At 59.5% G+C, this 57,671-nt stretch carries 53 protein-coding genes and 2 pseudogenes (1 of these 55 running past the window's edge); 45 read left to right on the top strand and 10 right to left on the bottom strand.

Going from position 1 to position 57,671, the window contains the following annotated elements; genetic code table 11:
• Positions 1-133 precede the first annotated feature (133 nt).
• Positions 134-433 carry a YciI family protein gene (locus tag JJD74_RS01820; protein ID WP_016987935.1) on the bottom strand — a complete coding sequence of 100 codons (300 nt, stop codon included), beginning with the start codon at positions 431-433 and terminating at the stop codon, positions 134-136.
• A 1-nt stretch (position 434) separates the two neighbouring features.
• Positions 435-1,031 carry a septation protein A gene (locus JJD74_RS01815; protein ID WP_042558169.1) on the bottom strand — a complete coding sequence of 199 codons (597 nt, stop codon included), beginning with the start codon at positions 1,029-1,031 and terminating at the stop codon, positions 435-437.
• Between the two features lie 87 nt (positions 1,032-1,118).
• Here JJD74_RS01815 and JJD74_RS01810 point away from each other — a divergent pair, with 87 nt between their 5' ends.
• The 6 genes from JJD74_RS01810 to rluB all read left to right on the top strand — a co-directional run bounded on the left by JJD74_RS01810 (position 1,119) and on the right by rluB (position 6,155).
• Positions 1,119-1,982 carry a PHP domain-containing protein gene (locus JJD74_RS01810; protein ID WP_042558170.1) on the top strand — a complete coding sequence of 288 codons (864 nt, stop codon included), beginning with the start codon at positions 1,119-1,121 and terminating at the stop codon, positions 1,980-1,982.
• A 13-nt stretch (positions 1,983-1,995) separates the two neighbouring features.
• The gene (locus JJD74_RS01805) at positions 1,996-2,625 is read left to right on the top strand and encodes an L-threonylcarbamoyladenylate synthase (RefSeq protein WP_200610858.1); all 630 of its coding nucleotides are present in this window, start codon (positions 1,996-1,998) and stop codon (positions 2,623-2,625) included.
• Positions 2,626-2,748: 123 nt separating this feature from the next.
• Entirely contained in the window at positions 2,749-3,447 is a 699-nt protein-coding gene (locus JJD74_RS01800; protein ID WP_181818527.1) for a segregation and condensation protein A, read from the top strand.
• A gap of 11 nt (positions 3,448-3,458) precedes the next feature.
• Complete coding sequence (gene scpB / locus JJD74_RS01795; RefSeq protein ID WP_200610847.1) at positions 3,459-4,448, top strand: SMC-Scp complex subunit ScpB; 990 nt, start codon at positions 3,459-3,461, stop codon at positions 4,446-4,448.
• 143 nt (positions 4,449-4,591) lie between these two features.
• Entirely contained in the window at positions 4,592-4,783 is a 192-nt protein-coding gene (locus JJD74_RS01790; RefSeq protein WP_007919669.1) for a DUF1289 domain-containing protein, read from the top strand.
• Positions 4,784-4,937: 154 nt separating this feature from the next.
• On the top strand, positions 4,938-6,155 hold the full coding sequence (rluB, locus tag JJD74_RS01785) for a 23S rRNA pseudouridine(2605) synthase RluB (protein WP_200610835.1): 1,218 nt from the start codon (positions 4,938-4,940) through the stop codon (positions 6,153-6,155).
• 197 nt (positions 6,156-6,352) lie between these two features.
• Here the strand turns inward: rluB and JJD74_RS01780 are convergent, their stop codons facing one another.
• Both JJD74_RS01780 and JJD74_RS01775 read right to left on the bottom strand, forming a co-directional pair.
• Positions 6,353-7,318 (bottom strand): leucyl aminopeptidase, encoded by a 966-nt coding sequence (locus tag JJD74_RS01780; RefSeq protein WP_200610833.1) that lies wholly within the window; start codon positions 7,316-7,318, stop codon positions 6,353-6,355.
• Between the two features lie 72 nt (positions 7,319-7,390).
• Positions 7,391-7,528 (bottom strand): hypothetical protein, encoded by a 138-nt coding sequence (locus JJD74_RS01775; protein ID WP_042558177.1) that lies wholly within the window; start codon positions 7,526-7,528, stop codon positions 7,391-7,393.
• Positions 7,529-8,420: 892 nt separating this feature from the next.
• On the opposite strand from JJD74_RS01775, the gene JJD74_RS01770 reads away from it, so the two are divergent.
• Positions 8,421-9,842 (top strand): amino acid permease, encoded by a 1,422-nt coding sequence (locus JJD74_RS01770; protein ID WP_115147837.1) that lies wholly within the window; start codon positions 8,421-8,423, stop codon positions 9,840-9,842.
• Positions 9,843-10,069: 227 nt separating this feature from the next.
• On the top strand, positions 10,070-10,483 hold the full coding sequence (gene arfB, locus JJD74_RS01765; RefSeq protein WP_042558179.1) for an alternative ribosome rescue aminoacyl-tRNA hydrolase ArfB: 414 nt from the start codon (positions 10,070-10,072) through the stop codon (positions 10,481-10,483).
• On the opposite strand, the gene JJD74_RS01760 is transcribed toward arfB, so the two are convergent.
• The 6 genes from JJD74_RS01760 to phhA form a co-directional block, all read right to left on the bottom strand.
• On the bottom strand, positions 10,480-11,667 hold the full coding sequence (locus tag JJD74_RS01760; protein ID WP_200610954.1) for an MFS transporter: 1,188 nt from the start codon (positions 11,665-11,667) through the stop codon (positions 10,480-10,482). The genes arfB and JJD74_RS01760 overlap by 4 nt on opposite strands.
• A 114-nt stretch (positions 11,668-11,781) precedes the next feature.
• Positions 11,782-11,964: a hypothetical protein gene (locus tag JJD74_RS01755; RefSeq protein WP_042558181.1), complete on the bottom strand. Its 183-nt coding sequence runs from the start codon at positions 11,962-11,964 to the stop codon at positions 11,782-11,784.
• A 72-nt stretch (positions 11,965-12,036) separates the two neighbouring features.
• Positions 12,037-12,168: a hypothetical protein gene (locus tag JJD74_RS31110; RefSeq protein ID WP_258558327.1), complete on the bottom strand. Its 132-nt coding sequence runs from the start codon at positions 12,166-12,168 to the stop codon at positions 12,037-12,039.
• 260 nt (positions 12,169-12,428) lie between these two features.
• Entirely contained in the window at positions 12,429-13,622 is a 1,194-nt protein-coding gene (locus JJD74_RS01750) for an amino acid aminotransferase (protein ID WP_042558182.1), read from the bottom strand.
• Positions 13,622-13,978: a 4a-hydroxytetrahydrobiopterin dehydratase gene (locus JJD74_RS01745; RefSeq protein ID WP_042558183.1), complete on the bottom strand. Its 357-nt coding sequence runs from the start codon at positions 13,976-13,978 to the stop codon at positions 13,622-13,624. The genes JJD74_RS01750 and JJD74_RS01745 overlap by 1 nt, the downstream gene beginning before the upstream one ends.
• A gap of 110 nt (positions 13,979-14,088) precedes the next feature.
• Positions 14,089-14,880 (bottom strand): phenylalanine 4-monooxygenase, encoded by a 792-nt coding sequence (phhA, locus tag JJD74_RS01740; RefSeq protein WP_042558184.1) that lies wholly within the window; start codon positions 14,878-14,880, stop codon positions 14,089-14,091.
• Between the two features lie 376 nt (positions 14,881-15,256).
• On the opposite strand from phhA, the gene JJD74_RS01735 reads away from it, so the two are divergent.
• The 37 genes and pseudogenes from JJD74_RS01735 to fliG all read left to right on the top strand — a co-directional run.
• Positions 15,257-16,816 carry a sigma-54-dependent phenylalanine hydroxylase transcriptional regulator PhhR gene (locus tag JJD74_RS01735; RefSeq protein WP_042558185.1) on the top strand — a complete coding sequence of 520 codons (1,560 nt, stop codon included), beginning with the start codon at positions 15,257-15,259 and terminating at the stop codon, positions 16,814-16,816.
• A 311-nt stretch (positions 16,817-17,127) separates the two neighbouring features.
• Positions 17,128-17,868: a flagellar basal body rod protein FlgF gene (locus JJD74_RS01730; protein WP_042558186.1), complete on the top strand. Its 741-nt coding sequence runs from the start codon at positions 17,128-17,130 to the stop codon at positions 17,866-17,868.
• Between the two features lie 45 nt (positions 17,869-17,913).
• A complete protein-coding gene (flgG, locus tag JJD74_RS01725; protein ID WP_042558187.1) occupies positions 17,914-18,699 on the top strand; it encodes a flagellar basal-body rod protein FlgG in 786 nt (261 codons plus the stop codon).
• 52 nt (positions 18,700-18,751) lie between these two features.
• Positions 18,752-19,447, top strand: coding sequence for a flagellar basal body L-ring protein FlgH (flgH, locus tag JJD74_RS01720; protein WP_042558188.1), 696 nt, complete (start codon positions 18,752-18,754; stop codon positions 19,445-19,447).
• Between the two features lie 27 nt (positions 19,448-19,474).
• Entirely contained in the window at positions 19,475-20,563 is a 1,089-nt protein-coding gene (locus JJD74_RS01715) for a flagellar basal body P-ring protein FlgI (RefSeq protein ID WP_228732622.1), read from the top strand.
• An 11-nt stretch (positions 20,564-20,574) separates the two neighbouring features.
• Positions 20,575-21,864 carry a flagellar assembly peptidoglycan hydrolase FlgJ gene (gene flgJ / locus JJD74_RS01710; RefSeq protein ID WP_042558190.1) on the top strand — a complete coding sequence of 430 codons (1,290 nt, stop codon included), beginning with the start codon at positions 20,575-20,577 and terminating at the stop codon, positions 21,862-21,864.
• A 24-nt stretch (positions 21,865-21,888) separates the two neighbouring features.
• On the top strand, positions 21,889-23,934 hold the full coding sequence (gene flgK, locus JJD74_RS01705) for a flagellar hook-associated protein FlgK (RefSeq protein WP_200610831.1): 2,046 nt from the start codon (positions 21,889-21,891) through the stop codon (positions 23,932-23,934).
• Positions 23,935-23,947: 13 nt separating this feature from the next.
• Positions 23,948-25,516, top strand: coding sequence for a flagellar hook-associated protein 3 (locus JJD74_RS01700; RefSeq protein ID WP_042558192.1), 1,569 nt, complete (start codon positions 23,948-23,950; stop codon positions 25,514-25,516).
• A gap of 114 nt (positions 25,517-25,630) precedes the next feature.
• Positions 25,631-29,224 (top strand): glycosyltransferase, encoded by a 3,594-nt coding sequence (locus JJD74_RS01695; protein WP_200610829.1) that lies wholly within the window; start codon positions 25,631-25,633, stop codon positions 29,222-29,224.
• Positions 29,225-29,334: 110 nt separating this feature from the next.
• Positions 29,335-29,577: pseudogene (locus tag JJD74_RS01690) on the top strand (transposase); the annotation flags it as partial.
• Between the two features lie 326 nt (positions 29,578-29,903).
• The gene (rfbF, locus tag JJD74_RS01685) at positions 29,904-30,677 is read left to right on the top strand and encodes a glucose-1-phosphate cytidylyltransferase (RefSeq protein WP_042558195.1); all 774 of its coding nucleotides are present in this window, start codon (positions 29,904-29,906) and stop codon (positions 30,675-30,677) included.
• Positions 30,659-31,741: a CDP-glucose 4,6-dehydratase gene (gene rfbG, locus JJD74_RS01680; RefSeq protein WP_042558196.1), complete on the top strand. Its 1,083-nt coding sequence runs from the start codon at positions 30,659-30,661 to the stop codon at positions 31,739-31,741. Before rfbF ends, rfbG begins: the two co-directional genes overlap by 19 nt.
• Positions 31,738-32,298, top strand: a complete 561-nt coding sequence (locus JJD74_RS01675) for a dTDP-4-dehydrorhamnose 3,5-epimerase family protein (protein ID WP_042558197.1) — start codon at positions 31,738-31,740, stop codon at positions 32,296-32,298. Before rfbG ends, JJD74_RS01675 begins: the two co-directional genes overlap by 4 nt.
• Positions 32,295-33,521 (top strand): class I SAM-dependent methyltransferase, encoded by a 1,227-nt coding sequence (locus tag JJD74_RS01670; RefSeq protein WP_047300253.1) that lies wholly within the window; start codon positions 32,295-32,297, stop codon positions 33,519-33,521. The genes JJD74_RS01675 and JJD74_RS01670 overlap by 4 nt, the downstream gene beginning before the upstream one ends.
• Entirely contained in the window at positions 33,518-34,375 is an 858-nt protein-coding gene (locus tag JJD74_RS01665; protein ID WP_115147832.1) for an NAD-dependent epimerase/dehydratase family protein, read from the top strand. The genes JJD74_RS01670 and JJD74_RS01665 overlap by 4 nt, the downstream gene beginning before the upstream one ends.
• A gap of 41 nt (positions 34,376-34,416) precedes the next feature.
• On the top strand, positions 34,417-35,151 hold the full coding sequence (locus tag JJD74_RS01660) for a cephalosporin hydroxylase family protein (RefSeq protein ID WP_042558200.1): 735 nt from the start codon (positions 34,417-34,419) through the stop codon (positions 35,149-35,151).
• 55 nt (positions 35,152-35,206) lie between these two features.
• Positions 35,207-38,122: a glycosyltransferase family 2 protein gene (locus JJD74_RS01655; protein WP_200610827.1), complete on the top strand. Its 2,916-nt coding sequence runs from the start codon at positions 35,207-35,209 to the stop codon at positions 38,120-38,122.
• 24 nt (positions 38,123-38,146) lie between these two features.
• Entirely contained in the window at positions 38,147-39,148 is a 1,002-nt protein-coding gene (gene pseB / locus JJD74_RS01650; protein ID WP_200610825.1) for a UDP-N-acetylglucosamine 4,6-dehydratase (inverting), read from the top strand.
• Positions 39,145-40,302, top strand: a complete 1,158-nt coding sequence (gene pseC / locus JJD74_RS01645) for a UDP-4-amino-4,6-dideoxy-N-acetyl-beta-L-altrosamine transaminase (RefSeq protein ID WP_042558203.1) — start codon at positions 39,145-39,147, stop codon at positions 40,300-40,302. The genes pseB and pseC overlap by 4 nt, the downstream gene beginning before the upstream one ends.
• Positions 40,303-40,333: 31 nt before the next feature.
• A complete protein-coding gene (locus tag JJD74_RS01640; protein ID WP_042558204.1) occupies positions 40,334-40,954 on the top strand; it encodes a pseudaminic acid biosynthesis-associated methylase in 621 nt (206 codons plus the stop codon).
• Positions 40,951-41,646 (top strand): pseudaminic acid cytidylyltransferase, encoded by a 696-nt coding sequence (gene pseF / locus JJD74_RS01635; RefSeq protein ID WP_042558205.1) that lies wholly within the window; start codon positions 40,951-40,953, stop codon positions 41,644-41,646. Before JJD74_RS01640 ends, pseF begins: the two co-directional genes overlap by 4 nt.
• Positions 41,643-42,773 (top strand): annotated as a pseudogene (gene pseG, locus JJD74_RS01630) (UDP-2,4-diacetamido-2,4,6-trideoxy-beta-L-altropyranose hydrolase); the annotation flags it as partial. The gene pseF and the pseudogene pseG, both read left to right, overlap by 4 nt.
• 11 nt (positions 42,774-42,784) lie before the next feature.
• Positions 42,785-43,837, top strand: a complete 1,053-nt coding sequence (gene pseI / locus JJD74_RS01625; RefSeq protein ID WP_200610820.1) for a pseudaminic acid synthase — start codon at positions 42,785-42,787, stop codon at positions 43,835-43,837.
• Between the two features lie 226 nt (positions 43,838-44,063).
• A complete protein-coding gene (locus tag JJD74_RS01620; protein WP_047300261.1) occupies positions 44,064-44,990 on the top strand; it encodes a ketoacyl-ACP synthase III in 927 nt (308 codons plus the stop codon).
• A gap of 87 nt (positions 44,991-45,077) precedes the next feature.
• Positions 45,078-46,367, top strand: a complete 1,290-nt coding sequence (locus JJD74_RS01615; RefSeq protein WP_200610818.1) for a motility associated factor glycosyltransferase family protein — start codon at positions 45,078-45,080, stop codon at positions 46,365-46,367.
• Positions 46,364-46,630: a hypothetical protein gene (locus JJD74_RS01610; RefSeq protein ID WP_042558209.1), complete on the top strand. Its 267-nt coding sequence runs from the start codon at positions 46,364-46,366 to the stop codon at positions 46,628-46,630. Before JJD74_RS01615 ends, JJD74_RS01610 begins: the two co-directional genes overlap by 4 nt.
• 243 nt (positions 46,631-46,873) lie before the next feature.
• On the top strand, positions 46,874-47,725 hold the full coding sequence (locus JJD74_RS01605) for a flagellin domain-containing protein (protein WP_200610815.1): 852 nt from the start codon (positions 46,874-46,876) through the stop codon (positions 47,723-47,725).
• A gap of 73 nt (positions 47,726-47,798) precedes the next feature.
• Positions 47,799-48,155 (top strand): flagellar protein FlaG, encoded by a 357-nt coding sequence (locus JJD74_RS01600; RefSeq protein WP_042558211.1) that lies wholly within the window; start codon positions 47,799-47,801, stop codon positions 48,153-48,155.
• An 82-nt stretch (positions 48,156-48,237) separates the two neighbouring features.
• Positions 48,238-49,698: a flagellar filament capping protein FliD gene (gene fliD / locus JJD74_RS01595; RefSeq protein ID WP_042558212.1), complete on the top strand. Its 1,461-nt coding sequence runs from the start codon at positions 48,238-48,240 to the stop codon at positions 49,696-49,698.
• Positions 49,699-49,828: 130 nt separating this feature from the next.
• Entirely contained in the window at positions 49,829-50,224 is a 396-nt protein-coding gene (gene fliS, locus JJD74_RS01590; protein ID WP_042558213.1) for a flagellar export chaperone FliS, read from the top strand.
• Positions 50,225-50,234: 10 nt separating this feature from the next.
• Entirely contained in the window at positions 50,235-50,531 is a 297-nt protein-coding gene (locus tag JJD74_RS01585; RefSeq protein WP_042558214.1) for a hypothetical protein, read from the top strand.
• Positions 50,532-50,703: 172 nt separating this feature from the next.
• Positions 50,704-52,179, top strand: coding sequence for a sigma-54 dependent transcriptional regulator (locus JJD74_RS01580; RefSeq protein WP_042558215.1), 1,476 nt, complete (start codon positions 50,704-50,706; stop codon positions 52,177-52,179).
• A gap of 110 nt (positions 52,180-52,289) precedes the next feature.
• Positions 52,290-53,498 (top strand): sensor histidine kinase, encoded by a 1,209-nt coding sequence (locus JJD74_RS01575; RefSeq protein ID WP_042558216.1) that lies wholly within the window; start codon positions 52,290-52,292, stop codon positions 53,496-53,498.
• Positions 53,499-53,503: 5 nt separating this feature from the next.
• Positions 53,504-54,895, top strand: coding sequence for a sigma-54-dependent transcriptional regulator (locus tag JJD74_RS01570; RefSeq protein ID WP_042558217.1), 1,392 nt, complete (start codon positions 53,504-53,506; stop codon positions 54,893-54,895).
• Between the two features lie 127 nt (positions 54,896-55,022).
• The gene (fliE, locus tag JJD74_RS01565) at positions 55,023-55,352 is read left to right on the top strand and encodes a flagellar hook-basal body complex protein FliE (RefSeq protein WP_042558218.1); all 330 of its coding nucleotides are present in this window, start codon (positions 55,023-55,025) and stop codon (positions 55,350-55,352) included.
• 15 nt (positions 55,353-55,367) lie between these two features.
• Positions 55,368-57,155, top strand: coding sequence for a flagellar basal-body MS-ring/collar protein FliF (fliF, locus tag JJD74_RS01560; protein ID WP_047300263.1), 1,788 nt, complete (start codon positions 55,368-55,370; stop codon positions 57,153-57,155).
• Positions 57,148-57,671 carry the 5' portion of a flagellar motor switch protein FliG gene (gene fliG, locus JJD74_RS01555; protein WP_016771079.1) on the top strand. 496 nt of this gene lie beyond the right edge of the window, so the window shows 524 of its 1,020 coding nt (coding positions 1-524); its start codon is at positions 57,148-57,150; its stop codon lies off the right edge, out of view. Before fliF ends, fliG begins: the two co-directional genes overlap by 8 nt.

Below are 57,671 nucleotides of genomic sequence, written 5' to 3'. Positions count from 1 at the left end.
AATGGATATTGGGCAGGTTGTCGGCAGGCAAACGAGAATAATGAGCGATTGAGAGTGTGATGAACAGACAAGGTTCAGTGTTGCAGGTGTGTCGCGGGTAATGAGGAGATGAATCTCCTCATTACCGGACTTTTTAAGGCAGGACTTGCTTGAACGGCTTCACGATCACGTTGGCATAAACGCCTGCCGCGATGTATGGATCGGCATCTGCCCAGGCTTGCGCGGCGCTCAGGGAGTCGAACTCGGCGACGATCAGGCTGCCGGTGAAACCCGCTGCGCCCGGATCATTGCTGTCGACGGCCGGGTGCGGGCCGGCCAATACGATACGACCTTCGCCCTTGAGCGCTTGCAGGCGTTCCAGATGCGCAGGGCGCGCAGCCAGGCGAGCTTCCAGTGAATTGGCGACGTCGGTGGCAATGATTGCGTAGAGCATGTCAGTCCTCGGTTTTTGGTGTTGTGGTATCGGCGTCATGCAGGTGACGGGACAGGTAAACGCCCTGCGCGACCAGGAACAGCACGGTCATGCCCAGGCTGCCGAACACCTTGAAGTCCACCCAGATGCTCTGGAAGGTGAAGGCGACGAACAGGTTGGCGGCCCCGCAGAACAGGAAAAAGGCGATCCAGGCGATGTTCAGACGGGTCCACACCGGATCCGGCAGGGTCAGCGCGTGGCCCATGATGCGTTTGATCAGCAGGCGGTCACCGATGAAGTGGCTGCCGATGAAGGCGACGGCGAACAGCCAGTTGACCACCGGGGCTTTCCATTTCAGGAAGGTCTCGCTGTGGAACGCCAGTGTCAGGCTGCCGAACACGAGGCAGGCGATCAGGGTCAGCCATTGGCTCTTTTCCAGCTTGCGCTGTTGGATGAAAAGCGCGCCGTACACCACCAGGGAGCTGATGATCAGCATCGCGGTGGCGCTGTAAATACCGCCTACAGTCACTTCATGGCCAGCGATGTCGACGACCCGTGGATCAAGTTTGTAAACGATGAAGAACAGCAAAAGCGGGATGAAATCGATGAATTGTTTCACAGTGAGAGCCAGAAGCTGGATGTGGCGGCATAATAACAAACATATGGGCGCGCGATAGCGCTCGCTGATTTGAGGTTACAACTCTCCGTGAATGTTGATTTGCACTGCCATAGCACGGCCTCCGATGGCGCCCTGGCGCCTGCGGTTCTGGTTGCGCGTGCGTTCGAGAACGGCGTGCGAGTCCTGGCCCTGACCGACCACGACACCCTCGAAGGTCTCGCCGAAGCGCGCACGGCCGCGACCGAGCTGGGGATGCAACTGGTCAACGGCGTCGAGTTGTCCTGCACCTGGGGCGGGGCGACCATTCATGTGTTGGGTTACGGTTTCGACGTCAATGCAGCACCGTTGGTCGAGGCGATCGCCAGATTGCACGATGGGCGTTGGCTGCGGTCGGAAGAAATAAGCCGCAAACTCGCCCTCAAGGGCATGCCCGGTGCCCTCGATGGTGCGAGGCAGATCCAGCAGGAGCTGGGCGACAGCGGCAACGCCCCGGCCCGTCCGCATTTCGCCGACTGGATGGTCCGTGAAGGTTTTGTAAAGGATCGCGCCGAAGCCTTCCGCAAATGGCTCGGCGCCGGCAAGCTGGGCGACGTCAAGCAACACTGGCCGACGCTCGAAGACACCGTTGGCACGCTGCGCGCTGCGGGTGCCTGGGTCAGCCTGGCGCATCCGTGGCACTACGATTTCACGCGCAGCAAACGCCGAAAGCTGATTGCCGACTATATTCAAGCGGGCGGGCACGCGATCGAAGTGGTCAATGGCCATCAGCCCGCGGAACAGGTGGGCAGCCTGGCAATCCTTGCCCGTGAGTTCGGTCTGCTGGTCAGCGCCGGCAGTGATTTTCATGGCCCTGGAGGTTGGTCCGAGATCGGCCAGTACCGGCCGGTTCCCGAGGACCTTCCACCCCTGTGGTGTCGGTTCAAACATGACACAGTTATTGCCGCCGTCTGAACAGGTAGAGAACGTGAGTCAATTTTTCCAGATACATCCGGAAAACCCGCAAGCGCGCCTGATCAAACAGGCGGTCGAGATCATCCGCAAGGGCGGGGTGGTGATTTATCCCACCGACTCTTCCTACGCCATCGGTTGCCAAATTGGCGACAAGACCGCCATCGAGCGCGTTCGACGCCTGCGTCAGCTCGACGAAAAGCACAATTTCGCCTTGATCTGCAGCGACCTGTCGCAACTGGGCAACTACGCCAAGATCGACACCGGCACGTTCCGTATTCTCAAGGCGCATTTGCCGGGACCGTACACCTTCATTCTCAACGCCACCCGTGAAGTGCCGCGCCTGTTGCTGCACCCCAAGAAGCGCACCATCGGTTTGCGCGTTCCCAGCCATCCGATTGCGCTGGCGCTGCTGGCCGAACTTGGCGAGCCGCTGATGAGCGTTACGCTGATCATGCCCGGTGATGAAGATCCAATGATGGATCCATACGAAATGCGTCAATTGCTTGAGCATCAAGTGGACCTGATCATCGACGGCGGTTTCGGCGGCATCAAGGCCTCCACCGTGATTGACCTGACGGGCGACGATCCTGAAGTAGTCCGCGTCGGTTGCGGCGATCCGACCCCGTTCATGGTCGAGGCCTGAATGTCCGCAGTGGAAACCGTTGCCGATCCTCAGGCCGGCGCCCAGCAGGAGCTGCCGTTCGCCATGGTCTATGGCCAGGCGGTCATGGAAATGCCGCTGGACTTGTACATTCCACCGGATGCGCTGGAAGTCTTTCTTGAGGCCTTCGAAGGCCCGCTCGACCTGCTGCTGTACCTGATCCGCAAACAGAACATCAACATCCTCGACATCCCGGTGGCGGAAATCACTCGCCAGTACATGGGCTACGTCGAGTTGATGCAGTCGGTGCGTCTGGAACTGGCCGCCGAGTATCTGGTGATGGCCGCGATGCTCGCCGAGATCAAATCGCGCATGCTTCTGCCACGGGCCGAAACCGTCGAGGCGGAAGAGGACGACCCGCGTGCCGAACTGATCCGTCGCCTGCAGGAGTACGAGCGTTTCAAGGCTGCTGCCGAAGGCATCGACGGCTTGAGCCGGGTTGGCCGTGATGTGGTTGTGCCCAAGCTCGACGCCCCCGAAGCCAGGGCGCGCAAGTTGTTGCCCGACGTGGCGCTGGAAGAGATTTTGATGTGCATGGCCGAAGTGCTGCGCCGTGGCGACATGTTTGAAAGCCATCAGGTCAGCCGCGAAGCGCTGTCCACCCGCGAACGCATGAGCGACGTGCTGGAGCGGCTCAAGGGCGGTGGTTTTGTGCCGTTCGTCGAGCTGTTCACCGCCGAAGAAGGTCGCCTGGGTGTAGTGGTGACCTTTATGGCGATCCTTGAACTGGTCAAGGAATCCTTGGTCGAGCTGGTGCAGAATGAGCCGTTCGCCGCGATCCACGTGCGAGCCCGAGCCGAATAACGAGTCGAAACATGAACCTGACTGAACCCCGCGAGCTGGCGTCCCTGCTTGAAGCCTTTCTGTTGGCCTCGGGAAAGCCGCAATCCCTTGAGCGCCTTTTTGAACTGTTCGAAGAAGGCGAACGGCCTGAACCGGCAGTCTTCAAGAAAGCCCTGACCCTGCTGGGCAAGTCCTGCGAGGGCCGGGCGTTCGAGCTCAAAGAGGTCTCGTCCGGCTATCGCTTGCAGATCCGCGAGAAGTTTTCGCCGTGGGTCGGGCGCCTGTGGGAAGAGCGGCCGCAGCGTTATTCCCGGGCCTTGCTGGAAACCATCGCGCTGATCGCCTATCGCCAGCCGATCACCCGTGGCGAAATCGAAGACGTACGGGGCGTAGCAGTCAACAGCAACATCGTCAAAACCCTGCTCGAACGCGAGTGGATCCGCGTCGTCGGCTACCGCGACGTGCCCGGCAAGCCAGCAATGTTCGCCACCACCAAGGGGTTTCTCGATCACTTCAACCTGAAGAATCTGGAAGACCTGCCACCGCTGGCCGAACTGCGCGAGATGGAAGCCGACCCGATACTCGATTTCGACGATGCCCCGGTGCCGCAAGGCTTGCAGGAACTGGCCGACGCCAGCGCCGAGCCGGAGGAAGAGAAAGAAGAAACCAGTTTCCATACGCTGTTGCTGGAGCTGGACAGCATGGAGGAGGGGATCAAGACCGACTTCGACGATCTGTTGCGCGATGGCGCCGATGCCGGTGCCGACTCCGATTCCGAAGCACCGTCGACCGAGACCGAAACTGTCGAGCCGGTGAACGAAGTTGAACTCGAAGAAGAGCCGCAAGCCGAACCTGAAGAGGACATTCTGGGCGTAGCCGAAGCTCGGGAAAAACTGCTCGCTGCCGTGGCGGCTCTGGAGCCACCCGCGCCAGAACCCGAACCGGAGTTGAGCGAAGAAGAAGCCGAAGCCCGCGCCCTGGCCGAAGCCATCGAAGCCGAACGTCGCGAGTTCGAGGACTGATCCTTCCTCAAGAACACTGTTGCCCCCTGTGGGAGCGAGCCTGCTCGCGAATGCGGTGTATCAGGCAACGATGATGTCGACTGCAGGACCCTTTCGCGAGCAGGCTCGCTCCCACATGGAGCGCTGCACATCTGGAGTATCTGATGAGTTCTACAAAAGACCCCTGCATCAGCCTCTGCAAATTCACCGACGACATCTGCCTCGGTTGCGGGCGCAGCAAGCGCGAAATCAAGGCCTGGAAGAAACTCGACAAGGACGACAAGCGCACTGTACTGGCCGAAGCCGCATTGCGCCTGATCAAACTCGGTGGCGCCGGTCGGCGGAAAAAGAAATAACCTTGGCCTGATCGACTAGTCTCTGATGCGCGATGCCGCACATCCGCGTATGATTCGCGACCCTTCGCCGATCCCTTCGGTGAAGAACCCAGATTCCAATGCTTCAGACGCCCAGCTCAGGACGGCTGAACAGACCACACCGGGAGGTGCCCAGATGAGTGACATCAATCAGAAAGACGACCAGGAAATCGGCCCAGCAGGCGAAAAACTGCAGAAAGTCCTCGCCCGTATCGGCGTAGGCTCGCGCCGTGACGTCGAAGCCTGGATCACCCAGGGCCGGATCAAGGTCAATGGCAAAGACGCCACCCTCGGTCTGCGCGTCGACATTCTCGACGCCATCACCATTGATGGCAAAGTGATCAAGCGTGAAGAGGCTGCCGAATCGGTGCGCCGCGTGATCATGTACAACAAACCCGATGGCGAGATCTGCACCCGTGACGACCCGGAAGGCCGTCCGACCGTGTTCGACAAGCTGCCGCGTCCGAAAGAAGGGCGCTGGATCAACATCGGTCGTCTCGACATCAACACCACCGGTTTGCTGATGTTCACCACCGATGGTGAACTGGCCAACCGTCTGATGCACCCGTCGTACGAGATGGACCGCGAGTACGCCGTGCGTGTACGCGGTGAAGTCGATGACGAAATGATCGAGCGCCTGAAGGCGGGCGTGGTGCTGGAAGACGGTCCTGCCAGGTTCACCGACATCAAACAGGCGCCGGGCGGCGAAGGCTTCAACCACTGGTATCACTGCGTGGTGATGGAAGGTCGTAACCGTGAGGTTCGTCGTCTGTGGGAATCCCAGGGCCTGGTGGTCAGCCGTCTGAAGCGCGTGCGTTTCGGCCCGGTGTTCCTCAACTCGGATCTGCCGATGGGCCGCTGGCGCGAAATGAGCCAGTACGAAGTCGACATTCTGAGTGCTGAAGTGGGTCTGACGCCGGTGGCGATGCCGCAACTGAACGCCAAGAGCAAAGACAAGCTTGAGCGTCTGCAGCGCAAATCGTCGCGCCCGATGGGCAAGACCGAGCGCGTGCGTACGCTGCGTCCTGCCGCTGGTGCTCCGACCGGCCCGCGTCCATCGCGCGAGCCGCACATCGAAGGCGAGCGTCCGGGTCGCAAGCCGGTTGCCCGTGACGGCGAGCGCGCTCCCCGTCCGGTCAACGGTCGCACCGAGCGTGGCGAGCGGGGTGCACCTGCCGGTCGTGGTACGCCAGTGGCGGATCGTCCAGCGGACACCACCAACAAGCGTCCGGCCAAGCCTGCACCGAAGCGTCCGGGAATCAAACTGGCCGACGACAAGCCATCGGGCAAGCGTCGCGGCGCACCGGCCGGTTCCGGCCAGCGTCCGGGTTTCGGTCGCAAGAAACCGGAATAAGGCAGCTGTGAGCTTCTAGCGGCAAGCTTCAAGCTAAAGCAGAAACGCCAACCGCAGGGTTGGCGTTTTTTTTCGTCTGGCGAAACTCATATAGCGTCTGACAAGTCCTCTTCGCGAGCAGGCTCGCTCCCACCTTGGATCTGCGGTGTACACAAAACCCCTGTGGGAGCGAGCCTGCTCGCGAAGGGGCCAGTCGCTTAGAACACAAACCGCCCATCAAACACCGGCTTGTCGTCCAGCGCCAACACCCCTCCAGAGAAGATCAGATCCAGGTGATGGCTGCCCTTGGCCCCGCCACCCAGCCCCAGATGCAAGCCGCAATGGCGTTCCTCGAACCCGGCGTTGCGCGCATAGAGGTCTTTCACGCCTTCGTTGGTGCCAATCCCCAGTTCCTCAATCCGCCGGTTCGACGGATTCGCATCCAGGTATTTGTTGAAGTCATGCTCCAGGCCCGGCACATTCGTGGCGATGCGGCTGATGGTCGAGTTTTCGATCCACAACTCCAGCGGCGACTCCAGCACGCCGTACTTGCGCGCAAACGGAATGGTGCTGAGGAAGGTGCCCTTGAACTTCACGTGGCCGTTGATTTCTTCGCTGTGGGTGGCGATTTCACCGGGGGCCAGGTCGAAGTTGCCGACGCCGTTGATGTCGGTCCACTTCTTGATGCTGCTCATCGGCGTTTCAAACCATGAGCCGAGGTCATCCTTGAAACTCAGGGTGGTGGCCTGGGACATGCGCTGAATCAGGTGGCTGTTCAGTCCGGCAATCCGCTGCGGCGTGACGCTGAACGTGTCGTAGAAATAATCGCCGTAATCCTTGAACAGCAGTGACTTCTTCCAGTTTTGCGCCATGACCGCTTGTAGCGCGCGGACAAACTCCGGGCCGTCGGGGCGCGGGTTAGGCAGGGTGGAAGAGTCGTAGAAGAAAATGTACAGATCGCTGTCGGTGATCGCCGAAGTCAGCGCTGCGGTGCTCTCCAGGTCCAGGCGCCGGGCGCTGAAGTTGAAACGTGGATGATCGCCGGCCTGTTCGGCGATCGCGCCGGTCAGGGCTTCGTAATCGGCGGTGTGGCCGAGCAAGACCTGCGCCGAGTCGAGGCCGGCGAGGGCTGGATGATGTTCGAGGTAGTAAAGGAAATGCGAGATCGCGCGGGGCTTATCCATGAGTCCTCCCTGACTGACCGTGAAGAAAGCGGCAGGCACGACCGGCCGGATCGTGCCTGCCCGGTGATGTCTTTACAGAGGCCACATCGCCGTGCCGAACGGAACGACCGCGTCGGCTTGCATCATTTCTACGGCGGCCTCGTGGGTCGGTGCTTCAAACCATTCGTCCAGTTGCAGTTCGCTATCCAAGTCTTTTTCCAATGCTTGCATGGTCGATCTCCTAGATGACTTTCACGGTTGTGACTGGCCGGTCGAGTTGGCCGGCGAGACGTGAAGAACCTAGTTCAGGGATTTTTATAATGCAAAAAATCATTCATTTAATTTTTAAATGGATTTTTTATTCTGTTTTTTGAAGGCGGTTTTCTTATTTAAAAACAAAAAACTAAGCGTTCGGATCGTTAGCAAGCTAGCTACCGTCAATATGCAGACGTCTGACAGAAATTTCTGAAATGGAAACTCTTCGTTACGGTCTGTAAATAAATGTTTACGAAATCTGCGGTAAACCCCAGTGAAAGGAGCCTGATGTCAACGCTGTAAGGAAAACCTGCCGAAGCCCCATCCGCCGGGAGCTGCGCAAGGCTCTGGCGCGCTTGTTTCAGAGGCGTTTGAAGGGTGAGATGCGCCTCATGCCTGCCGTGCAGGTGCATAACAAGAAGGAGGCGCAATGAACGCCGTGACTGACTTCCACTTCTCACCGTGGGACGGTTTTCCTACCGTTCCCGTCGATGGCCCGCAAAGGCTTGACTCAATTTTTGCAGCCGCTCGAGCGTCTCGAGGCGGACACACGCAATCCCGGCAACCGACACGCTGATCCAGCGGGGTCTGGCGGCAGGGGGTTAGCGGTGTACAATGCGCCGCGTTTTAACTGTGACCCTCTGCGTAATCGCATGAATCTCAAGGCTATACGCCTTGTTCACTCCGCCGCGCCACAAGCGTGTCGGGTTCGATTTCGTCACAGATAAAAACAAACAGGTGACGCATGACCGTTGTAAAAAAGCTGAACTCCTGGTGCCTGCGCTGGGGTTTGATCGGGGCTGCTTGAAATCGCAACCTTGCAGCAACGTCTACTGAACATCATCAAACCTTGCGTGAGACCTTTTTCATGAGTGGACAACCCTCGCAATCAGGCGAGCTGAAACGCGGCCTGAAAAATCGACACATTCAACTGATCGCCCTCGGTGGCGCGATCGGTACAGGATTGTTCCTCGGCTCGGCCGGGGTCCTGAAATCCGCCGGCCCGTCGATGATCCTCGGCTACGCCATCTGCGGCTTCATCGCCTTCATGATCATGCGCCAGTTAGGCGAGATGATCGTCGAAGAGCCGGTGGCCGGTTCCTTCAGCCATTTCGCGCACAAGTACTGGGGCGGCTTTGCCGGTTTCCTGTCGGGCTGGAACTGCTGGATTCTGTACATTCTGGTGGGCATGTCGGAGCTGACCGCGGTCGGCAAGTACATCCACTACTGGGCACCGGAGATCCCGACCTGGGTGTCCGCTGCCGGGTTCTTCGTGCTGATCAACCTGATCAACCTGGCCAACGTCAAAGTCTTTGGTGAAGCCGAATTCTGGTTCGCGATCATCAAGGTCGTGGCGATTGTCGGCATGATTGCCCTCGGCAGCTACCTGCTGGTCAGCGGCAACGGTGGCCCGCAAGCCTCGGTCAGCAACCTGTGGTCCCACGGTGGTTTCTTCCCCAACGGCGTCAGCGGTCTGGTGATGGCCATGGCGATCATCATGTTCTCGTTCGGCGGCCTGGAAATGCTCGGTTTCACCGCAGCCGAAGCCGACAAGCCGAAAACCGTGATCCCGAAAGCGATCAATCAGGTGATCTACCGGATCCTGATTTTCTACATCGGCGCCCTGGTGATCCTGCTGTCGCTGACCCCATGGGACAGTCTGCTGGCAACCCTCAACGCGTCTGGCGATTCCTACAGCGGCAGCCCGTTCGTGCAGGTGTTCTCGATGCTCGGCAGCAACACCGCCGCGCACATCCTCAACTTCGTGGTGCTGACCGCTGCGCTGTCGGTATACAACAGCGGCACCTACTGCAACAGCCGCATGCTCCTGGGCATGGCCGAGCAGGGTGATGCGCCGAAAGCGCTGGCGAAAATCGACAAGCGCGGCGTGCCGGTGCGTTCGATTCTGGCCTCCGCGGCGGTAACGCTGGTGGCGGTACTGCTCAATTACCTGATCCCGCAGCATGCGCTGGAATTGCTGATGTCGCTGGTTGTGGCGACCTTGGTGATCAACTGGGCAATGATCAGCTTCTCGCACTTCAAGTTCCGTCAGCACATGAACAAAACCAAGCAGACGCCGTTGTTCAAGGCTCTGTGGTATCCGTACGGCAACTACGTTTGCCTGGCGTTCGTCGCGTTCATTCTCGGCGTGATGCTGTTGATCCCGGGCATTCAGATCTCGGTGTACGCGATTCCGGTGTGGGTCGTGTTCATGTGGGTCTGCTACGTGATCAAGAACAAGCGTGGCGCGCAGCAGGCGCTGCACGCGGCGAGTTCTGCCGCCAAGTAAGCAAGCTGCACAAACAACAAACCCGGCCAATGTGCCGGGTTTGTTGTTTCTGAGCCTTTTGCAAATTCCCTGTGGGAGCGAGCCTGCTTGCGAAGGCGGTGCGCCAGCTGAATGATTTTCGACTGACACTGCGTATTCGCGAGCAGGCTCGCTCCCACAGTGGATCTTCGTCAGGTTCGAGAGGATTTTCGCGGTATCCTGCGCGCACTGAATACGGACGCTTTTCCATGCTGGTGATTTCCAACAATGTGCATCTACCGGATGCCGAGATCGAATTGACGGCCATTCGCGCCCAGGGTGCCGGTGGGCAGAACGTCAACAAGGTCTCCAGTGCCATGCACCTGCGCTTCGACATTGCGGCCTCGTCCTTGCCCGAGTTCTACAAGGAACGGTTGCTGGCGCTGCGCGACAGTCGCATCACCAGCGACGGCGTGTTGATCATCAAGGCCCAGCAATACCGCACGCAGGAGGCTAACCGGGCCGATGCGCTGGAACGTCTGGTGGAGTTGATCGTCAGCGCCACCAAAGTCGAGAAGAAACGTCGCCCGACCAAGCCGACCCTCGGTTCAAAGAAGCGTCGGCTCGAATCGAAAACCAAGCGCGGCAGCATCAAGGCCGGGCGCGGCAAGGTGGATTTCTAGTCTTCGCGGTATTTCGCCGTGTGCTTGTACAGGTACACGCTCAGCGCCAGGCCACTGAGCGCGGCGAGGGCGGCGAACAGGAAGATCGAGGCGAAACCGAATCCGGCAGCAATGGCCCCGGCCAACGGCCCGGTGATCCCCAGCGACAGGTCGATGAACAGCGAGTAGGCGCCGACTGCCGCGCCCCGGCTGGACGCAGGCACCAGATTCACTGCCTCTACGCCCAGCGCCGGGAACACCAGCGAGAAGCCGAAACCGCTCAGTGCCGCGCCCGCCAAGGCCCAATGCGCATCCGGCGCCAGCCACAGCAGCAACAGCCCCAGTGTCTCTACCGACAAGCAGGCAATCGCCACGCGGAAGCCGCCGAGGCGATTGATCAGGTTGCCGAACAAGAGCCGCGCGCCGATGAAACTGGCGCCGAACAGGCTCAGGCACAACACCGCGTTGTCCCAATGTTGCGTGGCGTAATACAGGGTGATGAAGGTGGCGATGGTGCCGAAACCAATCGAGCCCAGCGCCAGTCCGCAGCCGTGCGGGAAAACCCGCCCAAGCACATGCATGAACGGCAAGCGCTCACCGGCGACCACCGGGGCGGCGGTTTTCGGCCACGCCAGCAGCAGGCCCAGCACGGCCAGCAAGATGATGCTCACGCCCATGCTCCACAAGCCCAGTCGACTGACCAGCCACACCCCGAACGGCGCGCCGATCGCCAGTGCGCCGTAACTGGCGATGCCATTCCACGAGATGACTTTGGCGGTGTTCGCTGCGCCGACGCGGCCGATGCCCCAGCCAATCGAGCCGGAGCCAACCAGGCTTTCGGCGCTGCCCAATACCAGACGCCCGATCAACAGGCTGATCAGGCTAAGCACCGGCAGGTTCGGCGTCCACGCGGAAATCAGCATGAACACGCCGCTAAGGCCACAACCGGCCAGGCCATACATGACGGCCAGCTTGCTGCCCTTGTTGTCGATGATCTTGCCGGCGTACGGGCGGCTGAGCAGGGTGGCGAGGTATTGCACACTGATCACCAGCCCGGCGACGACCGCGCCAAAACCCAGATCACTGTGGACATAGCCCGGCAGCACCGCGAGCGGAATGCCGATGTTCAGATAACCGATAAAGGTGAAGAGGACGATGGAAACAACCTGCAGCGTAACCTTCATAGGGCGCTGGGGCTCGGACATAGAGGACGACATGGGGAAAGATCCACGGGAGCAGCACAATAGATAGGCTGCTCATGATACCGGCGAGAAAAAATCTGGGGCGGGAAAAGTAAAACTATTTGCCTGGCGGCGACTTCATGGTTTGGCGGGAGCAACCAGTTGCGTGGTGACCAGTGCAGCGAGGGCATTTTCTTCGCTGCCGAAACGGGCGAGCAGGGCGGCTTGTTTCTCGGGAGAGAGGCGGCTCCAGATCTCGATCATTTTCTCGGTGGCGCCGATCAGGACGGCAGCTTGGCTTTCGGAGAATTCGTCGGTCATGGCGGGCTCGGTTCAGGCAGTGTGGAAAGCGCATCTTAGCGCTTTCCACACGGTCTGTACGGCGGGTGTTGCTTACTCTTCGCTGTCGGCCGGACGGCTCTCAGCAGCTTCTTCAGGCTCGGCCTGTGCGGCGCCGGCTTGTTGCATGGTCGTCTGCTCAGGCTCGTGCAGGCTTGGGAAGGGGAGATTAGGAATCTCGTGCATGGTTGCGCTCCTCGCTAAGTCTGTTGATAGATCTGGTAGATCCGCGCTTTCAGAAAGCCTGCGCAGGATACAGCAGGAAAAATGACAATCAGACTTTTAATTCAATTTATTGCGACAAATGGCCGCAGGGGGAGGGCGGGAAGCAAAAGATTGCTGCAAAAACAAATGCAGGAGCTACCGCAGGCTGCGATCTTTTGATCTTGCTTTAAAAAAGATCAAAAGATCGCAGCCTGCGGCAGCTCCTACAGGGTATTGCGGTGTTACTTGCAGACGTCGGCGATTGCGTCGGCCAGCAGCGCCAGGCGTGTCGCATCGATGCCGGCAACGTTGGCCCGACCCGAACTCACCATGTACACACTGTGATGCTCGCGCAGTTGTTTCACTTGCTCCGGCGACAGGCCGGTGTAGGAGAACATCCCGCGCTGCACGCCAATGTGTGCAAAACGCTCGCGCAACCCGTGCGGCTCCAGCGCTTCGACCAGGCCGCTGCGCAATTGCGCAATACGCAAGCGCATGGCTTCCACTTCGTCGGCCCAACGGGCTTTGAGCTCTGGATCAGCGAGGATCGTCGCGACCACAGCTGCACCATGATCCGGCGGCGTCGACCACAAATTGCGGGCGATGTTGGCCAGTTGGCTGCGGATATCGATGAGCTTGTCGGCGCTTTTCGCGCAGACGATCAGCGCACCGGTACGGTCGCGATACAGGCCGAAGTTTTTCGAGCAGGAACTGGTGATCAACAGCTCAGGCAGTTCAGCGGCGAATAACCGGGTTGACCACGCATCCTGCTCCAGGCCATCGCCAAAGCCCTGATAGGCGAAGTCGATCAGCGGCAACAAATCACGGCTGCGCACGACGTCCAGCACACGCTGCCAGTCGTCATGGCTGAGGTCAAAACCGGTCGGGTTGTGGCAGCACGCATGCAGCAACACCACGTCGCCCTTCGGCACTTCATTGAGCACCGCGAGCATCGCTTCGACGTCGAGACGGTTGTCGCTGCCCACATAAGGGTAGTGACTGGCCTTGACCCCGGCCGCCGCAAAAATGGTTTCGTGGATCGGCCAGGTCGGATTGCTCAGCCATACACCTTTGCCCGGCAGGCATTGGGCGATGAAGTCGGCAGCCAGACGCAGGGCACCGGTGCCGCCCGGCGTCTGAGTGGCGCCTGCACGCTGCTCGGCGAGCAGTTTCGAACCAGCGCCAAGCACCAGCTCGTTGATGACCTTGCCGAACAACGGATTGCCGTGGCCACCGATGTAGGTTTTGGTGTCCTGGCTTTCGACCAGCCGCGCCTCGGCGATTTTCACCGCTTCAGGGATCGGCGTCAGGCCCTGGGCGTCCTTGTAGACGCCAACGCCCAGGTCGAATTTGCGCGGGTTAGGGTCCTGCGCATACGCCTCCATCAAACCGAGGATAGGGTCGCCGGGTACCCGGCCGATGGCGTCAAAGTGCATTACTTGCGTCCTTCAGCGGTCTTGGCCACTTCATCGGTGCGCGCGGCCATGATGAAGTCGTTGCGGTGCAGGCCTTTGATCGAGTGGCTCCACCAGGTCACGGTAACTTTGCCCCATTCGGTCAGCAGGCCCGGGTGGTGACCTTCGGCCTCGGAGATCTCGCCGACGGCGTTGGTGAAGGCCAGCGCGTGCTTGAAGTTTTTGAACAGGAACAGTTTTTCCAGTTGCATCACGCCATCGCGGACTTCGATGTTCCAGTCAGGGATCTGCTTGATCAGGATCGGCAGTTCTTCGTCGCTGACTTGTGGCGCATCGGCGCGGCAGGCTTCGCAGTGGGCTTGGTTCAAAGTAGACATGGTGGGCTTCCTGAAATCTGGAGGTGTTTTTTTATATTGGTCGTCAATGCCGCCACGCTAAAGCAAAGTGGCGGCAACTGACAGACTCACTTGTCAGCAAAAGTGGCGGGTCACGCCGCTTTTGGTTTTGGCGGAAATTTCGGCGCGTGCAGACCTAGCTGCATACCTTGTCTGACCATGGCCATGATGTCTTCATGGGCCACATCGAACAGGCGCTTGAGGTTCGGCAGGACAAAGTACAGCGGTTGCAGGATGTCGATGCGATACGGCGTGCGCATCGCTTCCAGCGGATCGAATGCCTGATGCTCGGGCTCGTCCGACAACGAATAAACAGTTTCTTTGGGCGAAGACAGGATGCCACCGCCGTAGATGCGCTTGCCTTGCGGGGTGTCGACCAGGCCGAACTCGATGGTCATCCAGTACAGACGCGCGAGATAAACGCGCTCTTCCTTGGTGGCTTGCAGGCCGAGTTTGCCGTAGGTGTGAGTGAATTCGGCGAACCACGGGTTGGTCAGCAGCGGGCAGTGACCAAAAATCTCGTGGAAAATATCCGGCTCTTGCAGGTAGTCGAGCTCTTCGCGGGTGCGAATGAACGTGGCCACCGGAAATTGTTTGCTGGCGAGCAATTCGAAGAAGGTCTGGAAAGGGATCAGCGCCGGTACACGGGCGACCTGCCAGCCGGTGGTCTCGCCGAGCACTTTGTTGATCTCGCCCAGTTGCGGAATGCGGTCGTGGGGCAGACCGAGTTTTTCGATACCGTCCAGGTACTCCTGGCACGCACGACCCTCAAGCACTTTCAGTTGGCGAGTGATCAGCGTGTTCCACACCGCGTGTTCTTCGGCGGGGTAGTCGATAAAACCTTGCGCATCGGGCTCGCGGGCCACGTATTGCGTCTGCTTCATACTGCTCTCCTGCTAGGGGAATTCGTTCTTGTTATGTCCAGCGATGGACTCAGAATTACCTGAGAGCGCGTTGATGTGCAGCAGGTTGAATCACCTGCGCGTAGGAAATTTCTCTTTAATTCGTAAAGTAATCGTTACGCTTTGACGAATATCTCGCGTTTACAGTGATTCACGGGTTTGAAAAGGTCGGTAGCTGTCACATAATCTTGACAACTATCTGCGTGCCTCGGCAGAAAGTATCCCCTGTGGGAGCGAGCCTGCTCGCGAATACGGTTTGTCTGAGACATCACTGCTGAATGTGACGCCGCCTTCGCGAGCAGGCTCGCTCCCACAGGGTCTGTGTTCAACCTTTTTACTGGTCTGTCGGGTCATTTATATGCGTATCAAAGTCCACTGCCAGAACCGCATCGGCATCCTGCGCGACATCCTCAACTTGCTGGTGGCGTACGGGATCAACGTCGCGCGCGGCGAGGTCGGCGGTGAGCATGGCAACGCGATCTATCTGCATTGTCCGAACCTGATCAATATCCAGTTCCAGGCGCTGCGGCCGAAATTCGAAGCGATTGCCGGGGTGTTCGGCGTCAAGCGGGTAGGGTTGATGCCGAGCGAGCGCCGGCACATGGAATTGAACGCATTGCTCGGTGCGCTGGAGTTTCCGGTGCTGTCGATCGACATGGGCGGCTCGATCGTCGCCGCCAACCGCGCGGCGGCACAGTTGCTCGGCGTGCGGGTCGATGAAGTACCGGGGATTCCACTGTCGCGCTATGCCGAAGATTTCGATTTGCCGGAACTGGTGCGAGCAAATAAATCGCGAATCAACGGCATGCGGGTCAAGGTCAAGGGCGACGTGTTTCTGGCCGATATCGCCCCGCTGCAATCGGAACACGACGACAGCGAGGCCATGGCCGGTGCGGTGTTGACCCTGCACCGCGCCGACCGCGTCGGCGAGCGCATCTACAATGTGCGCAAGCAGGAGCTGCGCGGGTTCGACAGCATTTTCCAGAGCTCCAAAGTCATGGCCGCAGTGGTGCGTGAAGCACGGCGGATGGCGCCGCTCGATGCACCTCTATTGATAGAAGGCGAAACCGGCACGGGCAAGGAGTTGCTGGCGCGCGCCTGTCACCTCGCCAGTCCGCGCGGGCAGTCGCCACTGATGGCGCTCAACTGCGCGGGTCTGCCGGAGTCGATGGCCGAGACCGAACTGTTCGGTTATGGCCCTGGTGCTTTCGAAGGTGCGCGGGCCGAAGGCAAGCTTGGTCTGCTGGAATTGACGGCAGGGGGGACGCTGTTTCTCGATGGCGTGGGTGAGATGAGTCCGCGCCTCCAGGTCAAACTGCTGCGCTTTCTGCAGGACGGCTGCTTCCGTCGCGTTGGCAGTGATGAAGAGGTTTATCTGGATGTACGGGTGATTTGCGCGACGCAGGTGGACCTGTCCGAATTGTGCGCGCGGGGCGAGTTTCGCCAGGATCTGTATCACCGCTTGAACGTGCTGTCGCTGCACATTCCACCGCTGCGCGAATGCCTCGACGGTTTGACGCCGCTGGTGGAGCACTTCCTCGATCAGGCCAGTCGGCAGATCGGCTGTTCGCTGCCGAAACTGGCGCCGGCGGCGATGGATCGGCTCAGCCATTACCACTGGCCGGGCAACGTGCGGCAGTTGGAAAACGTGCTGTTCCAGGCCGTTTCGCTGTGTGACGGCGGTATGGTCAAAGCCGAACATATTCGTCTGCCGGATTACGGCGTGCGTCAGCCGCTTGGCGATTTTTCGCTGGAGGGCGGGCTGGACGAGATCGTCGGGCGCTTCGAGAAAGCCGTGTTGGAGCGATTGTATTCGGAGCACCCGAGCAGTCGGCAGTTGGGCAAGCGACTGGGCGTCTCGCACACGACCATTGCCAATAAATTGCGAGAGTATGAGGTTGGCAAGTCTGAGTCATAGTCAAAAACTCCATTGGCTTTGATGGCCTCTTCGCGAGCAGGCTCGCTCCCACAGTTGCAATGCATTCCCCTGTGGGAGGGAGCCTGCTCGCGAAGGCGGCATTGCAGACAAAGTCGGTGTCAGCCTTTGCCACCTACCGGCACAACACCGCCGGTTTTTCGACTTCGATACATTTCCCCTTTCCCCGCAATCCCCCTCAAGTCCTTTGTTTGCCGGGCTTCGCGCTGCCAGAAAAAAGTTGGTCTGCAAATTGCTTATGGCTCAGCAGTACAGCAGTGGGCGGCAAACGTCCGGCATGCAGAGGAAAGAGCGTGGACAAGTACCTTTATGTAGCAATGACCGGCGCGAGCCAAAACGCGCTGGCGCAAAGGGCTCATGCCAACAACCTGGCGAACATTTCCACCAACGGTTTTCAGCGCGACCTGGAGCAGGCGCGTTCGATGCCGGTGTTCGGTGACAGCTTTCCGGCGCGTGCGTTTGCCATGAGCGAGCGGCCCGCCACCGACTTCACTCCGGGCTCGCTGGTGCAGACCGGACGTGACCTGGACGTCGCCGTGACCGGCAACGGCTGGATCGCCGTGCAGAACCCGAGCGGCGGCGAAAGCTACGTGCGCACCGGCAGCCTCAACGTCGATGCCCTCGGTGTATTGCGCGCCGGCAACGGCATGCCGGTGATGGGCAATGGTGGTCCGATCGCCGTGCCGCCCGAGCAGCAGATCGAAGTCGGTGAAGACGGCACCATCAGTATTCGTGCGATGGGCGAAGGCCCGCGTGTGATGGCCGAAGTCGATCGGATCAAACTGGTCAACCCGGACATCAAGAACATGAATAAAGGCCTCGACGGCTCGATCTACACCAAGGACGGCCAGCCGGCGCAGGCTGATGCCAACGTCAAACTGGTGTCGGGTTTCCTTGAGTCGAGCAACGTCAATGCCGTCGAAGAGATGACTTCGGTGCTGGCCCTGGCCAAGCAGTTCGAGTTGCACGTCAAGATGATGAACACCGCCAAAGACGACGACCAGGCCATGGCTCGGGTCTTGCAGATCAGCTAATTATCAGAACGTCGCGCCGTAAAACAGGCGCACGAGGAGAATCGAATGCTTCCGGCTCTATGGGTTGCCAAAACGGGTCTGTCCGCTCAGGACACTAACCTGACCACCATTTCCAACAACCTGGCGAACGTCTCGACCACGGGTTTCAAACGTGACCGCGCCGAGTTCCAGGACTTGCTGTACCAGATCAAACGCCAGCCAGGCGCCCAGTCGACTCAGGACAGCGAACTGCCGTCGGGTCTGCAAGTGGGTACCGGTGTGCGCATCGTCGGCACCCAGAAAAACTTCACCGCCGGCAGCCTGCAGACCACCGAGCAACCGCTGGACATGGCCATCAACGGTCGCGGTTTCTTCCAGATCCTGCAGCCGGACGGCACCACGTCCTACACCCGTGACGGTACGTTCCACCTCGACTCCAATGGCCAGATCGTCAACGCCAGTGGTTTCGCTCTGGAGCCTGCAATCGTTATCCCGAACGACGCGCAAACCTTCACCGTCGGCAATGACGGCACCGTTTCCGTCACGCTGCCGGGCAACGCTGCCTCGCAAGTGATCGGCAACCTGCAGACCGCTGACTTCATCAACCCGGCCGGTCTGCAAGCCGTGGGCAACAACCTGTTCCTGGAAACCGCCGCTTCCGGCGCGCCGCAGGTCGGTACTCCGGGCCTGGCCGGGTTCGGCACCACGCTGCAGAACACGCTGGAAACGTCCAACGTCAGCACCGTTGAAGAGATGGTCAACATGATCACCACTCAGCGCGCTTACGAGATGAACTCCAAGGTGATCTCCACCGCCGACCAGATGCTCTCGTTCGTAACGCAGAATCTGTAATCAAGTCTATGAGGCGGCCATGAGGTCGCCTGCAACACCGTGAGGTAGGGTCATGAATCGCTTTGTATCTGTTCTGGCATTGAGTGGGGTCGTCTCGCTCGCGGGCTGCGTCGCCCCGACGCCCAAGCCCAATGACCCTTACTACGCTCCGGTGTTGCCGCGCACGCCGTTGCCGGCGGCTGCCAACAATGGCTCGATCTATCAGGCCGGTTTCGAGCAGAACCTGTACAGCGACCGCAAGGCGTTCCGGGTCGGTGACATCATCACCATCACCCTGAACGAGCGTACCCAGGCGAGCAAGAACGCCAACTCGCAGATGGACAAGAACAGCGACAACTCGATCGGTTTGACCTCGTTGTTCGGTTCCAGCCTGACCACCAACAACCCGATTGGTGGCGGCGACCTGAGCCTGAACGCCGGCTACAGCGCCGACCGCTCGACCAAGGGTGACGCCAAGTCGGGACAGAGCAACAGCCTGACCGGTTCGATCACCGTAACCGTCGCCGACGTCTTGCCTAACGGCATCATCGCCGTGCGCGGCGAGAAGTGGCTGACGCTGAACACCGGCGACGAACTGGTGCGCATCGCCGGTATGGTTCGCGCCGATGACATTGCCACCGACAACACCGTGTCGTCGACTCGCGTCGCCGATGCACGCATCACCTATTCGGGTACCGGCGCGTTTGCCGACACGAGTCAGCCAGGCTGGTTCGACCGCTTCTTCCTCAGCCCGCTGTTCCCTTTCTAGGTGGCTACGTTGAATTTCAAGAGCCTCATGCTGGCTGCCGTTATGTTGTCGGTGGCCTTCACTGCACACGCCGAACGGTTGAAAGACATCGCCAGTATTTCCGGCGTGCGTTCCAACCAGTTGATCGGCTATGGCCTGGTGGTCGGGCTTAATGGCACCGGTGACCAGACGACGCAGACGCCGTTCACCCTGCAGACCTTCAACAACATGCTCTCGCAGTTCGGCATCAAGGTGCCGCCGGGATCGGGCAACGTGCAGTTGAAGAACGTCGCGGCGGTGTCGATCAGTGCCGATCTGCCGGCGTTCGCCAAGCCGGGTCAGCAGGTCGACATCACCGTTTCGTCGATCGGTAACTCCAAGAGCCTGCGCGGCGGCACACTGTTGCTGACCCCGCTCAAGGGTATCGACGGCAACGTCTACGCCATTGCTCAGGGCAACCTTGTTGTCGGTGGTTTCGACGCTGAAGGTCGTGACGGTTCGAAGATTACCGTCAACGTTCCGTCGGCCGGTCGCATCCCTGGCGGTGCGTCGGTTGAGCGTTCAGTGCCGAGCGGTTTCAACCAGGGCAACAGCCTGACGCTGAACCTCAATCGCTCCGACTTCACCACCGCCAAACGCATCGTCGACAAGATCAACGACATGCTTGGCCCTGGCGTCGCACAAGCCATCGACGGCGGTTCGATTCGCGTGACCGCGCCGCTCGATCCGAGCCAGCGTGTCGACTATCTGTCGATCCTGGAAAACCTCGAAGTCGATCCGGGTCAGGCCGTCGCCAAAGTCATCATCAACTCGCGCACCGGCACCATCGTCATCGGCCAGAACGTGAAGGTTTCGCCAGCCGCCGTGACTCACGGCAGCCTGACCGTGACCATCACCGAAGACCCGATCGTCAGCCAGCCAGGTCCGTTGTCCAACGGCCAGACCGCTGTTGTGCCGCGTTCGCGAGTGAATGCCGAACAGGAAGCCAAACCGATGTTCAAGTTCGGCCCGGGCACCACTCTCGACGAGATCGTTCGAGCGGTGAACCAGGTCGGCGCGGCACCGGGCGACCTGATGGCGATTCTTGAAGCACTGAAACAGGCCGGTGCGTTGCAAGCCGACCTGATCGTGATCTGAGGACGGCCACTATGGATATGCGCAAAAGCGGTCTGGTCGGCAGCAGCGATTCGGGTTCCTACTCCGATCTCAATCGTCTGAATCAGCTCAAGGTCGGCGACAAGGACAGCGATGCGAACATGCGCAAAGTTGCGCAGGAGTTTGAATCGCTGTTCCTCGGTGAAATGCTCAAGTCGATGCGCTCTGCCACTAATGCGTTGGGCGAAGACAATCCGCTGAACACGCCGGCGGCCAAGCAGTACCAGGAAATGTACGACCAGCAACTGGCCGTTTCCATGTCCCGCGAGGGCGGTGGTATTGGCCTGGCCGACGTGCTGATGCGCCAGATGTCGAAGAACAAACCGATGGCGCCGGGCGAAGCTGAAGCCGCCTCTGCTGCCAAGCAGGAAGCCGCGAAAGCCGCTGCCGCTAATGTCGCCACGCCGATTGCGGCCGGCACCGTCGGCACTGGCCCGTTGTCACGCCTCAATGGCGAGCGCCCGCTGTGGGCCTCGCGTGCGGTGCATGCGCCGAACACCCAGCTCGCGCACAGCAATGACATGGCGCTGATCAACCAGCGCCGTCTGGCCTTGCCGCCGAAACTGGCTGATCGTTTGCTCGCAGGGCTGGTGCCGTCGGCAACGCCTGCCGCGACAACTCAATTGCCGCAACGCGCCACGACTGCTGCCATCACTGGCACAGGCCCGCTGTACAACGGCGACTGGCTGGCGCGTGCCGAGGCCGAAAAAGCCTCGGGCGGCCAGATGCAGGTTTACGGCCGTGCGGTGGCGCAGATTCCGCTGGCGCCGGCGAAAAAAGCCTTCAGCTCTGCCGACGAATTCGTCAACACCATGCTGCCGATGGCCAAGGAAGCCGCCGACCGTATCGGCGTCGATCCGCGTTACCTGGTGGCGCAAGCCGCGCTGGAAACCGGTTGGGGCAAATCGGTCATGCGCGCGCAGGATGGCAGCAGCAGCCACAACCTGTTCGGCATCAAGGCGAGCAGCAACTGGCAGGGCGATTCGGCCCGGGCAATCACCAGCGAGTTCCGCAATGGCGCCATGGTCAAGGAGACGGCCGAGTTCCGTTCCTATGCCTCGTACAAGGACAGCTTCCACGATCTGGTGACTTTGCTGCAGTCCAATAATCGCTATCAAGAAGTGCTGAAGTCGGCCGATAACCCAGAACAGTTTGTACGCGAGTTGCAGAAGGCCGGTTACGCAACCGACCCGAACTACGCGAGCAAGATTTCGCAGATAGCCAAGCAGATGAACAGTTTTGAAAACTACGCTGCGGCGGGCGTTTCCACCACGCCTTTATAAGGCACAAGGTATAAGGTCTGAACCATGAGTTTGCTCAATATCGGGATGTCGGGGCTGTCGGCTAGCCAGTCCTCTTTGGCTACGACAGGCAACAACATTGCCAACGTCGACACCGCCGGTTATTCGCGCCAGCAAACCGTGCAGGGCACCAAATCCTCGCAGCAGTACGGCAGCGTTTTCATCGGCACAGGCACAACCCTGGCCGACGTACGCCGGGTCTACAACTCGTACCTGGAAACCCAGTTGCACACCGCGACTTCGCTCAACAGCGAATCGGCGTCGTTTCTGGCGCAAGCCAAACCGCTGGACGGCACGCTGTCCGACGTCAACACCGGCCTGACCGGTGTGTTGCAGAAATTCTTCACCTCGATGCAGGGCGTATCGACTTCGGCCACCGATGACACTTCCCGTCAATCGGTGCTGACTGGCGCACAGGCGCTGACCGGTCGCTTCAATTCCATCGCCAAGCAATTGAACGACCAGAACACCACGATCAACGGCAGCCTGAGCGACATGACCGCCCAGGTGAACAAACTGGCCAACTCGATCGCCGCGCTCAACCAGAAGATCGGTGAGATCTCCACCAGCGGCGGTGCGCCGAACGATTTGCTCGACAGCCGTAATGAGGCCGTGCGTCAGTTGTCCGAACTGACCGGCGCGCAAGTCGTCGAGCGTGGCACCAGTTTCGATGTGTATGTCGGCAGCGGCCAGCCGCTGGTCATCGGCAACACCACCAACTCCCTCAGCACCGTGCCGAGCAAGGATGACCCGACGCGCCTGGGCATCCAGATGGATCGCGGTTCGAGCACCATCGACATCACTTCGGTGATCAACGGTGGCGAAATCGGTGGCTTGCTGACTTATCGCAAAGAAGTGCTCGACCCGTCGCTCAACGAGCTGGGGCGTGTAGCGCTGGTCATCGCCGATCAGATCAACAGCCAGCAAGCCCAGGGCATCGACAAGAACGGTGACTTCGGCGCGGCGATTTTCAACAATATCAACAGTGCCGCGCTGATCAGCCAGCGCAGCATTGCGCAGTCGGGCAACAGCGCAGGCTCGGGCAACCTTGATGCCACCATCAAGGACACCGGCAAGCTGACCACCAGCGATTACCAGGTGACGTTCACCAGCGCCACCGATTACAGCGTCAAGCGCTCCGACGGCACCGACATGGGGACGTTCAGCACCAACACGACGCCACCGCCGGTGATCGACGGCTTCAGTCTGGCCCTCAAGGGCGGCGCGTTGAGCGCGGGCGACAGCTTCAAAGTGACGCCGACGCGCAATGCGGCAGCGAGCATCCAGACCGTACTGACCGATCCGAAGAAAATTGCTGCAGCGGGCCCGTTGACCGGTGTCGCTAGCGCCAATAATTCCGGCACCTACACCCAGCCGACGCTCACCGACAAGATCAACATCTACAACCCGGCCGCCCAGGCCGAAATGCAGACTGCGCTGAAATATTCGACGCCGGTCAAACTGGTGTTCGGCGAGGCGAGCGGCGGCAGCCAGCCGTACACCATGGTCGACGCCAAGGGCGGGCTCATCAGCTCCGGGACGATCGTTCCGGGGCAGGCGAACACCCTGGACCTGAAAGTGGGCATGGTCGATGCCAACGGCGCCAAGATCATGGACACTTCGGTCACGCCTAACGTGCAGAAGACGTTCACCGTGCAGACCACCGTCGGCGGCACGCCGAAGGATGGCGAAACCTTCACCATGAACATGACCGGCGCGGCCTCTTCGGATAACCGCAATGCCCAGGCGCTGGTTGGCCTGCAAACCAAACAGACCGTCGACACCGGTTCGGCGAGCAAAGGCATCAGCCTGACCGACGCCTACAACAAACTCGTGACCAACGTCGGTACCAAGACCGCACAAGGCAAGTCTGACGTTGAAGCCACCACGGCGATCCTGACGCAGGCTGCCGGTGCGCGTGATTCGCTGTCTGGGGTCAACCTGGATGAAGAAACCGGCAACCTGGTCAAATACCAGCAGTACTACACAGCGTCTTCGCAGATCATCAAAGCTGCGCAGGAAACTTTCGCCACGCTGATCAACAGCCTTTAAGGAGTCGTAATTCATGCGCATTTCCACCGCCCAGTATTACGGAACGCAAGCTGCGGACTATCAGCGTAACTTCAACAAGGCGCTGGCCACCGCAAGCGAGGCGAGCAACCTGCAACGCATCAACACCGCCGCGGATGATCCGGTCGGTGCCGGTCGCCTGCTGCAACTGGGTCAGCAGGCCGCGATGCTGGATCAGTACACCACCAACATCAACAGCACCAAGAGTGCGTTGACCGTGCAGGAAACCACGCTGGATGCCATCACCACGGCGTTGAGTCGCGCCAAGGAACTGTCCCTGGCCGCCAACAACGGCACGATCACCGACAAGGATCGCCAGGCTTACGCGGCGGAACTGGGCGAGATCCAGAAACAGGTATTGGGCCTGATGAACTCCAAGGATGCCAACGGCAACTACCTGTTCTCCGGTTCGAAAACCGACACCGCGCCGTATTCGCAAAACACCGACGGCACCTACAGCTACAACGGTGACCAGACCACCATCAATCTGGGCATCGGCGATGGCCTGACGGTCGGCACCAATACCACCGGTTGGGAGGCATTCCAGCAAACCATCAATACCGGTCGCACCAACACCAGCCTGACTGCCCCCGCGGTGGATGACGGTCGCGTCGTATTGTCCAACGGTACCGTTGGCACCGCTGCCACCTATAACTCGAAGTTCGTCAGCGGTCAGCCCTACACCGTCGCCTTCGTCAGCAGCACGCAGATGAAGATCACCGACGCGCTGGGTAATGACGTGACTGCTGACGCCAGCAAGAACGGCGTGATCAACAACACCAGCGGCAGCAACCAGAGCTTCAGCTTCCGCGGTGTCGACATGAAGCTGAACATCAACCTGAAGGCCGGTGACACCAACCCGGATGCGGTCATTGCCGGGCACAGTTTTCAACTGGCGGTGACACCGGACACGTTCACCACGTCGCGTAGCCCGGGCAATCCATCGACGGCGGTGATCACCGGTTCCAGCATCACCGACCAGGCGGCCTACACCGCGGCATTTCCGCAGGGCGGGGCGATCCTCAAGTTCACCAGTGCCACTGCGTTCGACCTGTACGCGGCGCCGGTAACTGCTGACAGCAAACCTGTGTCTTCGGGCACTGTGGCTGGTAGCAACGCGACGGCAGCCGGTGTGACGTTCGCTCTGGGTAGCGCCCCGGCAGCCGGCGATCAATTCTCTATTCAGCCAAACAACCACCAGACTCAGAACGTGCTCGACACCCTGGGTCAGATGATTACCGCGCTGAATACGCCGATCGATGGCGACCCGGTGGCCAAGCAGAAACTGCAGGGCGCCATGGAAGCAGGTATCGGCAACATCGACGCCGCCACCAATCAGATCGGCACTGCTGTCACCTCCATCGGTGCCCGTGGCCAGTCGCTGGATATGCAGTCCGTCACCAACGACAGCCTGAGCACAGCGAACACCACGACCCAAGGCTCGATCCGTGATTCGGACCCGGCTGAAGTCATGACCCGCCTGACCTTGCAACAGACCATGTTGCAGGCCGCGCAACTGGCGTTCAGCAAGATCAGTCAGTTGGGCCTGTTCAACAAGATTTGACGGTAACGGGCGCGCAAGCGCCCGCTAGCTCGGCTCTTTAGTTTCCAATGTCTTTTTTCGCGGTTTCAGAGGGCTCGCTGTTCCGGGCGGGGTCCCGCCGCTTGCGAGTCCGCCGTGAATTCACTCCCCCTTGTCAGCCTTGTTATTCCTGCCTTCAATTCGCGTTTTTTCGAGCGCACGCTCAACAGTGCCGTGAGCCAGAGCTACGGTCATCTGGAGATCATTGTTTGCGATGACAGTCGTGACAACGCAATCGAAGATATTGTGGCGTCGGTCTCGGAGCAGGCGGGCGTTGCGGTGCGTTACGTGCGCAACCCTCGCACACTCGGATTCGTCGGCAACCTGAAAGCCTGTCTTGACCAGGCGCAGGGCGAACTCATCAAGTTTCTGTGTGACGATGACCTGCTCTATTCCACCTGCATCGAACAGCAGGCTCACGAGATGCGTCATGCCGAAGTCAGTCTGGCGGTGGCTCAGCGACTGCTCTGGGATGCGAACGACATCATCCTGCCCCCACGCCTGGAAAACACGTCGCTGACACCGGTGAGCGGGCTGCTCAAGGGCGACGATGTACTTGGCATTTTTGAAAAATTTCCGGTTAACGTGCTCGGCGGTTTCAGCTGTGCGCTGTTCCGTCGTGCCGATGTCGTCGAGTTGTTGCCCGCATTGACGGAGGAGGGCGCCTGCTTCACCGCGACCCTGGATTTCGCCTTGTATGTCTGCCTGCTGCGGCGCGGCAATCTGGTTGCGTCCAACAATGTACTGAGTGTCGAGCGTCTCTACCCGGAACGGTTGAGTGCACAGCAACCGATGAAGGATGCAGTGGAAATCGAGCGCGAGTGGATTTCGCAAATGCTCAAGGTACGCAGTGGCGAGTCGGCACCCGCGCAGGGGTGGGTTCGTTATGTGCATTTGACCAAGGTTGAGGAATCACCACGGGTCTGGGAAGAGCTCGCCCTGAGTCGGACTCTGGGCTCTAAACAGAGTCGTCAGGAGCTGGGCGTCGGTGTCGACAGCTTCAGTTTTGGCGAGCTCTACGCACAATGGCTCGAATGCCGTGTGCTCACCGAGGCGCAACGCAAGTGGCTACCGGAAATCCTCGCCGGTTGGCCGAGCCGTCCTCGGATTGTGCCGATCATTGTTGACGCGCGGGGCAGCCGCGATGGCCTGGAGCGTACATTAGAGGCGCTGGATGCTCAGGATTATCCGCCCGAACTGATTCTGGTGTTGTCGGTTTCCTGCACTGAGGCGCAACTCGAAGGGCGTGTCTTCAGTATGCCGTTGCAGGCCGACGGACTGGAGCAGATCAACGCGCTGCTGCCACAGCTGGAGGGCGCTGACTGGCTCTATCTTTTGCAACCAGGCGATCGTCCGGTTGCACCGGCCCTGCTGGTGATGGCCGATCGAATCGCGCACTCGAGCTCACTGACGTGCTTGTACAGCGATGAAGGCAGTCTGCGCGATGGCGAGTCGGCTGAACCGGCGTTCAAGCCGGATTTCAATCTCGACCTCATGCGCAGCTACCCGTACGTCGGGCGTGCCCTGGCATTCAAGCGCGAGCGGTTTCTGCAGCTCGGAGGGTTCGTGCCCGACTTCGCCGAGCTTGCGCCTCATGACGTACTGTGGCGCATGGTCGAAAGCGAAGGCCTACAGGTGGTGGGCCACATCGCTGAGGTGTTGCTGGAGTCGAAATTCGATCTGTCGCAATGGCTCACCGAGCCGGGTGTTGTCGAGCAAAACCCACGGGTAGTCGAAGCGCATCTGCGACGCCTCGGCATTGCCCACGAAATCCGTGGTGGCAGCAAAAATCTGCTCAATCGTGTCGACTATCATCACGCCCGGCGTCCGCTGGTGTCGGTGATCATTGTCACTCAGGACCAGACGGCTGCATTGCAGCGCTGTGTCGAGACACTGCTGGAAAAAACTGCCTACACCGAATATGAGTTGCTGCTGGTCGACAACGGCAGCGAAAGCGCTGAAGCACTGGCATGGCTGGATGGCATGGCACAACTGGGCGGCGAGCGGATTCGTCTGTTGCGCTATCCGCAAAAGGATAACGCTGCCGCCGTTCACAATTTTGCAGTGGCGCATGCGCGTGGCGAATATGTGTTGGTGCTCAATGCCTTTGCAGTGATCACCCAAAGCGACTGGCTCGACGAAATGCTCAATCACGCGCAGCGTGCCGAGGTCGGAGTCGTCGGCGCCAAACTGTTCAGCCCGGACGGTGGTGTGTCGCATGCGGGCGTAATTCTTGGCTTGAACGGACCGGTCGGGCTGCCGTTCATTGGCCAGGCGATGCACACCGAAGGCTACATGTTCCGCCTGCAAGCGGTGCACGATCTGAGCGCCGTCGGTGGCGATTGCCTGATGATTCGCAAGTCGGTGTTCGAAGCGGTCGGCGGGCTTGATCAACAGGAACTGAAAAAAACCCTGAATGTCGCGGATCTTTGCCTGCGAGTCGGCCGCGAAGGCTACCTTGTGGTGATGAACCCGCATGCTGTAATGGCCGTGGGTGCGCGGCCGGTAGCAACGGCGACGCACGAAGAGGAAGCATTGCTCGTCAAAGAAACGGACACCTTCTACCAGCGCTGGCTGCCGATCATTGCGCGGGACCCAGCCTACAACGTCAACCTCACATTGCAGGGCGTCGGCGCCACCAATTTCAGTCTTGAACCCGGTATGCGTACCGGATGGAGCGCGTTTTCCAAGGCGCAATTGCCCAACCTGCTGGTGGTGCCGATCAACGCCTCTGCCATTGGCCATTACCGCATGAGCCAGCCGATGATCGAACTGGAAGCGGCCAACAGGGCTGAAGGACGTGTTTGCTATGGCTTGCCGTCGATCATCGACATCGAGCGTCAGGCGCCCGACGTGATCGTTCTGCAAGGGCGCTACTCCGAACACTCCATCGATGAAATTCCACCGCTGAAGAAATACTTCAATGCGCGGCGGATCTTCGAACTCGATGACTATGTCATCGACGTTCCTCACCGCAATGCGCATATCCGCAACATGCCGAACAAGCAGGATATGGAGCGCATGGTGCGGCGTGCGATCGGTCTGTGTGATCGCGTGGTCGTGTCGACTCAGCCACTGGCCAACATGCTGTCGGACATGCACCATGACATTCGTGTGGTACCGAACATGCTGGCCAAGGACTTGTGGGGCAACCTGCGCAGTCAGCGCCGTACATCGAAAAAACCGCGGGTCGGCTGGGGGGGCGGCACCAGTCACCATGGAGACCTTGCGGTGATCGCCGATGTGGTGCGTGAATTGGCCAACGAGGTTGACTGGGTATTCTTCGGCATGTGCCCGGATGATTTACTTCCGTACATGCATGAATTCCACGGCGTAATTGCATTGGACGAATACCCGGCGAAGCTGGCCGGCCTGAATCTGGACCTGGCCCTCGCACCGTTGGAGTTCCACATTTTCAACGACTGCAAGAGCAACCTGCGACTGCTGGAGTACGGCGCCTGCGGTTATCCGGTGATTTGCACCAACACCGAGGCCTACCAAGGCTATCTGCCGTGCACACGGATCAAGACCAACACCACGGACGAATGGTTGCAGGCAATCCGCATGCACCTGGCCGACCCGGACGCCAGCTATCGCATGGGTGACGATTTGCGTGAGGTGGTGCTGCGTGATTACGTGTTGCGTGGCGACAATCTGCGGTATTGGGAATATGGCTGGTTGGCGGATTGATCCGTTAAGCTGCACTGGAAAGGCGACCTGAGAGTCGGCGGTGTGAAACCTGGCGATGTGCTGGCCGGTTAAAGAAAATGCCCGTATCGCCAGATATGGGCATTTTTCTTATGCGCTATCTCCAAGGTGACAACCATTCCCGGACAGCGCTGTTTCCAGTGCCTCTGGATGATCCTGCCGATTTGCTCAAACTCGACCTCTACGGTTATTTCCAGCGTATTGGCTCCTCGCAATGACTCGAAGCCGAGTGTCAGCGCAATGTTGAAGTCATGTGGCTGTTGGTTCTACTGGCCCCCGATTTCAAAACCATCGCTGACTTTCGGCGCGATAACAGTCCCGCATTCACCGCGACGCGCCTCCGGTTTGCTTCGCTGTACCTCCTCGTGATGTGTTTGGTTTCGCCAAACGGTCGAGGCGCTCCCACCCCCGGATCAATCCCGCCACTCAGCCTGCCGACGGGCCTTTCAAGGTCAAGAGCTGCAGCCGAGCTTGCGCTCATTTTGTTAAGTGGTGAGGGGTTCATGAGCTGGCGCGTTTCCTGCAAGTCCCCATCAAATCGCCATAAAACGAGCGCTCGCGGGCATCCCACCTGCGCCCGAACCGGCAAAAAAGGTTAGCCAGTAGGCCGCAATGCTCAAAAAAGCCGTACGCAGCCCGGTGACGAACGAGAGGGGAGACGATGAAGGCAGTTATTTTGGCGGGTGGCCTCGGCACGCGCATCAGTGAAGAGTCGCACCTCAAGCCCAAACCGATGATCGAGATCGGCGGCAAGCCAATTCTCTGGCACATCATGAAGCAGTATTCCGCCCACGGAATTCACGACTTCGTCATCTGCCTCGGCTACAAGGGCTACGCGATCAAGGACTTCTTCGCCAACTACTTCCTCCATACCTCCGACGTCACCTTCAACATGCGCGAAAACCGCATGGACGTGCACCAGAATTACAGCGAGCCATGGAGTGTCACGCTCATCGACACCGGCGAAGAAACCATGACCGGTGGCCGTCTGCTGCGCGCAGGCCGTTACCTGCAGGATGAAGAAGCGTTCTGCTTCACCTACGGCGATGGCGTTTCCGATTTGAATATTCGCCAACTGGTCGATTACCACAAGGCTCACGGTCGCTTGGCGACCGTCACTGCGGTGCAGCCGCCGGGTCGTTACGGGGCCCTTGAACGCCAAGGCGATCAGGTCCTTGGCTTCACCGAAAAACCTCGTGGAGACGGTGGCTGGATCAACGGCGGTTTCTTCGTACTGTCGCCAAAAGTGTTGCCGTACATCACGGGTGATGACACCACTTGGGAAGCGGAGCCATTGGCCCGCCTGGCTCAGGACGAACAGCTCAAGGCCTTCGAGCACGATGGCTTCTGGCAACCCATGGACACCCTGCGCGACAAGAACCATCTCGAAGCGCTGTGGCAGAGCGGGGAGGCCCCATGGAAGCAATGGGCCTGAGTGCGGATTTCTGGCGCGGCAAGCGTGTGCTGGTCACCGGCCACACCGGTTTCAAGGGCAGTTGGCTGACCCTGTGGCTGCAAAGCCTCGGCGCGCAAGTCAGCGGTTTTTCACTGGATCCCTCGACCGAACCGAGCCTGTTCGAACTGGCGCGGGTGCATGAAGGCATCGATGATCAGCGCGGCGATCTGCGTGATCTCGGTGCCTTGCTCGAAATCATTGCCGACACCGAGCCGGAGATCGTCCTGCACCTGGCCGCCCAGCCACTGGTGCGCGAAGGCTATCGCGATCCGCTCGGTACTTATTCCAGCAACGTCATGGGCACGCTCAACCTGCTCGAAGCGATTCGTCAGGTCGGCTGCGTACGTGCCTGTGTGCTGGTGACCACCGACAAGGTTTACGCCAACAAGGAATGGCTTTGGCCGTACCGCGAAGACGAAGCCCTCGGAGGCCACGATCCATACAGCAGCAGCAAGGCCTGTTGCGAACTGTTGGCGCAGTCTTACGCGGCGTCTTTCTTCCCGGCGGACAAGTACGCCGAGCACGGTCTGGCCCTGGCCACGGCGCGTGCCGGCAACGTGTTGGGCGGCGGTGATTTTGCCCCTGAGCGGCTGATTCCCGATGTGCTGAAAGCCTGGACGGCAGACGAGCCGGTGACCCTGCGTTACCCGCACGCCGTGCGCCCGTGGCAACACGCGCTGGAGCCATTGGCCGGTTATCTGCAACTGGCTGCCGGCCTCTACGAGCAAGGCCCGGAGTACGCCGGTGCGTGGAACTTCGGCCCCGGCGAGGCGGACATGTGCAGCGTCGGCGAAGTGGTCGAATTGCTCGCCAGCCGCTGGCCGCAAGCGCGCGGTCTGCGCATCGAGCCGAGCGAACTGCACGAGGCCGGTCTGCTGCGTCTGGACAGCAGCCGCGCACGGCAACTGCTCGGTTGGCAACCACGCTGGACCTTGCAGCAATGCCTGACCCAGACCCTCGACTGGCATTTGGCGTGGCAGAGCGGCGACGACATGCGCGCCGTCACCCTCGGCCAACTGAACCTGTACCGAGGCGCGTTGTGAGCGAGTTTTCCTTGCAGGCATTGCCGCTGGCCGGATTGTTCAGCGTGCAGCACAAACGCTTTGAAGATCAGCGCGGGCACTTTGCCCGGTTGTTCTGCGAAGGCAGTCTAAGTGCGTTTGGCAGTGAATTTCATATCCGCCAGATCAACCATTCCTGCACCCGCGAGAAGGGCAGCGTGCGCGGTCTGCATTATCAGAACGCGAATGCGCCGGAAGCCAAACTGATCACCTGCCTGCGCGGTGAAGTGTGGGATGTGGCGGTCGATTTGCGTCCGGACTCGGAAACCTTTTTGCACTGGCACGCCGAGCATCTGAAGGCAGGCGACGGTCGCAGTCTGTTGATTCCGGCCGGGTTCGCCCACGGTTTCCAGACGCTGACCGAAGACGCCGAATTGCTTTACCTGCACAGCGCCGATTACGCACCTGCGCATGAGGGCGGTCTGTCGGTGAATGATCCACGGCTGGCGATTGCCTGGCCGTTGCCTGTCAATAATTTGTCAGCGCGTGATTCCAGCCATCCCGCGCTCGATCAACACTTCGCTGGAGTGCGTCTATGAATTGCCGTGGGTGCGCCGCACCGCTGAGCCTGCCGCTGATCGACCTCGGCACCTCGCCACCGTCCAACGCCTACGTGCATGCCGGTCGGCTGGAACAGGCAGAGCACTGGGTGCCGCTGAAGGTCGCCGTGTGCCAGCAATGCTGGCTGGTGCAGACCGAGGATTACACCTCCGCCGACAGCCTGTTCGACGCCGAATACGCCTACTTCAGTTCGTTCTCCAGCACCTGGCTGGCCCATGCCGAGCGCTATGTGGCCGAGATGGTCGAACGCTTCGGCCTGACCGCCGACAGCCGCGTGGTCGAAGTCGCTGCCAACGACGGTTACCTGCTGCAATACGTAGCCGGTCGCGGCATTCCGTGTCTGGGCGTCGAGCCGACCCGCAGCACCGCACAAGCGGCGCGGGAAAAGGGGCTGGACATTCGTGAGCTGTTCTTTGGTCGCGACACCGCCGCGCAGCTGAAAAGCGAAGGCTGGGGCGCTGACCTGATGGCCGCCAACAACGTGCTCGCGCATGTACCGGACATCAACGATTTCCTCGGTGGTTTCGCGGCACTGCTGAAACCGACCGGTGTGGCGACTTTCGAATTCCCGCAACTGTTGACGCTGATGGCCGGCGCGCAGTTCGACACGCTTTATCACGAGCACTATTCGTATCTGTCGCTGACGGCTGTGCAAACCCTGTGCGAACGCAACGGCCTGGAAGTCTTCGACGTCAGCCAGTTGAGCACTCACGGCGGATCGCTGCGGGTATTCGTGCAGCGCAAGGACGGCGAGCGTCGCCCGGTGCAACCAGCGGTGCAACAACAGTTGCAGGCTGAACTTGATGCAGGGGTGAAAACGCCCGAGTACTACGCGACCCTCGCGCCTGCCGCCGAACGAATCAAGCATGAACTGCTGCGCTTTTTGCTGCAGGCCAAGGCTGACGGTAAACGTGTGGTGGGTTACGGCGCGGCGGCGAAGGGTAACACCTTGCTCAACTACGCCGGGGTCAAACCGGACCTGCTCGCCTGGGTGGCCGATGCCAACCCGCACAAGCAAGGCAAGTTTCTGCCGGGCAGTCGCATCCCGATTGTTGCGCCGGCACAGATCGATATCGAAAAACCCGACTACGTGTTGGTGCTGCCGTGGAACCTGCTGCACGAAGTCAGTCAGCAACTGGCGCAGGTGCGCCAGTGGGACGGCCGCTTCGTGATTGCGGTGCCTGAGTTGAAAGTGCTGTGAAGGTCCTCGTAACCGGAGCCACGGGCTTCGTCGGTCGACATCTGGTCGCGGCATTGCTGGCGCGCGGCTGCGTTGTTCGTGCAGTTGCACGCAACGCAGAAACCGCGCAGGGCATGCCGTGGATCAACGATGTCGAGTTCGTCGCGGCGGATATTCACGCGCCTGAGCTGGACATTGCAGCGCTCACCGATGGCATCGATGTTCTTGCCCATCTGGCCTGGCCGGGTTTGCCGAACTATCGGGCGCTGTTCCATTTCGAGCACAACCTGATGGCCGATTACCGCTTTATCAAGCGTGCGGTCGAAGCGGGCGTGAAGCAGGTTCTAGTGACTGGCACATGCTTTGAATACGGCATGCAAAGCGGCCCGCTCAGCGAGCAGGCCGAGCCGCAGCCGAGTAATCCCTACGGTCTGGCCAAGCACACCCTGCATCTGTTTTTGCAGAACCTTGCCCAAGAAAATCCGTTCACTTTGCAGTGGGCACGCTTGTTCTATCTGCATGGCGAAGGGCAGAACCCAAACAGTCTGCTGGCGGCGCTGGACCGGGCGATCGATGCCGGGGATGCGACGTTCAACATGTCGGCCGGGGAGCAGTTGCGCGACTTCCTGCCGATCAGGAACGCTGCTGATTTTCTCTGCGCAATCGTTCAGCAACGGGACTTCAGCGGTGTGATCAATTGCGCCAGTGGCCATCCGATTTCGGTAAGAACCCTGGTCGAGCAACGCGTTCGTGAACGCGGCGCTTCGATCAATTTGAATCTGGGGCATTACCCCTATCCGACACACGAGCCCATGGCGTTTTGGGCGGTGGTCGACCGTTTGGAACAATTACTTGAAACGCAGCGGACACGTTGATGCGCTTCGAAGATCAAATGACTTTTCAGTGAGACCGGACAATGAGCGATAACGTAATCAAAGCCTTCGAGGCGGAGTGCCAGGCAGAAGTGATTGCCCAGGGCCAGGACAAGGACCTGAAGGCGTTGGCCCAGGAGTTCTACAACCAGTCGGCCAAACACAAATACACCTATCACTTTTCGTGGATGGGTCGCCCGATCATTCAATTGCCGCAAGACATGATGGCAATGCAGGAACTGATCTGGCGGATCAAGCCAGACCTGGTGATCGAGTGCGGTATCGCCCACGGCGGCTCGATCATTTACTACGCCTCGCTGCTCGAATTGCAGGGCCACGGCGAAGTGCTGGGCATCGATCGCGACATCCGTGCGCACAACCGTGAGGCCATCGAAAGCCATCAGATGATCAAGCGCATCAGCATGATCGAAGGCTCGAGCCTCGACCCGGCAGTGGTCGAGCAGGTTCGTCAGGCTGCGGCCGGCAAGAAAGTGATCGTGGTGCTCGATTCCAACCACACCCACGACCATGTCCTCGAAGAGCTGCGTCTTTACGCACCGCTGGTCTCGGTGGACAGCTACTGCGTGGTCATGGACACCGTGGTTGAAGACATGCCGGCCGATGCCTTCCCGGATCGTCCATGGGGGCCGGGCGACAATCCGAAAACCGCCGTCTGGGCTTACCTCAAGGAGAACGGTGATTTCGAGATCGATCAGCAGATGCAAGACAAGCTGCTGATCACCGTTGCCTCGGACGGCTATCTGCGTCGCGTCCGTTAATCAGTTTCATCTTCAAGCGTTTTTCAGGCGGTTTCGCCGGTTGTAGGGAGAAGTTATGCAAGGCAAGTACGGTTCTGAAAACAAGCAGCCATTGAGCGAGTTGCTGACGGTGGTACTGATCACCCACAACCGCCCGGCTTTTTTGCGTCGAGCGCTGCAGTATTACAGCAGCCTGCCTTGCAAGGTTTTGGTGTTGGACTCTTCTCCTGAGCGCCCTGAAGGTGATTTCTCTGCGGTCGATTATCAGCACCTGCCGCAATTCGCCTACTGGGGGATGCAGGCCAAACTGACCTACGGCGTCGAGCAACTGACGACGCCGTATATGGTATTTGCCGCCGATGACGACTTCATACTGCACGAGTCGCTTGCCGAGTCGGTGAGTTTTCTGGAAGCAAACCGCGACTATGGTTTGTGCCACGGCTATTGCCTGATGTACCTGGCGCGGGCTGACAGCGTCGACTACTTCCGTCGCGACAAGAAAATCTGCGAAGACTATGCCTCGGAGCGCGCCGAGGATCGTGTCCTCGACTTCATGCATCAGTACGTGCCGCCGTTCTATGGTGTGTGTCGCACCTCGATCATCAAGGACTGGTACGCGGCATTGCCGCCGGGCACCAGTTTCGAATGGCAGAAAATCGGCCACACCTATTACCTGCTGGCGAACGCCAAGGCGCGCATCCTGCCGATCCCTTATGTCGTGCGCGAGATCAACTTCGGTTTCTCCGATCACAACACCGAGGTGTATCACGCGCTGTCGTACACCGATTCCAAGTCGGTGGCCGAGCGCGAAGCCTTCGCCGAATTTCTCGCGTCGCTGCCAACCGGTATCAATGATCTGGATCAGTCACAGCGCAAGGCTTTTGCCCTGGAAAGCTTCGCGGCTATGGCTGACAGCCTGGTCACCAGACGGGCGTTGACGATCGAGTTGATTTTCGAATCGAAGTGGAACCACCTGACCAAGGCACCGGAGCGCAAATTCGGGCCACTGCAATACGTCGAGATGCCGTTCTACAACCAGCGCTTTTTTGACTTGCTGACCCAGTTCGAGTTTCTACTTCACGCGATGCCGGCCGGTCGTGTCCAACTGGAGAAACTTGAGGGTGTATGGACCCAGCAAGAGTATCTGCTGCAGGCGCGCAATAACGATACCCCGCAAAGTGTCCTCGACCGTTTGTGGCGGGCGCATGACTGCAACGTGTTCAACCGTAGTGTGGTCAAGCGTCTGGCCGAGCAACTGCAAGTGCTCGACGAGGCAGATCAGGCGCAGGAAATGGCTGAGTGGGGCGCTCGTCTTGAAGACGTATCGAGCGTCGATCACTACCCGGTTTTCAACAAGATGCGCTCCGGCCGTTTGCTCGACTGGCTGGCGGGCCGCAAGCCGGACGCCGAACAGGCTGCATTGATCGCCGCGCATCTGGCGGCGCACCATGGCGGGCCACAGTTCGGCATTTTCCTGCTGGACCTGGACGACAACGTCGAGAAGCTGCAAGTGACCCTCGACAGCCTCGTCGAAGGCCACAGCAAGGCTTTCAAAATCGTCGTCTTCACCACGGGCGAACCGCAGACGGCGACCACCGCGCAGAACACCTTGCACTTTGTCCGGGTCACGCCGGGCAACCTCGTCGACAAACTCAACCAGAGCGCGGCGCAGACTTCATGTGACTGGTTGCTGCTGGCCAGCGTGGGCGATGAATTCACCGCCGGTGGTCTGCTGCGTGCCGGCCTGGAATTGATGTCGGCCACGAGCCTGCGTGCGGTGGCCACCGACGAAATCCAGCGTACTGAAAATGGCGCGCTGGTGGACGTGTTCCGCCCGGGATTCAACCTTGATCTGCTGCAAAGCGTTCCATCGCTGATGGCGCGCCACTGGTTGATCCGACGGGAGGCTTTCCTCGAAGTGGGCGGGTATCAGGCCGATTTCAACAAGGCGCTGGAGTTTGACCTGTTGCTGCGCCTGATCGAGCAGGGCGGCCTCGACGGTCTGGCGCATCTCGACGAACCGCTGCTGATCACCCAGGCCGTGGCGCTGGAAGAGAACGCTCACGAACGGCAGGCGTTGCTGCGCCATTTGGGCAATCGCGGGTACAAGGCCAGGGTCACTTCGGCACTGCCGGGCACCTGGCAGGTCGATTACCGTCACACCGAACAGCCGCTGGTGTCGATCATCGTGCCGGCCAGTGATGATTTGCCTGCGTTGCGCCGTTGCGTGGAAGGTGTGCTGCTCAGGACCCGCTACAGCCGCTATGAGGTACTGGTGGCGGCCAATCCGAATCAGTCGGCAGCGGTAAACGACTGGCTGGGTCAGATGCGCAATCCGAAAGTCAGCGTATTGCGTGCCGGTCAGACGCTCGGTGAAGTGGCGTTGTATAACGCCGCCAGCGAGCAGGCGCAGGGGGAGTATCTGGTGTTGCTGGCCGCTGACAGCGAAGTCGTCAACCCGAACTGGGTCGACTCGATGCTCAACCATGCCCAACGTCCGGAAGTCGGCATCGTTGGTGCCAAATTGGTGGGACGCGACGGCAAGATTGCCCAGGCCGGTTTGATTCTCGGCCTGAACGGGGGCGTCGGTTCGCCATTTATTGGCGAAAAACACGCCAGCGCCGGTTACATGCAGCGTTTGGCGGTCGAGCAGAATTATTCCGCCGTATCGAAAGTGTGCCTGATGGTCCGCAAGCAATTGTTCAACGCCCTCGGCGGTCTGGACGAAGTGACATTCGTTGACGCTTTCAGCGATGTCGACCTGTGCCTGAAGGCCGGTCAGGCCGGATACCTCACTGTGTGGACGCCGTTGGTGCAGGTGCTGCATACCGGCGAACTGCCACAGGCTGCTGAAGCGCTGGCGGCATTACGTGAGAAGTGGCAAGGCGCTTTCGCCCAGGATCCGGCTTACAACGCCAACCTGGCTCTGAGCGGCAAAGGCTTTACCCTGGGCGAAAATGCCTCGATCAATTGGGCGCAGTTGCTCGCCTGAGTTTTGCCGGACAGGAATCAGAACATGTTCAACGGAAAATCGATCTTCATCTCCGGCGGCACCGGCTCCTTCGGGCGCAATTTCATCCGCCACCTGCTGGAGCAATACCAGCCCAAGCGGGTGGTGGTGTTCTCGCGCGATGAACTCAAGCAATACGAAATGCAGCAGACGTTCAACGCGCCATGCATGCGCTACTTCATCGGCGACGTGCGTGACGCTGATCGCTTGCGTCAGGCCATGCGCGGCATCGACTACGTGGTGCACGCCGCCGCGTTGAAGCAAGTGCCGGCGGCGGAATACAACCCGACCGAATGCATTCGCACCAACGTCAATGGCGCGGAAAACATCATCGCCGCGGCCATCGACAACGGTGTGAAAAAGGTTGTGGCGTTGTCCACCGACAAGGCTGCCAGCCCGATCAATCTGTACGGCGCGACCAAGTTGCTCTCGGACAAACTGTTCGTGGCCGCCAACAACATTGCCGGCGAGCAGGAAACCCGATTTGCCGTGGTGCGCTACGGCAACGTGGCCGGTTCGCGTGGCTCGGTGGTGCCGTTCTTCAGCAAACTGATCGCCGATGGCGCCAGTGAGTTGCCGATCACCGACGAACGCATGACCCGCTTCTGGATCACTCTGGATCACGGCGTGCAGTTCGTGCTCGACAGCTTTGCGCGCATGCACGGTGGTGAAGTGTTTGTGCCGAAGATTCCGTCGATTCGCATCGTCGATCTGGCCCATGGCATGGCTGAACATCTGGCGCACAAAAACGTCGGCATTCGTCCAGGGGAAAAACTCCATGAGTTGATGGTGCCGCTGGACGATGCGCGGATGACTATTGAATTCGAAGATCACTACACCATCCAGCCGTCGATTCGCTTTACCAGCGTCGATGTCGATTTTGCCGTCGACAAACTCGGCGAGCATGGGCGCGCGGTGAGCGAAGATTTTGAATATCGCTCCGACACCAATCCGCACTTCCTCTCGGTCGGACAGATCGCGGCGCTGCACGCGAAGCTCTCGGTATGATTCCCTACGGCCGCCAGAGTCTCGATCAGTCGGACATTGATGCCGTCGTCGAGGTGTTGCAGTCGGACTGGTTGACGCAAGGGCCGACCATCGAGCGCTTCGAGCAGGCTGTGGCCGAGCGTTGCCAGGCCGATTTCGCCGTGGCGGTGTGCAACGCCACGGCAGCGTTGCACATTGCCTGTCTGGCGGCAGGGCTTGGGCCCGGTGATCGCCTTTGGACTACACCGAATACCTTTTTGGCCTCGGCCAATTGCGGGCGTTACTGCGGCGCGGACGTCGATTTCGTCGACATCGATCCGCTGACCTGGAACCTTGATGCTTTCGCGCTGGCAGCGAAACTGGATCAGGCCGAGCAGGACGGCACCTTGCCAAAAGTGCTGGTGGCTGTAGCGTTTTCCGGACAGAGCTGCGACATGCGGCGGATTGCCGAACTGGCCGAGCGCTACAACTTCACCGTGATCGAAGATGCTTCGCACGCGGTGGGCGCCAGTTACGCCGGACGCCCGGTCGGCTGCGGCGAATTCGCAGCGATGACCGTTTTCAGTTTCCATCCGGTGAAGATCATCACCAGTGCCGAGGGCGGCATGGTCCTGACCAATCGCCCGGCACTGGCCGAGCGCCTGCAACGCCTGCGCAGCCATGGCATGACCCGCGATCCGCAGCAGATGACCGAGCCCAGCCACGGCCCTTGGTACTACCAGCAGATCGAGCTGGGCTTCAATTACCGGATCACCGATCTGCAAGCCGCATTGGGCTTGTCGCAACTGGCAAAACTGCAGGGTTTCATCACCCGACGCCGTGAGCTGGCGGCCCGGTACGAACGTCTGCTGACATACTTGCCGATCACGTTGCCGAGCGCTCAACCAGACGCAGAGTCGTCGTGGCACTTGTATGTGATTCGCTTGCAGACAGATCGAATCAGTCTCAGTCATCGCCAGGTTTTTGAAGGCTTGCGCGCGGCCGGCGTCGGTGTGAACCTGCACTATATACCCGTGCATTTGCAGCCTTACTATCAAGACCTGGGTTTTGCCGAGGGCGACTTCCCTGAGGCTGAACGCTATTACGCTGAAGCGATCAGCCTGCCGTTGTTCCCGTTGCTGAGCGATGAGCAGCAGGACTATGTGGTCGAGCAATTGCGCCGGTTGACCGAATAAATGCCTCTGCGGCGGTGGATGGGTGTCTGCAATGCGTGATCTGAGTGAGCAGGAAAAATTCTGGCAGGGCGAGTTCGGTAATCAGTACGTTGACCGTAACGTTGGTCAACCACTGGTGGCGGTCAATCTGGCGTTGTTTGCCAAGGCGCTGAGACGCGCGGGCAAGATCGAGAGCCTGGTGGAGCTGGGCACCAACGCCGGCAACAATTTGCAGGCGCTGCATCAACTGTTGCCGCACTGCGAATTGTTTGGCGTCGAGATCAATGACAGCGCTTGTGCTCAGGCCCGGGCGCTGCAGATCGCACGGATCTGGCACGGTTCGCTGTTCGACTTCCCGCGTGAGCGCAGCTATGACCTGAGCTTGAGCAAAGGCGTGCTGATCCATCTGGCGCCAGAGCTGCTGCCGACCGCGTATGCGCAGCTATATGAACTGAGCAGGCGCTACATTCTGATCGCCGAGTACTACAATCCGGCACCGTTGGAAGTGTCCTATCGCGGCAACAGCGGCAAACTGTTCAAGCGTGATTTCGCTGGCGAAATGCTTGATCGCTACCCGGATCTGCAACTGCTCGATTACGGCTTCGTCTATCACCGCGACCCACAATTCCCGGCGGACGATGTCACTTGGTTCCTCTTGGAAAAACACCTTTGAGCAATGTCGTAATCATCCCGGCGCGCGGGGGCAGCAAACGCATCCCGCGCAAGAATCTTGCGCCGTTCGACGGCGTGCCGATGATTGTCCGTTCGATCCGCACGGCGCTCGATTCAGGTTTGTTCGATCAGGTTGTGGTCAGCACCGACGACGCCGAGATTGCCGACGTGGCACGGGCTCATGGCGCCGAGGTGCCGTTCCTGCGTCCGGCGCAACTGGCCGATGACTTCACCGGCACCGCAGCGGTGATCGTGCATGCCTTGCAGCAATTGCCGGCCTTCGATTACGCCTGTTGCGTGTACGCCACGGCGCCGCTGTTGCAGGTGCGTTATCTGCGCGAAGGATTCGAGTTGCTGGAGCAGCATCCGGACAAGTCTTTCGCTTTCTCCGTGTGCAACTTCGGCTTCCCTGTGCAGCGTGCGCTGACGCTGGACGGGCAGGGCGCGCTTACGGCGCTGTACCCGGAATTTCGTGACACCCGTTCGCAGGATCTGCCCGAAGCGTTTCAGGATGCCGGGCAGTTTTATTGGGGGCGCACTGATGCGTGGCTGCGCGGCGAGGTGGTCTATTCGCCCGCCAGCCTGCCAGTAATTCTGCCTCGGCACCTGGTGCAGGACATCGATACGCCTGAAGACTGGAAACGTGCCGAATACCTTTACGCCGCGCTCAAGGCCGGTGGAGAGTTGCAATGAGAATCCTGATTCGCGCTGACGCCTCGCCGACCATCGGCAGCGGCCATATCGCCCGCTGCCTGACGCTGGCGCGGGTGCTGCGCAAGCAGGGCAGTCATGTCGCGTTTGCCTGTCGGCAGTTGCCGGGGCATCGACTCGATGCTCTGAGCGCCGAAGGTTTCGAGACATTCGCACTGCCTGAATTTTATCCCGGTGAAGATCCGCAGCAGGCCATCGAGTCGATGCTGCCGTGGCAGGCCGACATCGATGCGTTGGATTTGCTGCTGGAAGATCACGCCGAATTCGACTGGATAATCGTCGATCATTACGGCCTCGATCATCACTGGCAGACCGCCGCACGGCGTTGGGCGCCGCGTATTGCTGCCGTCGACGATCTCGCCACTCGGCGCTACAGCGTTGATTTGCTGCTCAATCAGAATTTGTCCGGCCTCAGCGATAACTACACCCCGCTGTTGCCCGAGGGCTGCCGCACACTGCTCGGCCCGCGCTATGCGATGTTGCGCGAAGAGTTCGATTGCCCGGCGATCGACATCAAACCCGAAGCCCGGCGAGTGCTGGTGAACTTCGGCGGTTTCGACGCGGCGATGCAGACCCATCACGCGATGTTGGCGTTGGCCGATTTTACTGAACTTGAAGTGGACTTCGTCGCCGGTGTCGACAATCCGGCATGGGCGCAGATGCAGACACTTGCGCAAACGCGGCCGAACTGGCGTCTGCACAGTTTTGTCAGCGATTTCCATCAACGCATGACCGAGGCCGATCTGTTTATCGGCGCCGGTGGCGGCACCAGCTGGGAGCGTGCGGCGTTGGGTCTGCCGACGATCTGTATAGCGGTGTCGAATAACCAGCAGGTCAACGGCGAGGTGATGGCGGCAGCCGGCGCGCATGTATTCATGGGCGCGCGCGAGCAGGTCAGCGTTACGAAGTTGCGTGACGCGATTGGTTTTGTCGCAGGCAACTTTTATCTGCGCCAGAGCCTGGCCGAACGTTCTCGGCAAATGGTCGATGGACGCGGTGCATTGCGAGTCGCCGCGGCATTGGCCGATGGTGTGCTCAAGTCAAGTCACGCCACACTGGACGACGCGCAGTTGCTGCCCGACGGGCTGAACTCCAGTTTGAATAATAGGGAACACCGTTCATGAGTAGTTTCAAGATTGGCGACCGTCTGATCGGTGCCGACGCGCCGCCGTTCATCATTGCCGAGATGAGCGGCAATCATAACCAGTCGCTGGACGTGGCCCTGCAAATTGTCGAAGCCGCCGCCAAGGCCGGCGCGCACGCCCTGAAACTGCAAACCTACACCGCCCAGACCATGACGCTGGATCTGGCCGAGGGTGAGTTCTTCATCAAAGACCCGGGCAGTCTGTGGGCCGGCACTTCTTTGTATGACTTGTACGAGCAGGCTCACACACCGTGGGAATGGCATGCGCCGATCTTCGCTCGCGCCAAGGAACTGGGGATGCTCGCGTTTTCGACGCCGTTCGATGACACGGCTGTGGATTTTCTCGAAAGCCTCGACGTTCCGGCGTACAAGATCGCCAGTTTTGAAAACACCGATCTGCCGTTGATCCGCCGTGTCGCCGCCACCGGCAAGCCGCTGATCATCTCCACCGGCATGGCCAGCATCGCCGAACTTGATGAAACCGTGCGCGCCGCCCGTGAAGCCGGGTGCAAGGATCTGGTGTTGCTCAAGTGCACCAGCACTTATCCGGCGACTCCGGCAAACAGCAATGTGCGGACGATCCCGCACCTGCGTGATTTGTTCGGTTGCGAAGTGGGGCTGTCCGATCACTCGATGGGCGTTGGCGTCTCGGTGGCGGCCGTGGCGCTCGGCGCGACGGTGGTGGAAAAACATTTCACCCTCGACCGTTCGGCGGGCGGGGTGGATGCCAGTTTCTCGCTGGAGCCGGCCGAGATGGCCAGCCTGGTGGTGGAAACCGAACGCGCATGGCAAGCGCTCGGCAAGGTGCAATACGGCGCAACCGAAGCCGAACTCAAGTCGGTGGTGTATCGCCGCTCGCTTTACGTGACCGCCGACATGGCCGCCGGTGACCCCTTTACGCGGGACAATCTGCGCGCCATTCGTCCCGGCCTCGGCCTGCCGCCCAAGCACACCGATGCCGTCCTCGGGCGCTGCGCTCGCGCGCCGATCAAGCGCGGTACGCCGCTGGATTGGTCATTGGTCGAATAACCCAATCTGTAATGGATTCGGCAAAATAGCGTGACCTGCGAGTCATAACGCGCATCTTCACTGTATTGTATTGATCGGGGAGATGGCGCCTGGCCCGTTTTCGGTTCCAGTGATAGCCCTTTGCGCTCCCCTTGGTTGCCCGTCGTGGCAACCATTTTCTGTTTGTCGGCGCCCCTCAAATCCTTGCGAGCGGTGGTCTTGGGCTGTTTTTTATTGGGAAGCCGTAATGATTGGCATAAAAAGCATTGCGAGCTACGTTCCTGTAGCCGGCGTGGACAATTACGCACAAGGTGCAAAATTCGAGAAGGATGAAGAGTTCATCCTTGGCAAGATTGGCTCGGCATTCCTGCCGCGCAAAGACGCTGATCAAGAAACTTCCGATCTGTGTGTGGAAGCAGCCAACGCGCTGTTTGCCAGCAACCCTGAACTGAAGCGTGAATCGATCGATGCCTTGATCGTCGTCACCCAGAACGGTGATGAAGAAGGCTTGCCGCACACTGCCGCGATCGTGCAGGACAAACTCGGTCTGCCGACCAATGTCGCCGCGTTCGATATATCGTTGGGCTGCTCCGGTTATGTCTACGGCATCTATGCGATCAAGGGCTTCATGGAAGCCGCAGGCCTGAAGAACGGCCTGCTGATCACCGCCGACCCGTATTCGAAAATCGTTGACCCGGAAGATCGCAACACCACCATGCTGTTCGGTGATGCCGCCACCGCGACCTGGATGGGCGAAGATCCGACCTGGGCGCTGGGCAAGGCCAAGTTCGGCACCGACGGTTCCGGCGCGCCACACCTGAAAGTCACCGACGGCGTGTTCTTCATGAACGGTCGTCAGGTGTTCAACTTTGCGCTGCTCAAAGTCCCGGCGCACTTGCACGAGTTGCTCGATGATTCCGGTCTCAAGGCTGATGATATCGATGCCTTCTGCATCCACCAGGGCAGTGCGGCGATTGTCGATGCCGTGGCGCGACGCTTTGAAGGCGAGCCTGAGAAGTTCATCAAGGACATGGTCGAGACCGGCAACACCGTGTCGTCGAGTATTCCGCTGCTCCTGGAAAAACACGTACTCGATTCCGCCTGGCAGCGCGTCGCGCTCAGTGGTTTTGGTGTCGGACTGTCGTGGGGCTCGGCGATCATCTTCCGTCCCTGAGCCTGATTAAAAACGGCGGATACAAAAATAGCGTTCAAGGTTAACCTTGAACGCTATTTTTTTGCCTGAAACGGAGCGCGAGGCGCCATGAGCGAGTTTTTCCAGGCCAACGCCCAAGTGATCCAGCAACGCTGGCCGGCGCTGTTTGCACGATTAGTGGCTGAAGACAGTTTGGCGATTCAAGCCGAACTCGTGCAAGGCCTGGGCTCTACGCTGAGTGTGGACGGCATTCAACTTACCAGTCGCCACGACCGGATCCACGAGGCCCGGGTCCAGGCAGCCAGCCTGCCGCAAAGGCCTCGCTTGCACGTCTACGGCACCGGTCTCGGGGACCTCCCGTCGGTGTTGCTGGAGCGAGCCGTACTTGAGCGGTTGTACGTGCACATTCTCAATGGCGCCTTGTTTGCGTTGGTGCTGCAGTTGCTCGACCAGCGGCAATGGCTTGAAGACCCCAGAGTGGAACTGATGTACGCCGGCGATCATGCGGATATCTACACGCCGTTTTTTGCGCTGCCCGCGGAAATGCTCCTGGCCGATGACTTCAGCGCCAAAATTCGTGATCGACTGGTCAATGAAGTTCACCTCAGTTTCAACAATCGGCAGTTCGATCCGCAATTGCCGGCGATTCAGCAGCGCTTGCGCGATAGCCTGGAGTTGCTGCTTGCGGATGATGATGTGGCGCAACTGTTTGGCACCTGCATCGGCCGCGAAATCTATGTGATCGGCACCGGGCCGAGCCTGGAAGGACATTTTGAACGGCTGGCGTCGGTGCGTGGGCAGGCCGGGCGGCCACTGTTCATCTGTGTCGACACGGCTTATCGGCCTTTGCGTCAGCACGGGATTATCCCCGATCTGGTGGTGACGATCGATCAGTTGATCAGCTGTCGGCATCTGCCTTTTGAGGAGTCCGACGGCATCCCGCTGGTGTACCTGCCCATGAGCTCTCCTGCGGTGTTGAAGGCCTGGAAAGGCAAGCGCTATGGCGCTTATACCGCCAGCCCCATCTACGCCACGTTGCGTCAGCAGCACCCTCGGGCCGAATTGCATGCCGGCGGCAGCGTGATTCACCCCGCCGTGGACCTGGCCGTGAAAATGGGTGGTACACGCATCACGCTGTTCGGCGCCGACTTTGCCTTCCCGATGAACAAGACGCATGCCGGATGGGACGATGGCGATCTGGGGCCAGCCGTGGCGCAGGCTCGGCACTGGGTCCGTGACGGCAATGGCGAACGGGTCAGGACGCAGTTGAATTTTCGTGGCTACCTGTGCGTGCTGGAGCGTTATATCGCTCTGCATCCAGAGGTCAGCTTCCTTAACAGCAGTCGGGCAGGGGCGATGATCGTGGGTACGCAGTTCAATCCGGAGTTTGTGCAATGAGTGCGCAGTTGATGTGCATCAGCGCATGCCGGCAATGCGCCGGATTATTTCGTTTGGGGCGTGATGTGGAAGCGGCGCTGACCATGGTCGATGTATTTGACGAGGCACAACGGTTTTTCTCGCTCGCCCATGAGGAAGCCCAGCAGTCGTGGGCACAGGTACTGACGCACATTCTGGATTGTCAGGAACGCCAGGATTGGTTGGGGCTTGCCGATTTCATCGAGTATGAACTGATTGAATTGCTGGACAGCGTGCAGATCTGAGGGGGGACCGACGGCTCTGGCACGGGGGTTCGTGATGTGGGCAGTTTTATGGCGTCATTTTTTCGTGGGTGGGGCGCGCTAAGCCCTTGTTTTTTTGGGAGTGGCAGGGTGATGGCAAATATTTTTTAAAAAGCCCTCAAGCAACCTGCATTCCCGACGATAACTATTACGAAGGTTCTCTAGGCCATACCCGGCGGTTGCCAGGGCCGGAAGCCGCAGTACCCAACCAACGAGGAATTCGTCATGGCTTTAACAGTAAACACCAACACCACGTCGTTGAACGTTCAGAAAAACCTGAACCGCGCTTCCGACGCTCTGTCGACTTCGATGCAGCGCCTGTCTTCCGGCCTGAAAATCAACAGCGCTAAAGACGACGCCGCTGGCCTGCAGATCGCTACTCGTATGACTTCCCAGATCCGTGGTGGCAACCAGGCGATCCAGAACGCCAACGACGGTATCTCCGTTGCCCAGACCGCTGAAGGCGCTCTGCAAGCTTCGACCGACATTCTGCAGCGTATGCGTGAACTGGCTGTTAAAGCCCGTACCGGTACCAACGGCAGCATCGACCAGAAAGCAACGAACGATGAATTCGCCCAGATGTCGGACGAACTGACCCGTATCTCTGCTTCCACCAACCTGAACGGCAAAAACCTGCTGGACGGTTCGGCTGGTACTGTGACCCTGCAAGTGGGCGCAAACACCGGTTCGGCTAACCACATCGACCTGGTACTGAGCTCCAAGTTCGACGCCGTCAGCCTGAGCGTAGGTAGCGGTACTGTAGCTCTGACCGGTGCAACCACCGCGGCCGCTGCTACCAACATCGACAACGCAATCACCGCGATCGACGCTGCAATTGCCGCGATCAACACCACTCGTTCGAGCCTGGGTGCTTCGCAAAACCGTCTGACCAGCACCATCGCCAACCTGCAGAACATCGTAGAAAACACCACTGCTGCACAGGGTCGTGTACAAGACACCGACTTCGCCGCAGAAACTGCTAACCTGACCAAGCAGCAAACTCTGCAGCAGGCTTCGACCTCCGTTCTGGCTCAAGCCAACCAACTGCCTTCCGCTGTACTGAAACTGCTTCAGTAATTTCGGAACAAGTTTGGGCGGGGGAGTGCGCTAGTCGTGCTCTCTCGCCTTTTTACGTCAGGAGGTGATGAGCATGGACATGAGCGTGAAGCTTAACCTGTCTTATCCGGCTCCCAAGCCAGTAACGCCGGTTGCTGACAAACCGTCAGAGACGCCTAAAGTTACCAAGGCTGAAGCTCCGGTCGCTGCCAAGAGTCAGGATACGGACGATGCCAAGTTGAAACTGGCAGTGCAGGAGATCGAGAAGTTTGTTCAATCGATCAAGCGCAATCTGGAGTTCTCTATCGATGAGCATTCCGGGAAGGTCATCGTCAAGGTGATCGCAAGCGAGACGGGTGAAATCGTTCGACAGATTCCCTCCGCAGAAGCCCTCAAGCTGGCAGACAGCCTCGCCAACGCAAGTCATGTGTTGTTCGACGCCAAGGCCTGATAGCTGGCATGAATAATGTTTGTACGTTCTCAAGATGCGTGTAACGGTCAAAAGAATGGCAACAATCTGAAGGGAGATGCACATGGCAAGTCCAATTCTACCGGGTTCCGGACTGGGTTCCGGCCTGGACATCGGTGCTATCGTTACTGCACTGGTCAACGCCGACAAGGCGCCGAAGCAGACGCAGATCGACACCGCGACCAAGGTCAACACGCTGAAGATTTCCGGTGTCGGTTCGTTGAAGAGCGCGTTGACCGCGTTCCAGACGGCGATGACCGATCTGGGCAGCAAGACCAATCCTGCATTTTCCGGCTTCACCGCAACTTCGAACAATGCCACTCTGAGCGCGACTTCCGACAGCACCGCGGTGGCGGGCAGTTACAACGTTGTCGTCAGTCAATTGGCCACTGGCTCGAAAATCGCCAGTGCTTCTTTCGCCGGCGGTGCCGCCAGTGCCATTCCGAGTGGTACCCTGAAAATCAGTCAGAATGGCACTGATTACAATGTCGACATTCCGGCCAATGCCACGTTGCAGACTACCCGCGACGCGATCAACAAGGCGCAGGGCGCCAACGGTATCTCCGCCAACATTGTGACCGACAGCTCCGGTTCTTCGCGCCTGGTGATCAGCTCGAGCAAGACCGGCGCAGGTTCTGACCTTTCCGTCAGCGGTATTGCCGGTCTGGAAATCGATGGTACCCAGCCGATGGGCACTAGCCCGGCTGCAGGCGCCTCAGGGGCCGTCAACGACATTGCGAAAAACGCCAAGCTGACCATCGACGGCCTTGAAGTCACTAGCAAAAGCAACACGGTGACCGGTGCAATCAGTGGTCTGACCCTGAATCTGACGACTGTAAGTCCTCTCTCGGGTGGCGTTGCGACTCCGACTGTTGTCAGTGTGGATGCCAACACCAAGGGTTTGCAGACATCGATTCAGTCGTTTGTCGACGCTTACAACAAGTTGAAGACGACCATCGACACGCTGTCCAAGGCGACGCCGGACGCGGATGGCAAGCTAACTGTGCAAGCAGCGTTCACGGGTGACGCGATGCCGCGTTCGCTGATCGCCGATATTCGTGGTCAGTTGACGGCGGAAGGGGCTGGCGGTCCGTTGGCGGTGCTGTCCCAGTTGGGCGTGATGACCGACCGCAACACCGGCAACCTGACGTTCGATACCAATGCCTTCACTAAAACCATGGCGCAGCCAGGCATGACTGGCCAGGTTCAGCAGTTGTTCACTGGTACCAACGACACCAATGGTCTGCTGGCGCGTATGAGCAAGGCTGTTGATTCGTATCTCAAGCCACCGGCGGGTAGCATCACCGGCACCAGTCTGCTTGATCAGCGCATGGCCATTCTGACTAAAAACACCAGAAACCTGACCGACCAGCAAGCGGCACTGGACTTGCGTGTCGATAACCTGACCAAGACGTTGACTGCCAAGTACAACGCCATGGACTTGTTGGTAGGGCAGATGAAGGCGACGGCGAACAACATCACTTCGTTCTTCAGCTCGCTGAACGCCCAGCAGTCCGCGAAGTAACAGGCAGGCACGACAAAAACCCGGCTACGCTTTATCGGCGTGTGCCGGGTTTTTGTCCTATTGATCTAAAGTTCTGTGATTCGTTGGCGATACACTGGTTATACGAGTCATTGTGGCAATGAGGTAGAACATGAATCCGATGTTAGCCCTTCGGCAATACCAGAAAGTCGGCGCACACGCACAGACGTCCGAAGCGAGCCCGCACCGTTTGGTGCAAATGTTGATGGAAGGTGGTCTCGGGCGTATTGCCGAGGCAAAGGGCGCCATCGAGCGCAAGGATATTGCTGCCAAATGCACGGCCATCAGCAAGGCTTTGGGCATCATTGGTGGCCTGTGTGAAGGCCTGGATCTGGAAAATAGCGCAGATTCGGTAGGTGACCTCAATCAGCTCTACATTTACATGATGAAGCGACTTGCCGAAGCCAACGTCAAGAGTGATCCGCAGATTCTCGACGAAGTCGCCGGCCTGCTGCGCACCGTAAAAGAAGGCTGGGACGGAATTGCTCCACCAGGCCCCCAGTTTTAAGGAGATCACCATGAGTCTTGTATTGCAGCGAATTGCCGATACCCGTGAAGCATTGGTCAGTGCCTTGGCCGAGCGCAATTGGGAAGCCATTGGCGAGTTGGATCTGGCTTGCCGTTCCTGCATGGAAGACGTCTTGAGTGAGGCTTCGATGGATGAGGTCGCGTTGCGCGATAACCTTGAGGAGTTGCTCCATGTCTACAAGGAGCTTCTTGAGGTGGCCATGGGGGAGCGGCAGGCGATAGCCAACGAGATGTCGCAGATCACCCAAGCGCAGAAGGCGGCAAAGGTTTACCATCTGTTTGGCTAATTAACCTCCAGTTAATCCAAACATGTGCGCCATAAATTTGACTGTGCACGGTTTTTTGACTTAACTAGTGGCTGTTTTCAGATTTCAGGCGTCTACAGGCACATGGTGTCCTGCAAGCGTCTCGCTTGCCCCATTTTTCGGGCATTGAGTTGACTAGGGAAGTTGCTATTGCATGTGGCGTGAAACCAAAATTCTGCTGATCGATGACGATAGCGTTCGCCGCCGCGACCTGGCGGTGATTCTAAATTTTCTCGGCGAAGAAAATTTACCCTGCGGCAGCCATGACTGGCAGCAGGCAGTCGGCTCTTTGTCGTCTAGTCGTGAGGTCATTTGCGTACTGATCGGGACTGTAAATGCTCCTGGCGCGCTTTTGGGCTTGCTAAAGACACTCTCAACCTGGGATGAGTTCCTTCCGGTTTTGTTAATGGGCGATAATTCTTCCATCGACTTGCCTGAAGACCAGCGTCGCCGAGTGCTTTCGACCCTCGAAATGCCGCCCAGCTACAGCAAATTGCTCGACTCTCTGCACCGTGCCCAGGTCTATCGCGAGATGTACGACCAGGCCCGCGAGCGTGGCCGTCATCGCGAACCCAATCTGTTCCGCAGCCTCGTCGGCACCAGCCGGGCGATTCAGCACGTGCGCCAGATGATGCAGCAAGTGGCCGACACCGACGCCAGCGTGCTGATCCTCGGCGAGTCGGGCACCGGCAAGGAAGTGGTCGCGCGCAACTTGCATTACCACTCCAAGCGTCGCGACGGGCCATTCGTACCTGTCAACTGCGGGGCGATCCCGGCCGAGTTGCTGGAAAGCGAACTGTTCGGCCACGAGAAGGGCGCCTTCACTGGCGCTATCACCAGCCGAGCCGGCCGTTTTGAGCTGGCTAACGGCGGTACGCTGTTCCTCGATGAAATTGGCGACATGCCGCTGCCGATGCAGGTCAAACTGCTGCGCGTGCTGCAAGAGCGCACCTTCGAGCGCGTGGGTAGCAACAAGACCCAGAGCGTCGACGTGCGCATCATCGCCGCGACCCACAAGAATCTCGAAAGCATGATCGAGATCGGCACATTCCGCGAAGATCTCTACTACCGCTTGAACGTGTTCCCGATCGAGATGGCACCGTTGCGCGAGCGTGTCGAAGACATTCCGTTGCTGATGAACGAACTGATCTCGCGCATGGAACACGAAAAGCGCGGTTCGATCCGTTTCAACTCGGCGGCAATCATGTCGCTGTGCCGTCACGGCTGGCCGGGCAACGTCCGCGAACTGGCCAACCTGGTGGAGCGCATGGCGATCATGCATCCGTACGGGGTGATCGGCGTGGTCGAGTTGCCGAAGAAATTCCGCTACGTCGACGACGAAGACGAGCAATTGGTCGACAGCCTGCGCAGCGATCTCGAAGAGCGCGTGGCAATCAACGGTCATACGCCGGACTTCACCGCCAACGCCATGTTGCCGCCGGAAGGCCTGGACCTGAAGGACTACCTCGGTGGTCTGGAACAGGGCCTGATTCAGCAGGCGCTGGACGATGCCAATGGCATTGTGGCGCGCGCGGCAGAGCGCTTGCGCATTCGCCGTACCACGCTCGTGGAGAAGATGCGCAAGTACGGCATGAGCCGGCGCGACGGTGACGAACAGGCGGAGGATTGACGCCTGTTTTTCAACTGCTTCATTTATAAGCAGTTTTTTTTAGGCACGGGTATTGCTACATCCCTCGCAACGTTCCGTTTAACTGACGGTCAGCCAAGCGAGAGAGCACAATGCCCCAAGCCGCCCAGATCTCTGCCTCCAATCCCGAGGGGCAACCTTCGTCCGTAGAGCAGGCAAGCCGCCAGGGTCTTGAGCAGGCTTTCGAGCTGTTCAGTCAGATGTCGAGCCAACTGACCGACTCCTACAGCATGCTTGAAGCGCGGGTCACCGAGCTCAAGGGTGAACTGGCCGTGGTCAGTGCCCAGCGCATGCAGGAGCTGGCGGAAAAAGAACGTCTGGCCAACCGTCTGCAAAACCTCCTTGATCTGTTACCCGGTGGCGTCATCGTAATTGATGGTCACGGCATCGTGCGCGAAGCCAATCCTGCCGCCATCGACTTGCTCGGTCTGCCGCTGGAGGGCGAGTTGTGGCGCCATGTCATTGCTCGCTGCTTCGCCCCGCGTGAAGACGACGGTCACGAAATCTCCTTGAAAAACGGTCGACGCCTGTCGATTGCCACGCGTTCGCTGGATGCCGAGCCTGGGCAATTGGTGTTGCTCAACGACCTGACAGAAACCCGTCATCTGCAAGATCAGCTGGCGCGCCACGAACGTCTTTCCTCGCTGGGGCGAATGGTGGCCTCGCTGGCTCATCAGATCCGCACGCCATTGTCCGCCGCTTTGCTCTACGCCAGTCATTTGACTGAGCAGGAGTTGCCGGTCGCCACTCAGCAACGTTTTGCCGGGCGTCTTAAAGAGCGCCTGCACGAGCTGGAGCATCAGGTGCGCGACATGCTGGTGTTCGCTCGCGGCGAATTGCCGCTGACGGATCGCCTCACCCCCAATGCCTTGATGCAGGCGCTGCAAGCTGCGGCCCTGACCCACGTACAGGATCTGCCGATTCGCTGGCAGTGCGACAGCCATGCCGGTGAGCTGCTGTGCAACCGTGACACATTGGTCGGCGCGCTCTTGAATCTGATCGAAAACGCGATTCAGGCCAGCGCCGGCGAGGTGCGCCTGAAAGTGCATTGCTACACCCGCGACAACACCCTGCGTCTGTGCATCAGCGATTCCGGTAGCGGGATCGAACCTGCGGTGCTGGCGCGACTCGGCGAGCCATTTTTTACTACGAAGGTCACCGGCACTGGCCTGGGCCTGACCGTGGTCAAAGCGGTGGCGCGAGCACATCAGGGAGAATTGCAGCTGCGCTCGCGAGTCGGGCGCGGCACGTGCGCGCAGGTGATCCTGCCGCTGTTTTGCGCTGTCCACGGAGCTGAGTAAAAGACATGGGCATCAAGGTGTTACTGGTCGAGGATGACCGTTCGTTGCGCGAAGCGCTGGCTGATACGTTGCTGTTGGCCGGCCATGATTACCACGCAGTCGGCAGCGCTGAAGAAGCGTTGACGGCGGTGGCGCGCGAAGCGTTCAGCCTGGTGATCAGTGACGTGAACATGCCCGGTATGGATGGTCATCAATTGCTCTCGCTGCTGCGAGTGCGTCAGCCGCAATTGCCGGTGTTGCTGATGACTGCCCACGGCGCCGTCGAGCGTGCCGTCGATGCGATGCGCCAGGGTGCTGCGGATTATCTGGTCAAGCCGTTCGAGCCCAAAGCCTTGCTCGATCTGGTGTCGCGACATGCGCTAGGCAGTGTCGGTGCAACTGACGTCGAAGGCCCGATTGCGGTCGAGCCGGCCAGTGCCCAGCTTCTGGAGCTGTCGGCGCGAGTGGCCCGCAGTGATTCCACGGTGCTGATCTCCGGTGAGTCCGGTACCGGCAAGGAAGTGCTGGCGCGCTACATTCACCAGCAATCCCATCGCGCCACTCAACCGTTCATCGCAATCAATTGCGCCGCGATCCCCGACAACATGCTCGAAGCCACACTGTTCGGTCACGAAAAAGGCTCGTTCACCGGCGCCATTGCTGCGCAGCCGGGCAAGTTTGAGCAGGCGGATGGTGGCACCATTCTGCTCGACGAAATTTCCGAAATGCCTCTCGGCCTGCAAGCCAAGCTGCTGCGAGTGCTGCAAGAGCGTGAAGTCGAACGGGTCGGCGGGCGCAAGCCGATTACCCTTGATATCCGTGTGGTCGCCACGACCAACCGTGATCTGGCCGCAGAAGTGGCGGCGGGGCGCTTCCGTGAAGATCTTTTCTACCGTTTGTCGGTTTTCCCCCTGGCGTGGCGTCCACTTCGCGAGCGCACTGCCGATATCTTGCCGCTGGCTGAGCGGTTGCTGACCAAACACGTCAATAAAATGAAGCATGCAGCGGCCAAACTTTCGCCTGAGGCGCAAGCGTGCCTGACCGCATACCCGTGGCCGGGCAACGTGCGTGAGCTGGATAACGCGATTCAGCGTGCGTTGATCTTGCAGCAGGGCGGCGTGATTCAGCCGCAGGATTTCTGCCTGGCCGGGCCGGTGATGTTTGCCGCGTTGCCTGTGTCAGTGCCGACGCCTGCGGTCATTCGTGAAGTCGAAATCGATGCTGATTCGGCCGGTGCCTTGGGCGATGACCTGCGCCGCCGGGAGTTTCAGATGATCATCGACACCTTGCGCAGCGAGCGCGGCCGACGCAAGGAAGCCGCGGAAAAACTCGGCATCAGCCCGCGCACCTTGCGCTACAAGCTGGCGCAAATGCGCGATGCCGGGATGGACGTCGAAGGTTATCTGTTCGCCACTTGATCGCTGGCGCAATGTTTGAAAACGCTTTTCTGAAAGGGCCGGCCATGAGCTGGCACCCTTGTTGCTAATACCTGTGTACCCGCCGAGTGAGTGTCAAAAAATTGCGGGCCGCCCAAGAGAGTAGACCATGAGCCAAGGTATTGAATTCAATCGATTGATGATGGACATGAAGGCTATGAAAATAGACGCCATGTCAGCGCCGAAATCGACTGCCGCTGTCCCTGAATTGGCGGGCAGCAGCTTTTCCGACATGCTCGGTCAGGCGATCAACAAAGTCAGCAATACCCAGCAGGCGTCGACTCAGTTGGCCAACGCCTTTGAAGTGGGCAAGAGCGGCGTCGATCTGACGGACGTGATGATCGCTTCGCAAAAAGCCAGCGTGTCGTTCCAGGCTCTGACCCAGGTGCGCAACAAACTGGTTCAGGCTTATCAAGACATCATGCAGATGCCGGTATAAGGACGAGATTGAGTCATGGCAGAAGCAGTCGCCGATAACGTTCCGGCCAAGGCCACCCCGATAGACGGTAAACCGCCGTTGTTCGGCCTGTCCTTCCTGGAAAACCTCTCCGAGATGACCGTGCTGCGTCAGGTGGGCCTGTTGGTCGGCCTGGCTGCGAGCGTGGCGATTGGCTTTGCCGTGGTGTTGTGGTCGCAGCAGCCGGATTACCGTCCGTTGTATGGCAGCCTTGCCGGCCTGGACGCCAAGCAGGTCATGGAAACACTGGCCGCCGCCGACATCCCTTACAACGTCGAACCGAACTCCGGTGCCTTGCTGGTCAAGGCCGATGACTTGTCCCGTGCGCGGCTCAAGCTCGCAGCCGCTGGTGTCACTCCCAGCGACGGCAACATCGGTTATGAAATCCTCGACAAGGAACAGGGTCTGGGTACCAGCCAATTCATGGAAGCGACCCGTTACCGTCGCGGCCTCGAAGGTGAACTGGCGCGAACCATTTCCAGCCTGAACAACGTCAAGGGTGCCCGCGTGCACCTGGCGATTCCGAAGAGTTCGGTATTCGTTCGCGATGAGCGCAAGCCAAGTGCTTCGGTTCTGGTCGAGCTGTATTCCGGTCGTTCGCTGGAGCCGGGTCAGGTAGTGGCGATCATCAATCTGGTGGCGACTTCCGTACCAGAGTTGAGCAAATCGCAGATCACCGTCGTCGACCAGAAGGGCAACCTGCTCTCTGATCAGGCGGAAAACTCCGAAATGACCATGGCCGGCAAGCAGTTCGATTACAGCCGCCGCATGGAAAGCATGCTGACCCAGCGCGTCCACAACATTCTGCAACCGGTGCTGGGCAACGATCGCTACAAGGCTGAGGTCTCGGCCGATATCGATTTCAACGCCGTCGAGTCGACTGCCGAACAGTTCAACCCGGATCAACCGGCGTTGCGCAGCGAGCAGTCGGTCAGCGAGCAACGCACCGCCAGCAATGGCCCGCAAGGTGTGCCGGGTGCCTTGAGCAACCAGCCGCCGTCGCCGGCTTCGGCGCCGCAAACCACCGCGGGTGCAGCCGCTCCGGCCGCCATGGTGCAGCCAGGTCAGCCACTGGTTGACGCCAACGGCCAGCAGATCATGGACCCGGCCACCGGGCAGCCGATGCTCGCGCCGTACCCGGCAGACAAGCGTCAACAATCCACCAAGAACTTCGAGCTCGATCGTTCCATCAGCCACACCAAGCAGCAGCAGGGTCGCCTCAATCGCCTGTCGGTGTCGGTAGTGGTCGACGATCAGGTCAAGGTCAACGCGGCCAACGGTGAAACCACCCGCGCGCCGTGGACCGCCGACGAACTGGGCCGCTTTACGCGTCTGGTGCAGGACGCCGTCGGCTTCGATGCCAGCCGTGGCGACAGCGTCAGCGTGATCAACATGCCGTTCTCCGCCGAGCGCGGTGAAGTGTTTGCCGAAATTCCGTTCTACTCCCAGCCTTGGTTCTGGGACATCGTCAAACAAGTGCTGGGTGTATTGTTCATCCTGGTGCTGGTGTTTGGTGTGCTGCGTCCGGTGCTCAACAACATCACCGGCGGCGGCAAAGGCAAGGAGCTGGCCGGTTTGGGCAGCGACGTGGAACTCGGAGGCATGGGCGGCCTGGATGGCGAACTGTCCAACGACCGCGTGAGCCTCGGTGGTCCGCAGAGCATTCTGTTGCCGAGCCCGAGCGAGGGTTATGACGCGCAACTGAATGCAATCAAGAGCCTGGTGGCCGAAGATCCGGGTCGTGTGGCTCAGGTCGTGAAAGAGTGGATTAACGCAGATGAGTGATAACCGAGCCGCAACCGTCAAGCTGACCAAGGTCGACAAAGCTGCGATTCTGCTGCTGTCACTGGGTTCGACCGATGCTGCGCAAGTGCTGCGCCACATGGGCCCCAAAGAGGTTCAGCGTGTAGGTGTGGCCATGGCCCAAATGGGCAACGTCCATCGTGAGCAGGTCGAACAGGTCATGAGCGAGTTCGTCGACATCGTCGGCGATCAGACCAGCCTGGGCGTCGGTTCCGACGACTACGTGCGCAAAATGCTCACCCAGGCATTGGGCGAAGACAAGGCCAACGGCCTGATCGACCGCATCCTGCTCGGTGGCAACACCAGCGGTCTCGACAGCCTGAAATGGATGGAGCCGCGCGCCGTTGCCGACGTGATCCGTTACGAGCACCCGCAGATTCAAGCGATCGTGGTCGCCTACCTCGACCCCGATCAGGCGGGTGAAGTGCTCGGCAACTTCGACCACAAGGTGCGTCTGGACATCATCCTGCGCGTCTCCTCGTTGAACACCGTGCAACC

It is taken from the genome of Pseudomonas sp. MF6776, from assembly GCF_016613125.1.
Classification (GTDB): Bacteria; Pseudomonadota; Gammaproteobacteria; order Pseudomonadales; family Pseudomonadaceae; genus Aquipseudomonas; species Aquipseudomonas iridis.
Note: the sequence above shows the minus strand (reverse complement) of the source record. Positions and strands in the feature narration are given on the sequence as shown.

Excerpts from the sequence above, each read along its gene's own strand:
- rfbG (WP_042558196.1), top strand. The coding sequence starts at position 30,659 with ATGGAAGCAATGGGCCTGAGTGCGGATTTCTGGCGCGGCAAGCGTGTG.
- rluB (WP_200610835.1), top strand. The coding sequence starts at position 4,938 with ATGAGTGACATCAATCAGAAAGACGACCAGGAAATCGGCCCAGCAGGC.
- fliS (WP_042558213.1), top strand. The coding sequence starts at position 49,829 with ATGAATCCGATGTTAGCCCTTCGGCAATACCAGAAAGTCGGCGCACAC.
- JJD74_RS01700 (WP_042558192.1), top strand. The coding sequence starts at position 23,948 with ATGCGCATTTCCACCGCCCAGTATTACGGAACGCAAGCTGCGGACTAT.
- JJD74_RS01775 (WP_042558177.1), bottom strand. The coding sequence starts at position 7,528 with ATGCAAGCATTGGAAAAAGACTTGGATAGCGAACTGCAACTGGACGAA.
- JJD74_RS01755 (WP_042558181.1), bottom strand. The coding sequence starts at position 11,964 with ATGACCGACGAATTCTCCGAAAGCCAAGCTGCCGTCCTGATCGGCGCC.
- JJD74_RS01670 (WP_047300253.1), top strand. The coding sequence starts at position 32,295 with ATGAATTGCCGTGGGTGCGCCGCACCGCTGAGCCTGCCGCTGATCGAC.
- scpB (WP_200610847.1), top strand. The coding sequence starts at position 3,459 with ATGAACCTGACTGAACCCCGCGAGCTGGCGTCCCTGCTTGAAGCCTTT.
- flgG (WP_042558187.1), top strand. The coding sequence starts at position 17,914 with ATGCTTCCGGCTCTATGGGTTGCCAAAACGGGTCTGTCCGCTCAGGAC.
- JJD74_RS01620 (WP_047300261.1), top strand. The coding sequence starts at position 44,064 with ATGATTGGCATAAAAAGCATTGCGAGCTACGTTCCTGTAGCCGGCGTG.
- JJD74_RS01580 (WP_042558215.1), top strand. The coding sequence starts at position 50,704 with ATGTGGCGTGAAACCAAAATTCTGCTGATCGATGACGATAGCGTTCGC.
- JJD74_RS01735 (WP_042558185.1), top strand. The coding sequence starts at position 15,257 with ATGCGTATCAAAGTCCACTGCCAGAACCGCATCGGCATCCTGCGCGAC.
- fliE (WP_042558218.1), top strand. The coding sequence starts at position 55,023 with ATGAGCCAAGGTATTGAATTCAATCGATTGATGATGGACATGAAGGCT.
- flgK (WP_200610831.1), top strand. The coding sequence starts at position 21,889 with ATGAGTTTGCTCAATATCGGGATGTCGGGGCTGTCGGCTAGCCAGTCC.
- JJD74_RS01760 (WP_200610954.1), bottom strand. The coding sequence starts at position 11,667 with ATGTCCGAGCCCCAGCGCCCTATGAAGGTTACGCTGCAGGTTGTTTCC.
- JJD74_RS01600 (WP_042558211.1), top strand. The coding sequence starts at position 47,799 with ATGGACATGAGCGTGAAGCTTAACCTGTCTTATCCGGCTCCCAAGCCA.
- pseI (WP_200610820.1), top strand. The coding sequence starts at position 42,785 with ATGAGTAGTTTCAAGATTGGCGACCGTCTGATCGGTGCCGACGCGCCG.
- rfbF (WP_042558195.1), top strand. The coding sequence starts at position 29,904 with ATGAAGGCAGTTATTTTGGCGGGTGGCCTCGGCACGCGCATCAGTGAA.
- JJD74_RS01770 (WP_115147837.1), top strand. The coding sequence starts at position 8,421 with ATGAGTGGACAACCCTCGCAATCAGGCGAGCTGAAACGCGGCCTGAAA.
- JJD74_RS01605 (WP_200610815.1), top strand. The coding sequence starts at position 46,874 with ATGGCTTTAACAGTAAACACCAACACCACGTCGTTGAACGTTCAGAAA.
- flgH (WP_042558188.1), top strand. The coding sequence starts at position 18,752 with ATGAATCGCTTTGTATCTGTTCTGGCATTGAGTGGGGTCGTCTCGCTC.
- JJD74_RS01570 (WP_042558217.1), top strand. The coding sequence starts at position 53,504 with ATGGGCATCAAGGTGTTACTGGTCGAGGATGACCGTTCGTTGCGCGAA.
- JJD74_RS01750 (WP_042558182.1), bottom strand. The coding sequence starts at position 13,622 with ATGCACTTTGACGCCATCGGCCGGGTACCCGGCGACCCTATCCTCGGT.
- pseC (WP_042558203.1), top strand. The coding sequence starts at position 39,145 with ATGATTCCCTACGGCCGCCAGAGTCTCGATCAGTCGGACATTGATGCC.
- JJD74_RS01585 (WP_042558214.1), top strand. The coding sequence starts at position 50,235 with ATGAGTCTTGTATTGCAGCGAATTGCCGATACCCGTGAAGCATTGGTC.
- JJD74_RS01660 (WP_042558200.1), top strand. The coding sequence starts at position 34,417 with ATGAGCGATAACGTAATCAAAGCCTTCGAGGCGGAGTGCCAGGCAGAA.
- JJD74_RS01790 (WP_007919669.1), top strand. The coding sequence starts at position 4,592 with ATGAGTTCTACAAAAGACCCCTGCATCAGCCTCTGCAAATTCACCGAC.
- JJD74_RS01610 (WP_042558209.1), top strand. The coding sequence starts at position 46,364 with ATGAGTGCGCAGTTGATGTGCATCAGCGCATGCCGGCAATGCGCCGGA.
- JJD74_RS01655 (WP_200610827.1), top strand. The coding sequence starts at position 35,207 with ATGCAAGGCAAGTACGGTTCTGAAAACAAGCAGCCATTGAGCGAGTTG.
- JJD74_RS31110 (WP_258558327.1), bottom strand. The coding sequence starts at position 12,168 with ATGCACGAGATTCCTAATCTCCCCTTCCCAAGCCTGCACGAGCCTGAG.
- fliF (WP_047300263.1), top strand. The coding sequence starts at position 55,368 with ATGGCAGAAGCAGTCGCCGATAACGTTCCGGCCAAGGCCACCCCGATA.
- JJD74_RS01745 (WP_042558183.1), bottom strand. The coding sequence starts at position 13,978 with ATGTCTACTTTGAACCAAGCCCACTGCGAAGCCTGCCGCGCCGATGCG.
- JJD74_RS01615 (WP_200610818.1), top strand. The coding sequence starts at position 45,078 with ATGAGCGAGTTTTTCCAGGCCAACGCCCAAGTGATCCAGCAACGCTGG.
- fliD (WP_042558212.1), top strand. The coding sequence starts at position 48,238 with ATGGCAAGTCCAATTCTACCGGGTTCCGGACTGGGTTCCGGCCTGGAC.
- phhA (WP_042558184.1), bottom strand. The coding sequence starts at position 14,880 with ATGAAGCAGACGCAATACGTGGCCCGCGAGCCCGATGCGCAAGGTTTT.
- JJD74_RS01780 (WP_200610833.1), bottom strand. The coding sequence starts at position 7,318 with ATGGATAAGCCCCGCGCGATCTCGCATTTCCTTTACTACCTCGAACAT.
- flgJ (WP_042558190.1), top strand. The coding sequence starts at position 20,575 with ATGGATATGCGCAAAAGCGGTCTGGTCGGCAGCAGCGATTCGGGTTCC.
- JJD74_RS01715 (WP_228732622.1), top strand. The coding sequence starts at position 19,475 with ATGCTGGCTGCCGTTATGTTGTCGGTGGCCTTCACTGCACACGCCGAA.
- JJD74_RS01640 (WP_042558204.1), top strand. The coding sequence starts at position 40,334 with ATGCGTGATCTGAGTGAGCAGGAAAAATTCTGGCAGGGCGAGTTCGGT.
- JJD74_RS01820 (WP_016987935.1), bottom strand. The coding sequence starts at position 433 with ATGCTCTACGCAATCATTGCCACCGACGTCGCCAATTCACTGGAAGCT.
- JJD74_RS01575 (WP_042558216.1), top strand. The coding sequence starts at position 52,290 with ATGCCCCAAGCCGCCCAGATCTCTGCCTCCAATCCCGAGGGGCAACCT.
- arfB (WP_042558179.1), top strand. The coding sequence starts at position 10,070 with ATGCTGGTGATTTCCAACAATGTGCATCTACCGGATGCCGAGATCGAA.
- pseB (WP_200610825.1), top strand. The coding sequence starts at position 38,147 with ATGTTCAACGGAAAATCGATCTTCATCTCCGGCGGCACCGGCTCCTTC.